This window comes from Enterococcus sp. DIV0901a, from assembly GCF_051711525.1.
In the GTDB taxonomy this organism is placed as follows: domain Bacteria; phylum Bacillota; class Bacilli; order Lactobacillales; family Enterococcaceae; genus Enterococcus_B; species Enterococcus_B faecium.
This window is the reverse complement of record NZ_JBIOMW010000002.1, coordinates 57672-115342: the sequence shown is the minus strand read 5'-3', so window position 1 is coordinate 115342 and position 57671 is coordinate 57672. Positions and strand designations below refer to the sequence as shown.

Here is a 57671-nt window from a genome sequence, read left to right as displayed (position 1 = left end):
TGACGAGGTCTATTGTGAAGAAGAGCTTGTTTTCTTCCAACAGCTCGTCATACCATGCTTCATTACCGCCATAAGCCTTTATTTCTGGTGTATTGAATATTTCACCAGCAGTAGACACTAGCTTGCCTTGACGGGCATCCTCGTCCTTCTGAACTAATGTGGACCTCTTAGACATCAAGATGTAACGTGAGTTCTTAAGCAACTTAGCAGCCTCTGGAGAGCCTTCTTCAGCCAGCCGTCTTTGTTCATCCTTTCTGATCTCTGAAACCACTTTATCGTTGAAATTCTTGATAATGTGGAAGCGATCATAGACGATGTCTAGCTTGGGATAGCGCCCTTTAAAAGCTTCTTCGAAGTCTGAATTCATGTCGCAAGCCACCGCCTCAACTTTTGACATCCACTCATCGCCAACATGATCCATAAACTCGAAAACAACGGCTTTCTTCTTGCCATGGGCTAAGTAGAGAATATACCCTGTTTCCCAGTCTATGATTGCGGTGGCGTACTTATGGCCATCGTGGAGCTTAAACTCATCAATGGCTAAGTATTTTGCCTGCCTTTCAGGTTTTATGAGTGTCTTGCCATCAGTTGTAAATTTAGACAGTAGAAGAGACTTGTGAATTGACTTTACAGTCATCTTGTCCAAGCCAGTAAGCCAAGCCACTGCCTTTAGAGTAAGGCCATAGCTTAACAGTTTCTCAGTGTATTCTTTTAAAGGTTTGGTGATGCGATAACCATCAGCTTTAAAAGGGATAGACTGGCTTCTAGTGTTGAATTGGCAATCAATGTTAAGACAACGAAAACGTGCATAGGACACTCTGATATTGGTGTGTACTCCACCAATAGCGACGTGCTTAAGGGTAGATTCTAAAGACCCATTTTTAACTAGTTTTCTTGAGCAATTAGGACAGAAGGTATCACCACGCTCATCTAGCTTTCCTACAAAGGTTAATCCACCTTCATTTTGAATTGGCTCGCCAACTTGAATAAAGTCGGTAAGACCAGAATTAAAGGATAAGACACCTTTGTTAGGCATAACATCTTGAGTAGTAACTGACAGTTCTGTATAATTCATAGTAAGAAGGGCTCCCCATGTTTTTGTCGTTATTAACATTGTAAGGGACAACCCTTCTTTTTTTGTTATCTAATTTCTATTTACACAAGAATTTATACTGAACCATTTTTTTTAGGAATGGTGGTAAAGATATTTCTTAGGAAGTGAACTTGGCATCTTTGCCAACTTACGTTGGTGAAGGATTTTCTAATGGCAGAGACTAATCCTTTGTGCGCATCAGAAATAACGAGTTCCGTACCTTGTAAACCGCGTTCTTTTAGGTATTCAAAAAATGTTGTCCAGGTCTCTTCGCTTTCGCCACTTTGAATCATGAAGCCGATAATTTCACGGTCGCCATCTTTGGTTATTCCAATCGCTATATGACAGCTTTTTGAGAGTACTCGATTTTCTTCTCGTACTTTTATATAGAGTACATCGGTCATTAAGTAAGGATAATTTTTTTCTGATAATAAACGATTCTGCCACTCGTTAACCATAGGTTCTAGCTGTTCTGTTAAGCTAGAAACGAAGGACTTAGAGACGGATTTACCACAAAGTTCTTCCACAATTTTTGATACTTTACGAGTTGAAACGCCTGATACATACATTTCCAACATTGAAGCCATGAGGGCTTTTTCGTTTCGTTGATAACGTTCAAACACTGTGGGTGAAAAATGGCCATCACGTGTTCTGGGTACTTTTAATTCTAGCGTGCCTACACGTGTCGTAAAGCTGCGCTCATAATAGCCATTTCGTTGACTTTGTCGGTTTTCTGTTCGTTCATATTCTTTTGCTTGAATATATTCTGTTCGTTGATTTTCCATTAGTTGATTAAATACCGTTGTTAAAATATTTTTAGAAACGTCATCCTTTACAGAATATTCAATAATGCTTTGAATCTCTTCGCTTTTCAGTGTAAAATGTACTTGGGTCATGTAAAAGTCCTCCTGGGTATGTTTTTGTCGTTAAAAACATTGTACCGTAAAAGGACTGTTATATGGCCTTTTTACTTTTACACAATTATACGGACTTTATCGATTTTTTACAATCAATTTATACTTTAAAGCTTTGGTGGGGATTGTTTCGTAAATCCAAAAGATATTATAAGGATCTGAGGTAAGATAGAAATTTCTAAATTCAAAGTTTTTTTGTTTGTTTATAATTTTTTCCATGTATCGTGGATAGATACTAATAAGGATATTGTTAGTCATCGAGTGTCCATAATTCTCGTGTGGATTTTTCATTAATATAAGCTAAATAACTATTTTCAGTTAACTTAGCTGCCAGTTCCTTACTAGCTTCAGTCATTTCTATTAATGCTTTCCAATTGGGGATAGGGCTATCCAAACCAGAAATTTTTGTCGACTTATTTAAACGATTCCATTTTCTAATTGTTGTTCCTACTCTTATAGCTGAACTCGAACTGCTTTCTGTATTGTATTTATTTTTCACTTGTAAAAGAATTGGTGAGGTTCCTAAATAACAGAAATCAACAGCTCGATATACAGAGCCGGCGCACCAAATCCAACCTTCAGGTTCTAACACTTCGGCTAAATATTCCTCTAAAATACTTCCGTTCATGTTCTCAGCGCTCATATATAAAAAATGTCCACGCAAGTAGTCATTCAATACTTTTTGATCATCAATATTAGCATTTGCTGCTACTCTAGTAGTTAAAGCAGCATCTTTTTCGCCAAATGTTTTAAGAGGTTTTTTTAATGCTGGGTTATTCCTATCCCTGATGTATTTATTACACCATTTTGTTAAGTAAATTTTTGCCATAATTAATGGATTATCACTATCAGGTACTGATATACCAGTGAACAAACTTGGTCCATTGTTGAGTGCAAAATAAAAAAGTTCTTTTAAATTTTTATGATACTTACTATCTTCAACGTCATCGATAACTTCATCAAAAATAATGGATGCCGGTTCTGTGGTTAAACCTTCATTTAAGATTGATTCAAAAGTTCTATTTTTGTTAGGCATATACGTCACGTAGCTTGTTATCAAGAATAAGATTCTTTCTATTTTTTTTGCTTTTTCTAAAAGGGAGTATGCTAAAATAAGAGGGTATATAGCAACTTTAAATAAGAGATAGGAGTGTATCTTTTTGGGTGCAGAATTAAATCAAAAATTATTTAGTGCGGCAGATAATCTCCGTAGTAAAATGGATGCGTCAGAATATAAAAATTATTTATTGGGACTGATTTTCTATAAATATTTATCCGACCGTTTGTTGGAACAAGTGGTTCTTTTAGCAGATGAATCCTTAGAGGAATATGACACAGTAAGCAAACAAACAATGTTGTATCGTGAATTACTTTCAGATGAAGAATCAAAAGAAGACCTGATTGCCACAATCGTTGATATTTTGGGGTATTCGATCTCACCAGAGTATCTTTTCAACGTCTTAGCGGATCAAGCAAAACAAGCAACGTTCCAATTGAATGATTTAAATAAAGCCTTTGTGCAATTGTCTTCTACTTATAACCAATTTAATGGGTTATTTGATGATGTGGATCTCCAATCAAAAAAACTAGGAACAGATGAGCAACAACGAAATGTCACGATTACCGAAGTTATCAAGAAATTAAACGACGTAGATGTTTTAGGACACGATGGGGACGTGATCGGGGATGCGTATGAATTTCTGATCAGTCAATTTGCTTCAGAAGCAGGGAAGAAAGCCGGAGAATTTTACACACCTCATATGGTTTCTGATATGATGGCACAAATCGTAACGTTGGATCAAAAAGAACGACGATTCTTTAGTGTCTTTGACCCAACCATGGGTTCAGGTTCATTGATGTTAAACGTACGTAACTACTTAACTCACCCAGATAATGTTAAATATCATGGGCAAGAATTAAATACAACGACATACAATCTAGCAAAAATGAACTTGATTTTACATGGGGTAGATGCCGAAGAAATGAATCTCCGCAATGGGGATACGCTGAATAAGGACTGGCCAACAGATGAACCTTACACATTTGATGCAGTAGTGATGAACCCACCTTATTCGGCTAATTGGTCAGCAGATACGACTTTCTTAGATGATTCTCGGTTTAATCGTTATGGAAAATTAGCGCCAAAATCCAAAGCAGATTTTGCGTTTCTTCTTCATGGGTTCTATCATTTGAAGGAAACAGGTACCATGGCCATCGTCTTACCACACGGAGTTTTATTCCGTGGCGCTGCAGAAGGGGTCATTCGTCAAAAATTATTAGAAGACGGCAGTATTTATGCCGTGATCGGTATGCCTGCGAACTTGTTTTTTGGTACATCGATTCCAACGACAGTGATTGTATTGAAAAAGAACCGCCAAACTCGAGATGTATTATTCATTGACGCTAGTCGAGAATTTGTCAAAGGAAAAAATCAGAATAAATTATCGGAAGAAAACATTCAAAAAATCCTCGAAACCTACGCTGAAAGAAAAGATGTCGAGAAATACGCTCATTTGGCAACCTTTGATGAAATCAAAGAAAATGACTATAACTTAAATATCCCACGCTATGTAGATACGTTCGAAGAAGAAGAACCAATTGATATGGTTCATGTCGGAAATGACATCAAGAAGATACGACAAGAACAGCAAGTGCTAGAAAAAGAACTCTTGGAAGCACTCTCTTCTTTGCAAACAACACCTGAAAATGAAGCGTGGTTGCAAGGTGCGTTGGAGGTATTCAAACATGAGCAATGATACGCAACCAGAAATTCGGTTTCCTGGATTTACGGATGATTGGGAAGAGCGTAAGTTGGGAGACGAAGTTCGAATAGTGATGGGACAGTCTCCTAATTCAGAAAATTATACTGATGATCCTAATGATTATATTCTTGTGCAAGGTAATGCTGACATGAAAAATGGTCGTGTTTTCCCGAGAGTATGGACAACTCAAGTTACTAAACAAGCTGAAAAAGATGATCTCATTCTAAGTGTCCGAGCACCGGTTGGAGATATTGGTAAAACAGCTTATGACGTGGTTATTGGTCGAGGTGTTGCTGCCATAAAAGGTAATGAATTTATATTTCAGAATCTTGGTAAAATGAAGTCCGACGGGTATTGGACTAGATATAGCACTGGATCAACATTTGAAAGTATTAATTCTACTGATATTAAAGAAGCTATAATAAGTGTCCCTACAATTGAGGAACAAAACAAAATCGGTTCATTCTTCAAGCAGCTGGATAACACTATCGCCCTTCATCAACGTAAGTTAGATTTGCTGAAGGAAACGAAAAAAGGATTCTTACAAAAAATGTTCCCTAAAAACGGAGCAAAAGTGCCAGAAATCCGTTTTCCAGGATTTACGGAAGATTGGGAAGAGCGTAAGTTGGGTGATATAGCTCCCTTACGTGGCGGTTTTGCATTCAAAAGCTCTAAATTCAGGAACACTGGTGTGCCAATTGTTAGAATTTCAAATATTCTTTCCAGCGGGGAGGTAGGTGGAGATTTTGCATATTATGATGAACAGGATAAGGATGACAAATATATTCTTCCAGATAAATCAGCAGTCCTAGCCATGTCAGGTGCAACAACAGGTAAGGAATAAAGTAGTGACACTTTATAACACCAGAGACGGTAGTACTTTTGTCCCACAAAAACCAACAAACATCTCCACCGTCTTTATAAACAGGAAAATTAAATAAAATAGACTTTAGAGGCAAATCAGCCTCGTCACATGGGAAAATCTCTATTTCTTTGATTAACGAAGAAATTAGGGATTTTTTCTCTTCATCATTGATTTTGTCATACACTTTATCAAAGTTTGCCAATAGGGTGTAGATATTTTCTAATGTAATAGCATCTTGCTCTACAGCTTTGCGACGTAGCTTGACATCTTCAATTTTTTCTTCTAATTCTATGATAATATCATACAGACCATCAAGTCTGAATGTCATATCGTTAATTTTACGTTCTCTAAAACGAGTATCTTCCGGTAGGCTGTCTATTTCATTCTCAAGGCGACTTTTATTTAAATCTACTTCTCGAAGTTTAGCTTCATAGTTTTTTAGCCCTCTGTTTAAAGTAGACGTATCAATTTCTTTGCCTATTTTTGATTTGATTTCTGTCGCAAAATCTTGATTTTTAATTAGCTCTCTGATTGCTTCAATGACGAGTGGCTCAATATCAGTCTTTTTGAGCATTGACTTATACTCGCAGGTTTTTCCTCTGGCTGTCCGAGCCTTGCTGCACACATAATAATAAACCTCTTTATATGTACCGTCCTTGTTTGTCCAAGCGTGTTTATTGGTGTACATCGGGCCGCCACATTTAGGGCATTTTAGAATACCGCTTAACAAATGGGCTCTATCTCGACCAATTTTAGATGGAGATTTTACACCTGTGATTTCCCGTTTTTCATGTGCTTGATTCCAAAGTTCTTCATCTATGATAGCGTCATGTTGCCCATCTGCAATAATGTAATCATCTTGACGTACTTGGCGATATTCATTTTTAGTACCTTTGACCTTTTCTCTTGTTCGTCTGCCAAAAGCAATTTTTCCACAGTACACAGGATTGTCAAGAATCATCCTAACGAAATGTGTACTCCATTGTGAAAGTGTACCGTTATCACGTTTTACCTTTTCTACGCCTTGAAGGTTAAGGTATTTCGCAATTTTATTAAAACCCATATTGTCATTTTGGATAGGCTACAATAAACTAGACAGAAAAGATAAGGTGTGTAAACTATAAGAAAACACACTGGAGGAATCATGTTATGTCGCAAAGAAGAGAACGCAGAACATATACGCAAGAATTTAAACAACAAATGGTCGATTTACTAAACTCTGGAAAACCAAGGGCCGACATCATCAGAGAATATGAACTAACACCATCGTCTTTTGACAAATGGGTCCGTCAGGCAAAAAAGACAGGTTCATTCAAAGAAGCCGATAATCTGACCCCAACGGAAAAAGAGCTTATAGCCTTACGCAAACGAAACCAACAACTTGAGATGGAGAATGATATTTTAAAGCAAGCAGCGCTGATATTCGGACGAAAAGACAAGTGATTGATGCAAACAAGCATACATATTCCATATCAGCGATGTGTAAATTATTAAATATTTCCCGTCAAACGTATTACTACAAAACAAAGAAAAAGCCGAGTGAAGCTGCGCTTGAAGCCGCCGTAACAGAAGAATTCAATCGTAGCCGCAAGAACTATGGTACGCGGAAAATCAAAGCTGCTCTGGCAAAACGTGATATCCTAGTTAGTCGTCGCAAAATCAGTCAAATCATGAACAGACGAGGTTTGAAATCAAATTATACAAAAGCAAATTATCGAAAGCATACATCGAATGTAAATCACTCCGATATTGGCAATACCTTGGATCGTGCCTTCACTGAACGTGAACCTTTGGAAGCAATCATCACAGATCTGACTTATGTAAGAGCTGGCACAACGTGGTGTTATGTTTGTTTCATTATTGATTTATTCAATCGTGAGATCATTGGTCATTCCTGTGGTCCGAACAAAGATGCAGCGTTGGTCAAAAGTGCTTTCCAAAGTATCTCCCATCCTTTGACTGAAGTCAAAATCTTCCATACAGATCGTGGGAAAGAATTTGATAATAAACTGATTGATACGATCTTAGAGACATTTGACATCGAACGATCACTGAGCAAGAAAGGCTGTCCTTATGATAATGCAGTGGCAGAATCAACCTATAAATCATTTAAAGTAGAATTTGTTTATCCGAATACATTTGACACATTGAATCAACTCAAACTACAATTATTTGATTACGTCAATTGGTGGAATTATCTTCGGTTACATGGTTCTTTGGGGTATGAGACACCAATCGGCATTCGAAATCTGAGATTGGCGGAGCGAATCCTTGATAATGAGCATGGATGTGGTAGCGTTGCGTAGTGGCAGATACATTTAATCGTTGCTTCGCCACGGTTGTTCCACGTCCATGGTGACTCGTTGTCAAGGACAATCGGATTAGATAACAAGCACCTGATTTTTACACTTTATAATTTTTGTCAAAAAAAGTATTGCCATTCCATTTACATATTTATCAAAGATGATTCGTATCGCTTCGGCTTCATTTTCTTGGATATAAAGTTGCTTATCTTTGAGGTAGTAGCCATAAGGGGCAAAACCACCATTCCAACCGCCTTGACGGGCTTTTTCTTTTCGTCCGTTCATGGTTTGTTCTATGATGTTTTCACGCTCTATTTCAGCAACAGCAGACAATACAGATATTAAAAGTTTCCCGCTTGTCTGTGATGAGTCAATCCCTTCTTCAATGCAAATCAAATTTACACCAAAGGATTGAACGTGTTCTAAAGAGTTTAAAATGTCGGCTGCATTTCTGCCAAAGCGAGATAGCTTATAAACTAAGATATACTCAATTTCCAGCCCGTTTTCAATATCGAATAACATTTGCTTAAATGCAGGTCTGCCATCTATAGATTTTCCGGATTTTCCAGCATCCTCATAAATATTTACAATCTCCATTTCTTCTCTATCTGCAAATCGTTTTAAGCTATTTTTCTGACCATCTAAACTAAAACCGTCAACTTGCATTTCTGTACTTACACGAGGATAAAGTACACATTTTTTCCCACTCCTATTCATAGTCATACCTCCAATAAATTATTGGAAAACATCTTTACTTAGCACTATTTATCTCATTTAAAACCTCTGCACCATGTTTTTCAATAATTTGCGAAAGCACATTGATGAAATCTTGATATGCTTTTGTTTTTGTACGAACTTCATCAGGTGTAGTGGTTGTAGCAGTATTTTCAGATATGCTGTTGATATTTTCCATTCGCAATCACCTCCAAGTGTATCGCTTATATAGATTATAAGCAGTTATTTCATTTATGAAAAGTTTGTCACCATAGTTAAAAATGCAAAACCAACCGCACTGTAAATTTATAGTGCGATTGGTTTTTGATTACATCATATTGTCGTATTTGCCACGCACCCCGACAAAGGGGATATTTTGAGTTGCTGTTGGCACAGCTATCATAGCCCCATGATACCGTAGCTCGTCCTTTCAAAAGCCACGCATACCGTAGGAACTCCCTCCGTTTTAATCGTATTGAGGGCTAAACGTATCGAAGTATCATTATCCCTTATGTGGGTCATTGCGGACGAGTGTGCCACACTCGGTCTAACAGTCCATTTATCGCTCGGGCGGTAGTATAATCACCTCCCCATACCGCTGTTATGGCGATGTCTGTTAAGTCGCTTTGCCTTTCGGCTCACATAAGTAATGTACTCAAAATATCGTATATTCAGTTGTCAAGGAACAATTATGCTGTTTGGTATATAAGAGAAAAAAACTTCCTCTTATATACCTTTAGAAAAAGAGGGGTAAACGACGTGGGTAGATTAGAAATTATTTTTCAAATACTTTTCTAAACTACATAGTCCTCTGCGGATTGCATCTTTTACGCTACTTGCTGATGTACCCTCTGCCTTGGCAATAGCTGCTTTGCTCATTCCTAAAAAGTAGTGAGCATAAATACGTTTTGCCTGCTTATCCGGCAGGGTGGCAATGGCAGCATGGAGCTGTTCGGTTGTGAGCTTACGCTCGTAAATCTCATCGGGTGAGAGGGAAACAAACAAGGCAGTATGTTCAATACCGTCACCACGGTCAAGAGAGTAGTAGGCTTTATGGTAGCGTATGCGGCTTTGGTAGGCTTGCTCTGCCTTGCGATATTCTTCAAAGATGTTAAATACCTCATCGGGAATGTCAATATATGTGTCCACAGTTATGTGGGAATAGTAATCTTTCAAGTTTATTTTTTTCATGGTTGTACCATCCTTTCAAATTTTGGTTTAGTGCGAATTTGAAAGGACGGTGGGGGTGAACGACACCGGGGGTCTATATACGCAAAAATGCCAGACTGAAATTCATAAAATCTCAATCGGGCATAGGTGTATTTGTTTCGTATTATGTAGTTTTTATTTTCGTGTTCTTGCCCGTAATCGTCCCACAATGTGGTAAGGATTTTTTTGATAAATTACCAAGTGTTAGGGCAAAAGAAAACACGGCGATACCTCCTTGGATACCGCCGTGTTCCTATCAGTCGTCATTGGTTTGTGTAAACGCAAAGAAACGGCGGCTCTGAAAATCAAAGCCACCGTTTCATAGGCGTGAAAATATGTCTGCTGTACGACGGCTTTTTTCTTTTGCCGTCGTGCGGCAGATTATTGCTTATGGAATTGTTTTTCTATCACATTACTGTTATAAGTACAACAAGTATACCAAGCACAATTCGATACCAACCAAACACCTTAAAATCATGTTTTTTGATAAAGTTCATTAGGAATTTAACAGAATTAGGCAGAAGTCGCCCATCCTCTATAGGTGGGTGATGAATGCCGTTCGGTATGAGGGTTACCGTTGGTAACTCGAAGACCGACAACTAAGGCGTATTGCCTTTTTATTTTGTCCCATGTTACAATCAGTCTATACAAGAAATGAGTTGATATAACATGGAATTAGATACAAATAATCATTCAGTATTTCTTCTTTATTACCACCTTGTTTTAGTAACGAAATATCGTAGACAAGTGATTGATGATGAAATATCTGATTATGCCAAAACTACTTTTGAAAGAATTTCAGAATCGTATCACATTACTTTAGTGGAGTGGAATCATGATAAAGACCACGTTCATATTATGTTCAAAGCTCAACCTAAAACAGAATTGACAAAATTCATCAATGCCTATAAAAGTGCCAGCTCAAGATTGATAAAACGTGACTTTCCAAGAGTCAAACAATTTCTTTGGAAAGAAATGTTCTGGTCTAAAAGCTTTTGTCTTCTGACAACTGGTGGCGCACCAATTGATGTGATTAAGAAGTATATCCAAAATCAAGGAAACAATCATAAATAGAAAGTAGGTGAACTTTATGGAACAACTAAAAGCATACAAATTCAGAATCTATCCAACAGAGGAACAAGAAATCTTCTTTGCCAAATCTTTTGGTTGTGTCCGTAAGGTCTACAATCTAATGCTTGATGACCGAAAAAAGGCGTATGAAGAAGTTAAAAATGATTCTTCTAAAAAAATGACTTTTCCGACACCAGCTAAATACAAGAAAGAATTTCCGTTTTTGAAAGAAATTGATAGCCTTGCTTTAGCCAATGCCCAACTTAATTTAGATAAAGCATACAAGAATTTTTTTCGGGATAAATCCGTTGGATTTCCACGTTTCAAAAGTAAGAAAAATCCTGTTCAGAGTTATACAACGAATAATCAAAATGGTACAATTGCTTTGATTGATAGTAAATTCATCAAAGTTCCTAAATTGAAGTCATTAGTAAGAATTAAGCTTCATAGACAACCAAAAGGGATTATCAAATCTGCTACAATATCACGTCATTCTAGCGGTAAATACTATATTTCTTTGTTGTGTAAAGAAGAAATTATCGAATTACCTAAAACTAATTCCACAATTGGTATTGACTTAGGTATTATGGACTTTGCGATTCTTTCTGATGGACAAAAAATTGATAATAATAAATTCACGTCCAAAATGGAAAAGAAACTAAAGCGTGAACAACGCAAATTGTCTAGGCGTGCTTTATTGGCTAAAAATAAAGGTACCAATCTATTTGAAGCTAAAAATTATCAAAAACAAAAACGCAAAGTAGCTAGATTGCATGAAAAAGTAATGAATCAACGTACTGATTTTCTGAATAAGTTGAGTACAGAAATGATCAAAAATCACGATATTATCTGTATTGAAGACTTAAACACAAAAGGTATGTTGCGAAATCATAAATTAGCTAAAAGTATTTCTGATGTTTCTTGGTCAAAGTTTGTGACTAAATTACAATACAAGGCTGACTGGTATGGACGAAAAATCATCAAAGTAGATAAATGGTTTCCGTCTAGTCAGATTTGTTCAGAGTGCGGACATAAAGATGGCAAGAAATCTCTTGAAATTCGAGAATGGACTTGTCCTGTTTGTCATACTCATCATGATCGTGATATCAATGCTAGTATCAATATTCTGACCGAAGGTCTAAGACTACATTCTATGGGATTGGCTTAGATCCAATCATCAAGAACCGTAGGAACTACGGGGATAGCTTGGTAAATAAGAGACACCGCTGTTAGTAAAGAAATACGCTATCAAGTATGCTCTATTCCCAAGAAGCTCCCACTTCAAGCGTTAAGAACCGTCAGGTTTAGCTAAGTGGTGAGTAGTTCACAATTTCTATAAAATCAAGTACCATTATTTCAAATCCTCCTTTTTAAAATGATGAAAGGTCATAAGAAAACCAACTGCTGATACAAGAATAATAATAGATACAGACAGCAGTGTAGGATAGCCGGTACTCTGAAGTTTACCCTGCACCAAGAAATAGGTGGCTGTCCACGGATACAACGCTCCCCATTCTTGATTTGAAAGTGCGGCACTTCCCATGACAATCACGGCAGAGCCAATCATCGGGGCGACAAATCCTTTTGTTTTCATAGCAACAAACACAAAAGGAGAAACTGTTAAAAACATCAGGATACTGCCAAACAAAAACTTGGGGAGCCATACTATTGCCACTAGTAAGCTATATCCCTCCAATGTAAAGACAGCGTGATATAGCCCACAAGCGATAAATATACCTGCCCATGTTACAAGGGTGAGCATAACAATCCAAAGAAGCAGGGTGCAAAATTTTCCAATTAATAGTTTTGTCCTTGAAATGGGTATGGGCAATATGGTTTTGAGTGTGCTTTCTGTGTACTCTCTGCTAAACAAGTAAGCTGCAATTGCCACATATATCATCATGTTTACCAGCAGCATGATATACAGTACACTGTCGCTGTATATGTCAGACAAGGTAAAGATAATCTCCGGCTTATCAAAATGTGTTTGCAAGGCTTCTATTAACATCAAAAGTGGGGTAGATAATACCCCTGCCACACTAATTAGCACCATTTTTGAACGCTTTAGTTTTAATAATTCACAAGAAATAAGATTAAGCAATACCGCCACCTCCAATCAGTTTAGAAAAGTAGTCCTCTAAGTTTTCCTCACTATCATTTATCCTTGTCACGAGCAGTCCATTTCGTGCAAATTCTCGATTGATTTCTCCAACACTTTGGCTAAAGTCATAAATTCTCACCGTACCGTCCTGCACTGTAAAATCCGTCATGTGGTAGTGGTTTTCTAAAATCTTTCCGGCTATCTCACTGTCAGATAAATCAAATTGAATGTATTTTCGATTCCTTTTGTGAAGCTCGGATATATTCACTTCCTCTACTAAATGCCCCTCGTGCATAACGCCGATAATATCTGCTATCTGTTCAATCTCGCTTAAAACATGGCTTGAGATAAAAATGGTAATGCCATGATTGTGACTAAGTTCAGATAAAAATGAGCGTATTTCAACTATTCCAATGGGGTCAAGTCCGTTAATCGGTTCGTCAAGTATTAAAAGCTCCGGCTCGTGCATAATGGCGGCGGCAATACCAAGCCGTTGCTTCATTCCGAGGGAATAATCGGAAAAGACTTTTCTTTTCTCCTTATGCAGCCCCACAACTTCAAGAGCTTTTTCTACTCCACTTTTAGATACTCCCCCTCGCAGTTTAGCGAGAATTTGCAAATTCTCATACCCTGTTAAATTACTGTAAAATCCCGGTGTTTCGATAATAGAGCCTACTTTGCTATAAAGGGTATGGATATTTTCCTTATAGTTTGTGCCAAACAAGCGTACCGTTCCCTCCGTTGGGAAAGCAAGCTGCAACATCATTTTCATTGCTGTGGTTTTGCCTGCTCCGTTTCTGCCGAGCAAACCATAAATTTTGCCCGTTGGCACATGAAGATTGACCTTATCGACAACGGTGGCTGTTCCGTATCGCTTCGTAAGATTTTCTGTTTCAATGATATAATCCATATTTGATTTTCCTTTCCGTTGGTTGCTGTTCTTGTTTTCACTGACCACAATCTTATTATCACAGGAGCTATATCAAAAGCCAAGAAACCTACCGTCACATCGCCTACATCTATCATGTCAACATGAAAAAAAGACCCGACACTTATCGTGTCAGAGCCTATTTCAAGGGATTTATATCGTTTTTACTTTGTTCCGTTCTGCTTAATCCAAACAACTATTTTTGCGACAAACAGCAGAAACATAAGTGCTGTTATATATGGTTCTCTTGCTGCTGCTAAGAAACAGATAGCCAAAGCAGTGAGTCCAAGGGAGCATTTTGTAGCAATGCCGCCCCATGTTTCTTTATCTAAATGGGTAAGTATTATTTTAGCAATCCCTATTACAATCAAGGCGGCAAAAGCACTCCAGTAGACTGCAAGATTGAATGGTGTGGTGGCTGTAAATGATAGTAGATTGACCGCATAAACATAACCGCCAACAGAGTTTCCATATAACGGAAGAAATATAAACGCAACTGCCATCATATCCAATATTCCATAAATATAGTTGTAAATCTTTTTCAAGTTGGAACGATTTTCAGTTTCGGCAAGTGTAATCAGTTCTTCGCCCGATAGTAGTTCATCTATGGTCACAGAAAAGAATTTAGAAATACACTTGAGCGACTCAATGTTAGGGTAACCCTTGCCGCTTTCCCATTTTGAAATGGCTGTTCTTGATACATATAATTGCTCCGCAAGTTGTTCCTGCGTTAAGTTCTTTCCAGTCCTAAGCTGTTGTAGCTTTTCATTAAATTCCATGATTCTCCTCCTGTTTGTTCCTTGTTTTCATACGTCCATCAACGGGTTTTTCTGCATCTTTTGGTATCATCCATGCACGACCAAATTTTTCAGTTCCGTCAATGCGATTTTCCTCACATAATTTTTGTATCCGTCTTTCCGATATGCCCCATTTTTCAGAAGCGGCTTTCACAGAAATGTAATCCATAATATCAACTTCCTTTCGCAAAGAGTATATAATTATTATATACGGAATGACGAATAATAGCAAGTTTCTCTCCACTAATACGAAATTATACACTACTAAACATAAAATCATACTTCGTTCAAATATCATCACCCGAAATGTACAATGATATAGGGTGATATTAAAATGTACCAAGATGAAAGAAAACTTGATTTTAAGCCGTTAGGTATAGCGATAAAAAAAGCTCGGGAAGCAAAAGGGTGGACACAGGAATATCTTGCCCAACTGGTAGACCTTACGCCACGCTCTATTATGTATATAGAGAACAGGGGGCAGCACCCAAGGCTTAACAAATTTTATCTCATTACTACCTTGCTTGACATCTCTGTAGACCAGTTCTTTTTTCCATGCAATGAAGATGGCGACAACAATCGCCGCAAACAAGTTGATGTACTGTTGAATGATATGGAAGAAAAGGAGCTTATCGTGATGGAAGCAGGACTTGTTGCTCTATATGACCGACCATCAAGCAGAGATGGAATTTGAAGATGGTGTCGATAACGTCAAGATTAGCGGTCTGAAATTCTTTACCGCAAAAGACGGACAAAACACAATCCCTGAATTGATGGCAATGTCTGGCGTGACCTATCAGAAACCTAATGAACAGATAGATTTATTGATGGTAGCAGACCCTTCTACTGATGTAATAATCGAGGAGGATGAGTGAAATGCCAAAGAAATTAGATATTTTTGTTGAGAAAGTTTTTGTTCCATTCATTAGCTCAATTTGTCTAGATAAGCGATTAGAATCACATATCAAACGCTAAAAGTATAGACTCTCACTATAAAGGTGGGGGTCTTTTTTGCGGAAACATTTTTTTACCACCCCACCCTTACACTTTGTGAGTGCTTTAATATCCTTATCAAAACCAGCGAGTTGGTTATTTTCAGTCTGTAGAAAATATTGACTACGGGTTTATTTCCACAATCGTCCGTTCAGAATTATTCATGATGCAACTTGATTCTGTTCTAGTTTCAGGCGCTCAGCCAAATGTATTGTCAAAAGAAATTGATTCGTTTAATTTTATGATTCCCATATTAGTTCAGGAACAACAAAAAATCGGTTCATTCTTTAAACAGCTAGATGACACTATCGCTCTTCATCAACGGAAATTAGATTTATTGAAAGAACAGAAAAAAGGCTTTTTACAAAAAATGTTTGCAAAGTGATTATTAATTACATAAGGAGGGTGTAGAAGTGTTGAATAAGTCTATTTTTATTTCATATGCTTGGGAAAAAGACGAGCCACTAGACAAGAAAGTTAAAAATTTTTCACAATGGTTAGCAATTTATTTGCAATCTTGGGGGTTTCGAGTCCATCTTGATGTATTGGAAAACCACCCTGGAACTAAACTTGATGAATTCATGAAGAACGGTATTGATAGTTCTCACTTTGTTATTTGTATTTGTACGCAAACTTATTTAAAAAAAATAAGCGATTCAGCAACCGGCGTATATAACGAAATAGAATTAATAAAAAAACAAGCTAAAAGTCCATTTATAATTGCCATAATTGATATCGAATCATTTACTGATCTGCCCGATTTTTTTGAAGGAAAGTATATCAGTCAATTAAAATTCGATACACCGTTTTCGCAGGAGAATAAAAAAGGACTATTTGAATTAATATCAACTATACGTGACGAACTATTTCTAAATATCAAGGTGGAAACAAAACCTGATGCTCAAGACAGAATTGAAAGGTACTATAATAGTGTTGAAAAAATAAAATTTTTGAATGATTCAGCCAATTTAATGAATTTCAAACCACAATCAGAAGGCGAAATCTCTTTTCAGTACCTACTTAACGGCGGAGACTTTAAATTAGGTATTTCACCAATGGAATTTATAACTCATTGGACAAGTGCAGGAAGTGATACAATTTACTCCTATAAAAAAGTCAATAAGATGATGAGAATTCATAACTTTGAAAATTTTGACAGAATAAATAAACCCGCTGATATTGACTTTGATAAAGTAGTTGATATTAATTGGGGTGCATCATTGAGAGAAGGAGACGGGATCGTATGGATCAATGATAAAAACTATCTAGCGATAGGTAAAATAATTCAAATTTATTTGGATTCCGAAGATGAATATAAAAGTATGGTAACTCTTGCTTATAAGATTTTAAACCCAATTGATCTGACGGACGATTTCATCGATAGCAAATAGCCTATATATTTATTGGCGCTCATAAATATATAAAACAAAAGATTCTATATTTTTACAGGGTCTATAATCAGATAATAACTCCTATAAAAAACTATTAAAACAGTCCTTTTAATCTAACTGTCAGATTAAAGGGGCTGTTTATTTATTTTAATGATATAATAACCCTAAAAGGAGGACGTTATGCCATACCATATATTTATTAATCGAGAATCTGGAAATGATAATATTTCTGTTTTTTATGATGAACCTACTTTTGTAGTTATTGCCAATAAAGACGATTTACCAGCAATTCAATTAATTGAGGAATCTCAAAAACCAGGTATATATATATTACTAGGAGATAATAAACGTTATGTAGGTCAAGCCTCTAATTCTATTTTTTCTAGGTTACAACAACACAATACAAATAAACCATGGTGGAACAAATTAATATTTTTTGGACGTGAAGATGGGCATCTATCTAAAGCACAACTAGATCTTTTAGAACGTTTAACAGAATTAGGCAGAAGTCGCCCATCCTCTATAGGTGGGTGATGAATGCCGTTCGGTATGAGGGTTACCGTTGGTAACTCGAAGACCGACAACTAAGGCGTATTGCCTTTTTATTTTGTCCCATGTTACAATCAGTCTATACAAGAAATGAGTTGATATAACATGGAATTAGATACAAATAATCATTCAGTATTTCTTCTTTATTACCACCTTGTTTTAGTAACGAAATATCGTAGACAAGTGATTGATGATGAAATATCTGATTATGCCAAAACTACTTTTGAAAGAATTTCAGAATCGTATCACATTACTTTAGTGGAGTGGAATCATGATAAAGACCACGTTCATATTATGTTCAAAGCTCAACCTAAAACAGAATTGACAAAATTCATCAATGCCTATAAAAGTGCCAGCTCAAGATTGATAAAACGTGACTTTCCAAGAGTCAAACAATTTCTTTGGAAAGAAATGTTCTGGTCTAAAAGCTTTTGTCTTCTGACAACTGGTGGCGCACCAATTGATGTGATTAAGAAGTATATCCAAAATCAAGGAAACAATCATAAATAGAAAGTAGGTGAACTTTATGGAACAACTAAAAGCATACAAATTCAGAATCTATCCAACAGAGGAACAAGAAATCTTCTTTGCCAAATCTTTTGGTTGTGTCCGTAAGGTCTACAATCTAATGCTTGATGACCGAAAAAAGGCGTATGAAGAAGTTAAAAATGATTCTTCTAAAAAAATGACTTTTCCGACACCAGCTAAATACAAGAAAGAATTTCCGTTTTTGAAAGAAATTGATAGCCTTGCTTTAGCCAATGCCCAACTTAATTTAGATAAAGCATACAAGAATTTTTTTCGGGATAAATCCGTTGGATTTCCACGTTTCAAAAGTAAGAAAAATCCTGTTCAGAGTTATACAACGAATAATCAAAATGGTACAATTGCTTTGATTGATAGTAAATTCATCAAAGTTCCTAAATTGAAGTCATTAGTAAGAATTAAGCTTCATAGACAACCAAAAGGGATTATCAAATCTGCTACAATATCACGTCATTCTAGCGGTAAATACTATATTTCTTTGTTGTGTAAAGAAGAAATTATCGAATTACCTAAAACTAATTCCACAATTGGTATTGACTTAGGCATTATGGACTTTGCGATTCTTTCTGATGGACAAAAAATTGATAATAATAAATTCACGTCCAAAATGGAAAAGAAACTAAAGCGTGAACAACGCAAATTGTCTAGGCGTGCTTTATTGGCTAAAAATAAAGGTACCAATCTATTTGAAGCTAAAAATTATCAAAAACAAAAACGCAAAGTAGCTAGATTGCATGAAAAAGTAATGAATCAACGTACTGATTTTCTGAATAAGTTGAGTACAGAAATGATCAAAAATCACGATATTATCTGTATTGAAGACTTAAACACAAAAGGTATGTTGCGAAATCATAAATTAGCTAAAAGTATTTCTGATGTTTCTTGGTCAAAGTTTGTGACTAAATTACAATACAAGGCTGACTGGTATGGACGAAAAATCATCAAAGTAGATAAATGGTTTCCGTCTAGTCAGATTTGTTCAGAGTGCGGACATAAAGATGGCAAGAAATCTCTTGAAATTCGAGAATGGACTTGTCCTGTTTGTCATACTCATCATGATCGTGATATCAATGCTAGTATCAATATTCTGACCGAAGGTCTAAGACTACATTCTATGGGATTGGCTTAGATCCAATCATCAAGAACCGTAGGAACTACGGGGATAGCTTGGTAAATAAGAGACACCGCTGTTAGTAAAGAAATACGCTATCAAGTATGCTCTATTCCCAAGAAGCTCCCACTTCAAGCGTTAAGAACCGTCAGGTTTAGCTAAGTGGTGAGTAGTTCACTAGAACAAGACCATCGACCTATTAAACGACGAAATAAATTTTATCAAAGTCTCCGTACAGCCTCTTCCACGATTAAGGGCATGGAGACCATTCGAGGAATATATAAAAAGAACCGAAGAAATGGAACGCTCTTCGGCTTTTCGGTGTCTACTGAAATCAAGGTATTAATGGGAATAACAGCCTAAGATATTTGGAGTTCAGAGAGGGCGCGTTTGATTTTCAAACTTCGCAACAGAACCCTTTAGGAAATTGAGTGAAGGTCAAGAGATTTTCGGTCTCTTGAAGAGAATGGGTCATCCTGGGATAACGTTTCTGCCACTTGTCAATAAAAGTTTGAATCATTTCTTTACCTTCTTGAGTAGTACTGGCGTGATGAATTTTTTTGAAATCACTGGCTACTTCTTGACGATCAGAAATACGAACTTTTCCCATAATGTTTCGATTAATGTGCACTAGGCAACGTTGAAATTTTGCCTGAGGGTAATTTCTTTCGCAGGTATTTTGAATAGCAGTCATGCCATCGGCAACAAATGAGTTGGACGTCAGTTAAGCCCCGAGAAACAAGACTACCTAGCAACTCTGACCATGCAATATCTGATTCCTGTGGGGCAATAAGATAGTCCAAAATTTCTTTCTCACCAGAAGAAGTAATTCCTAAGGCAATGTGTACTGCTTCTTTTTGAACAGCATCACGTCTTAACGGAATATACGTCGCGTCTAGAAATAGACAAACATATTGCGAATGAAAAATAGGACGAGAATGAAAAGCAGTCACTTGTTCGTCCACCATTTTGGTGATGTTAGAAATAGTAGTTGGACTATAATGTGAGCCATACATTTTTTCAATTAAATCAGCAATTTCTCTAGTGGTAATGCCTTTTTCATAGAGCTGAATGATGGTTGTTTCTAAACTATCAATACGATGAGTGTATGGAGGAATCAACGATTGATGAAACTCTCCTTTTCTGTCCCTAGGGACACGGACATTGATTTGACCAAACTGTGTGTCTAGTCGTCTGGTGTAATCGCCATTGCGATAGTTTCCGTTATTAAAGCGCACATAAGGATCATATCCTAAAATAGCAGTAAGTTCGCTTTCTAAAAGAGAATTCATTGTACTTTCAGGTTGATTGCGAAAAACTTCTGTTAAATTGGTATTTTCTAGTAGTGCTTGAGCGATTTCTTTGTTAAACTGATTCATAGGGAAGACCTCCGTTTGATTTGGTTTAGTTGCTTTAATCATACGAATAAGGTCTTCCTTTTTCAATACCCTAATTTACACAAACTATTTTACGCTCTCAAATCATCAGTAACTAAGGAGACATGACAAATGATGATGAATGAAGATTATAATGAAGACCGCTATAGCGAAGAAAATTTATTAGAAAGTAATTTTCCCAACTTAAATAAAAATTCTTCCCAATTTCAAGAAAAACTAGAAGATGTTCATGAAATAGAGAACGCCTTAAAAACCTTAATGACCTTGTGTGGACAAGACGAAAAAAATCCTGATTTAGATAAAACACCGTTTAGAGTAGTCAAAGCTTTTCTAGAATATACGACAGGTTACAGGGAAGACCCAGCTTCTCATTTAGAAAAAACCTTTGATATTACCCAAAATGATCCGATTATTGTGAAAGATATAGAATTTTATTCCATGTGTGAACACCATTTTGCTCCTTTTTTTGGAGTGGCTCATGTGGCTTACATTCCTAATAAAAAAGTAACAGGATTATCTAAAATTGCTCGAGTAGTAGAAGGTTACGCCAGACGTTTTCAAGTGCAAGAAAGATTGACCAATCAAATTGCCGATGCTATTGAGTCAGTTTTAGAACCACGTGGTGTAATGGTGGCGATTGAAGCGAAACATTTATGCGTTTCAAGTCGCGGGGCAAAAAAAGAAGAAGCGAAAACTTTTACCCTAGTAAGCCGGGGTGTCTATCGGGACAATCCTGCGTTACGTTCAGAGTTTATGATGGCCATTAAGTGAGGAGGTAGGGAAGTTGATTAATAAAGTTGTCTTTATTACAGGAGGAACAAGAGGAATTGGGAGACAAATAGCCCTTATTTTTGCGAAAGCTGGGTATCAACTTGCCTTAAATTATCACCATAATCAAAAAATAGCCCAAGAATTTCAGCAAGAATTAATGACTTCTTTTTCCACCACTGTCCGCCTTTATCCAGGAGATATTGGAAGGGAAGAGGAAGTAGTGAACATGACTGAAAAAATTTATCAAGATTTTGGTCAGTTAGATATTCTAATTTTAAATGCTGGTCCATTTATTCATGAAGAAATTAAATTAAAAGACTATACCACGGATCAATGGCTGCACATGATGAATACTAATTTAAATAGTTTCTTCTATTTAATGAAGGCAATTCTTCCACATATGGAAAGGCAAAACTGGGGACGGATTGTTACGTTAGGTTACGATCAAATTGAACGAGTGACTGGTTGGCCTCAAAGAGGAGCATACAGTGCAGCAAAAACAGGGGTGGCAGCTGCCGTTAGAACTCTAGCAGTGGAAGAAAAAGAATTTAATATTACAGTAAATATGGTTTGCCCCGGAGATATTAAAGCCCAGTGGAAAGAAGCAAGCATTGAAGAAGCTGAAAAGGAACAATTAAGTGAACAGGCAAAAAAAGAAAAATTCATTGAAGGTACTAGAAAAGAAAAATTTCTTGAAGAAGTCAAAAAGGAAAAGGCCCCTGAAGAAGCTGAACAGGAAAAATCCGTTGAAAAAACTGAAAAACTCAACAAAGTAAAAAGAACCGACACTATCTCAAGTGCTTTTGAAAATGCCAACTCTAAAAGAAAAGCCACGGGTGAAGATGTGGCGCAGACGATTTACTTTCTCTGTCAAGATAGTGCTGAATATTTAACAGGGAATATTTTAAATCTAGCTGGAGGAGAAAATATTATTGCTCGAAAAATGACTGAAAAATAGCCTTATTTTTGATGGAATTTTTCCTCTTTAGAAGATACTTGAGTTTTGGTATAATCAAGGTAACATGGTGTTTAACTTTTGAGAGCGTAAAATAGTTTGTGTAAATTAGGGTATTGAAAAAGGAAGACCTTATTCGTATGATTAAAGCGACTAAACCAAATCAAACGGAGGTCTTCCCTATGAATCAGTTTAACAAAGAAATCGCTCAAGCACTACTAGAAAATACCAATTTAACAGAAGTTTTTCGCAATCAACTTGAAAGTACAATGAATTCTCTTTTAGAAAGCGAACTTACTGCTATTTTAGGATATGATCCTTATGTGCGCTTTAATAACGGAAACTATCGCAATGGCGATTACACCAGACGACTAGACACACAGTTTGGTCAAATCAATGTCCGTGTCCCTAGGGACAGAAAAGGAGAGTTTCATCAATCGTTGATTCCTCCATACACTCATCGTATTGATAGTTTAGAAACAACCATCATTCAGCTCTATGAAAAAGGCATTACCACTAGAGAAATTGCTGATTTAATTGAAAAAATGTATGGCTCACATTATAGTCCAACTACTATTTCTAACATCACCAAAATGGTGGACGAACAAGTGACTGCTTTTCATTCTCGTCCTATTTTTCATTCGCAATATGTTTGTCTATTTCTAGACGCGACGTATATTCCGTTAAGACGTGATGCTGTTCAAAAAGAAGCAGTACACATTGCCTTAGGAATTACTTCTTCTGGTGAGAAAGAAATTTTGGACTATCTTATTGCCCCACAGGAATCAGATATTGCATGGTCAGAGTTGCTAGGTAGTCTTGTTTCTCGGGGCTTAACTGACGTCCAACTCATTGTTGTCGATGGCATGACTGCTATTCAAAATACCTGCGAAAGAAATTACCCTCAGGCAAAATTTCAACGTTGCCTAGTGCACATTAATCGAAACATTATGGGAAAAGTTCGTATTTCTGATCGTCAAGAAGTAGCCAGTGATTTCAAAAAAATTCATCACGCCAGTACTACTCAAGAAGGTAAAGAAATGATTCAAACTTTTATTGACAAGTGGCAGAAACGTTATCCCAGGATGACCCATTCTCTTCAAGAGACCGAAAATCTCTTGACCTTCACTCAATTTCCTAAAGCAATTCGAGGTACTATCTATTCCACTAATATTATTGAATCGTTCAATAAACAGTTGAAAAGAAAAACCAAAGTTAAGGAACAATTTCCTAACGAAGAAGCCCTTGACCGTTTTCTTGTTACACAAATGGTCGCATACAATAATAAAAAAGCTGGTAGAGCACACAAAGGTTTCAAACAATGCCAAGACACATTGGATTCAATGTTTTAAGCGACTAATCAAACTGAATAAGGCTTAATTAATAAATTTACACAAACTTCTTGACACACCCAAACGAGGGAGCGTCAATAATTTTGTGTAAATGATTCTTCCCTACTGCAGATTGTTTCTAATTCTCAATCAGTTGGCTTAGCATTTGTTCAAGTTCGCCTTCGGCCTGTTGAAAGCCTTTATGACTGCGACCTAGGAATTTTTGGTTGTAAGTATCAAAAGACGAGACTAAGAAACGTTCCATCGACTCTTCGTTTTGGAACTGTTCCTTGCGGTGGCTGTATTTCTTGATTTGCTTATTAAAGGATTCAATCAAGTTCGTAGAATAAATACTCTTGCGTATGGCCAAGGGGAAATCATAGAAAGTGAGCAAGTGATCGTTCGAAAGAATCGATTCAACCACTTTTGGATAGCTGGTTTTCCATTTTTCCGCAAAAGCACCACGTGCTTCCAACGCCACCTCTTTAGATGAGGCTTGATACACCATTTTAAAATCATCACAGACTTCCTTACGATCATCGACACGCACTTTGTGACTGATATTACGGGAAACGTGTACACAACAATGTTGAAAACGAGCTTTGGGATAGAACCGACTAATCGCTCCTACCATCCCCTTTAAGCCATCCGTGATGAACAGGAGGACATTTTTCAAACCGCGCTCTTGAAGGTCCAATAAAATTTCCTCCCAAATCGTGATGGATTCAGTCGGTGCAATCGCATAGCTCAATACTTCCTTTGATCCGTCCGGGCGAATGCCAACTGCGATATGAATAGCTTCCTTGGCGACGGTTTTCCGCTTTAACGGAATATACGTTGCGTCCATATAAATAGCAGCATAACGGTCATGAAGCTCCCGCCCTTTAAACGCCGTTACCTCTTCTGTAAATGATTTTGTTATATTGGACATGGTTTGGGGCGTGTAGTGATGCCCATACATTTTCTCAATCAAGTCTGCGATTTCCGACATGGTAATACCTTTTCGGAAGAGGTGAATGACGGTCTCCTCTAACGTGTCATTCGTCCGTCTATAAGCAGGAACAGTCTGTTGCTTGAACTCACCATTGCGGTCGCGCGGAATCTGGAGATGAAGTTCCCCATACTCGGTCTTGACCGTACGGTCATAGGAGCCGTTACGAGAATTACCCGTGTTAAAACCAATGCGATCATACTTTTCGTAATCTAGGAAAGCCGTTAACTCCGTTTTGAGAAGCGTATTGACTGCTTTCTCCAAATGGACACGGAATAATTCATTCAAATCGCCTTTGTTCGCTAGAGTCTTTAGAATTTCTGTAGTAAAATCGTTCATAGGGAAGTCCTCTCTTCTGTGAATGTGTTGTGGTAACTCTATTCTACAGAAGGGACTTCCTTTTTTCTATTTACACAAAATATTTTACACTCTCAATTTTATGAAAAGATGTTATAATTAACTAAAAAATAATAGGGAGAAAACACATGTACTCAAAGAATTGGAAAAAAAAGTTAGTGATGGGTGTTATGGTAGGGTCTATTTTTGTTTTTGCAGGTTGTTCAGCTTCGACAGACAAAAGTAAAACGGCTACTTCAGAAACAAAAACTGCTGAAGTAGTAAAAAGTAAAATGAAACAAATAGAAAAAAATGTAGAGAAAATTTTAGCCGAAAAAGATAAAGATACAAAACTGTCGGAGTACAAAAAATTTGTTACTGAATCCAGTGCTTACTCTAAGTCAGATAAAACGGAGAAAAAAATTACTAATACCTATACAGAATCTATTAAGAAGATCAAAACAAATTTTAAAGAACAAGACGATAAAGACTTAAAAGAGAATACACTAGATAATCTTGAAGAAGCAACTGAAAATGATCTTTCTCAAAAAGTAAATACATTAGATGAACTCAAAAAATGGGTACAAAAAGAGAGTACTGATGTATATAGCCAAGCGGAAGTAGATTCATTAATCAAAAAAATTGACGATACAATTACCACATATAAAAACCAACTAGAGAAAATAAAAATTGATAATCAGGAGGCTACATCAACAGAGACTACAACAGAAAGTAGTGAGGTAGCTACTTTACAAGAAAATGTTTCCGAAGAACCACAAGTGGTCCACACGAATTTATTAAATTCTATTGAAGAAGCAGCTCAATATCTGGGACAAAAACTTCCACAATCGGGCGGTTCAGATGCATTTGAAAATGGGCAACAAAATTCTGATGGCTCGTTTACTTTTCATTATCAACTACATGGAGGTCCAGAAGGTATCACTTGGAATATCATTACAGTGAATAATAATGGTGAGATTATCCAAGATGATTATTTCAAAACTGTACCCAATGAAGCAACAAACAATAATGTCTCTACACTTAGTCAAGCAGCTATTTCAGAGTTAGAAGCTGCTCAACTTGCAATAGCTAAACACAATGAGTTAGGTAGACCTAATGCAACTGATGCCGGAAGAGAAACTACAGCAGACGGATATTATTTTTATTATATGGCCGATGGAACTGATCAGATGTATAAATATTTTGTAAGTAATTCTGGTCAAGTTCAAGCAGAATAACATTGAGTTATAATGATATTATCAGATGAACTGTATCATAAATTTTTAACAGAATTAGGCAGAAGTCGCCCATCCTCTATAGGTGGGTGATGAATGCCGTTCGGTATGAGGGTTACCGTTGGTAACTCGAAGACCGACAACTAAGGCGTATTGCCTTTTTATTTTGTCCCATGTTACAATCAGTCTATACAAGAAATGAGTTGATATAACATGGAATTAGATACAAATAATCATTCAGTATTTCTTCTTTATTACCACCTTGTTTTAGTAACGAAATATCGTAGACAAGTGATTGATGATGAAATATCTGATTATGCCAAAACTACTTTTGAAAGAATTTCAGAATCGTATCACATTACTTTAGTGGAGTGGAATCATGATAAAGACCACGTTCATATTATGTTCAAAGCTCAACCTAAAACAGAATTGACAAAATTCATCAATGCCTATAAAAGTGCCAGCTCAAGATTGATAAAACGTGACTTTCCAAGAGTCAAACAATTTCTTTGGAAAGAAATGTTCTGGTCTAAAAGCTTTTGTCTTCTGACAACTGGTGGCGCACCAATTGATGTGATTAAGAAGTATATCCAAAATCAAGGAAACAATCATAAATAGAAAGTAGGTGAACTTTATGGAACAACTAAAAGCATACAAATTCAGAATCTATCCAACAGAGGAACAAGAAATCTTCTTTGCCAAATCTTTTGGTTGTGTCCGTAAGGTCTACAATCTAATGCTTGATGACCGAAAAAAGGCGTATGAAGAAGTTAAAAATGATTCTTCTAAAAAAATGACTTTTCCGACACCAGCTAAATACAAGAAAGAATTTCCGTTTTTGAAAGAAATTGATAGCCTTGCTTTAGCCAATGCCCAACTTAATTTAGATAAAGCATACAAGAATTTTTTTCGGGATAAATCCGTTGGATTTCCACGTTTCAAAAGTAAGAAAAATCCTGTTCAGAGTTATACAACGAATAATCAAAATGGTACAATTGCTTTGATTGATAGTAAATTCATCAAAGTTCCTAAATTGAAGTCATTAGTAAGAATTAAGCTTCATAGACAACCAAAAGGGATTATCAAATCTGCTACAATATCACGTCATTCTAGCGGTAAATACTATATTTCTTTGTTGTGTAAAGAAGAAATTATCGAATTACCTAAAACTAATTCCACAATTGGTATTGACTTAGGTATTATGGACTTTGCGATTCTTTCTGATGGACAAAAAATTGATAATAATAAATTCACGTCCAAAATGGAAAAGAAACTAAAGCGTGAACAACGCAAATTGTCTAGGCGTGCTTTATTGGCTAAAAATAAAGGTACCAATCTATTTGAAGCTAAAAATTATCAAAAACAAAAACGCAAAGTAGCTAGATTGCATGAAAAAGTAATGAATCAACGTACTGATTTTCTGAATAAGTTGAGTACAGAAATGATCAAAAATCACGATATTATCTGTATTGAAGACTTAAACACAAAAGGTATGTTGCGAAATCATAAATTAGCTAAAAGTATTTCTGATGTTTCTTGGTCAAAGTTTGTGACTAAATTACAATACAAGGCTGACTGGTATGGACGAAAAATCATCAAAGTAGATAAATGGTTTCCGTCTAGTCAGATTTGTTCAGAGTGCGGACATAAAGATGGCAAGAAATCTCTTGAAATTCGAGAATGGACTTGTCCTGTTTGTCATACTCATCATGATCGTGATATCAATGCTAGTATCAATATTCTGACCGAAGGTCTAAGACTACATTCTATGGGATTGGCTTAGATCCAATCATCAAGAACCGTAGGAACTACGGGGATAGCTTGGTAAATAAGAGACACCGCTGTTAGTAAAGAAATACGCTATCAAGTATGCTCTATTCCCAAGAAGCTCCCACTTCAAGCGTTAAGAACCGTCAGGTTTAGCTAAGTGGTGAGTAGTTCACGTGAAATGTTTGTAATATCAATTGGAGAATGGTATATGGATTTACTAAAAGATAATAACTGTTATTTTTTAGTAAATTCATACTATTTAGAAAAGAATAATTTGCTGAATACTTGTAAACTATGTGTGATACTTATCTTATATGGATATAGACTCGTGGTGCTAGTTAATTTCAGCTTATTATAAACCAACATTTTCATTTTATAAAAACGACTAAAAACAGAATTTCTGAGTAAAATTTCAAAAGTAAAAATAGTGATATTATGCTCTTGTTCCTAGATTCAATAATTAACTAGCACCACGAGTTTATAAAATTGGCAATAAAATTTTAATCATATTATTTGTTACAAAGCATCTTTTTATCAAAAAAAGTCGGGGCTGGTTGCCAATGCTGAGAAGAGTAAAATCAGCCGTCCGAATGGAACAAAATTTTTGGTTTTTTGCTTTGATAAATACGCAAAGAAATATCAATTAAAGGCGTGGGAAAAGAACTATAGTTGAAATTTCATCTACCTATCTATAATAATTCTATCTTTATTACCTGAATAATTCATACTTTTAATTAAAACCATGTGAAACTGCCTCACGGCAGCTTACAATTACTTTTTCATCTTCACCCGTTAAGTGATGAAAAAAGAACCCCTTTCTGCTATGGTTAAAGTGACTAAACCAACCAAAAGAAAGGAGTTCTTTTCATGACTAGCTTACACAAAAACCAAGTAAAATTCAATTCAAATATCACTATTTCTCATACAGGTGGTCAATTATCGAGTGATTCGGGTCTCGTCCTAGTGAAAGAGCTAATGAACATCTTTGGTTTTTCTGAACTAGCTAAGCAACACATTCACATTGAAGACGAACGAGCGTATTTTACTCATGACAACTTATCCATACTTGAGCAGTTCATTATGCAATTAATTGCTGGTTACTCAGCTGATTCTGCAGCTAATCTCCTGAGACAAGATCCTGTGTTTAAAGCTGTTTTAGATAGGAAAGAACTCGCTTCTCAATCTTCACTTTCCCGATTTTTAGATCGACTATCTGAGGAGAATATCCATGAACTTCAAGCTTTGAACCAAGAACTTATCGATAAAGCACGCCTCATCCGTAATGATACGGAGTTAATCATTGATTTAGATTCGACCCATTCAGATACATTTGGTCACCAAGAACAAACGGATTATAATACACACTACCAAACCTATGGTTACCATCCATTGGTAGCTTTTGACGGATTGACTGGTGACTTCTTAAAAGCTGAACTACGTTCAGGAAATCAATATACATCAAAAGGCGTAAAGGAGTTTTTCACACCTTTATTAGAGCACTATAATCACTCTCTACCAAACACTGACATCTTGGTTCGTGGAGACAGCGGGTTCGCTACACCTGGTGTGTATGATTCGTGTGAATCAAAAAAGAGTCATTATGTTATTCGACTGAAGAATAATCGTAGACTAGGTCAAATAGCTGAGAAATCAGTACTTTATGGCGATAATCAAAAGTGGGAAGAACGAGAAGTTCAGTACTTCTCGACCACTTATCAAGCACAATCCTGGTCACAAAGTCGTCGCGTGTGTATACGCTCAACACGTGAAGCGGGCGAACTACTCTTTCGACATGAATTTATCGTGACGAATCTATCAGAAAATGTTTCTCCTGATACCATCTTTTCTATCTATGCCAAACGTGGCACAATGGAGAACTTCATTAAAGAAGCGAAAGCTGGCTTTTACTTTGACAAAACAGACAGTCCTCGCTTTTGGAGAATCATGTCCGAATGATGCTCAGCTTGATAGCTTACAACTTAGTCAACTTCTTAAGAACGATTGGCTTTGAAGAAGTCCAAAAGGGAATGACCATTCATTCTATTCGATTGAAGTTTCTGAAAGTTGCTGGGAAATTAGTCCAAACGGGTAGACGAGTCTATCTCAAATTATCTAGTTATCATGTGTATCAGAATGAATTCTACAGGGTCTTTGCTCGCCTGAGGCGAGCCAGTCAATGGATCTAATCCAACAATCTAACGATTTTTTTACTGGGAAGTTATCCAGGGAGAAGTATGCTCAAAATGCCTTACACCCAAAATTTATTCCTCAATATTTTTGAACAGTGAATGTTTGAAGTAACTTTTTAGTCAAAATCAGTTGATAGGGATATTAGTGATACATATTTCAATAAAATGTGCCAAAGAATTAAAGCTATGAATTATTCAGGTTATTAATTAGTTTAATAACTTTTATATACTCATTTACACGTTATTTAATAAGAGACCACGGTTAAATAAAAATAGATTATATAATAAGAAGGAATTAAGAGACATTTTTAATTTATTCCGAAAAGTGAAAAATAAATTTCTAAAAAACATATCAAATTGATCGATGAAAATCTAAAAACAGATTGAAAATCTTTTCATGCAGAAGATATGAAGAAAGCTGTTGATAAGGGAGACGATTTCTCTAAATTAGCCAAAGACAATAAAGTAAAAGAAGATAGCGAAAAACGGAAAAGTGAAGCTTGATTCAACTAATACAACTATTCTGGTGACAGTCAAAGAAGCATCCTTTAAGTTGAAAGACGGCCAAATTTCTGATGTGATCACTTTCACCAATGATTCAACTTATGATCCATAAATACTATGTAATCAAAAATGGTAAAAAATTAGAATAAAGGCAACGGAATGGATAAATACAAAAAACAATTGAAAGAAATTACTACTGAAACGAAATTGAGCAACAATGAATTTCAAAATAAAGTAGTCGATAAAATATTGAAAGACGCTAATGTAAAAAGTAAAAATTAAAGTCAAAAATAAAATCCGAAGAGGAGAAAGTACAGGGTACGGATAGATTCCTTGAAACTATTAGTAAATACAAAGATGTTACAGAGTTAAACCGTTCTATGCTGTGTGAGCTGATTGATTCAATTTACGTGTATCAAGCAGAGGGAATCGGTAAAGAACGTACTCAAAAAGTAGAAATCAATTATAGGTTTCTAGCAGTGTCTCATTGATACATTCTCTGAAGGAAATGGGCGAAGTATGCGGATTTGGTTGGATCTTATGTTAAAGAAAGAACTACAAAAGGTAATTGATTGGAATTTAGTAGATAAGGAAGACTATTTATCTGCTATGGAACGTAGTCCAATCAACGATTTAGAAATTAGTCATTTACTTTCTCAAGCACTAACAGAACAAATCCATGATCGTCAACTATTTATGAAAGGAATTGATGTAAGTTATTTTTATGAGGGGTATTCAGAGTATACGATTGATGATCTATAAATCTGTTTAGGTTTAATGTATTTCTACACAATTATTCTTACAATAAGAAAAGAGCTAACATAGAGACTCATAGAAAGTATGAAGGACTTTCTATGAGTCTTTGTTTTTTCAAAATAGGTATATAAATAACATATGAATTCTTTTTTTGTTTTATGATAAAAATATGTAGTACCTAAAGTGACCAAAATATACTTGATAAAAAATGAGTGAGAAAAGTAAAGTGAAATAAAAAATTGTCACTTTAGGTACTTTGGTACTTAGTAAAGGATTATTTATTTCACTAAAGTATATAAAACGGAATTAATACAGGATACATAGAAAATTTGTCATACTTTCTATGTGTCCATATTAAGTAAAGATTCCCCGTTTTCCCGTTAAATTTAAAAGATAAACACCCGTGGTGCTAGTTAATTTTAATATCCTAAAGAATATCTCAAAGTTCCTTCAAAACGTCGTCGTGCTCGACTTAATAGAACACTGTAAGCCAGTAATATGCTTTCAAATCTACTCTCTAGCCCTTTAACAGAACGTGAGTTGAAATTTTGACAACCTAATTTTTCTAAGGAAGAAAAAACAGTCTCAACTGTTTTTTCTTTGTTTTCCAAGTAAGCTGTGGTCTAGTTTTTCTGATTTATCCATATTTTTACGTGGCAGAACGGATATAGTAATGCCCTTAAGGGCAAGCTTTTCATGGATTTTATGGCTAATATATCCTTTGTCCCCTAGGATATTGGGAAGATTCGCTTCTTCCGATAAAGTCTCTAACACTTTCACGTCATGGACACCTGGATTCGTGATTGAGTAAGTAATCGGAAAGCCAGTCTTAGTAACGATCATATGAATTTTAAGACCATAAAAATAAGATTTTTTTGTTGAGTTATAGCCAACTTTGGCTATGTGATTCAATAGTTTTGCTTGTCTATTTCTAACTGGTTTACATAATGGATTAGGAAAACTATCTATAATTCCGACTAGTTCACCTTTGGTGAGCTTCTTGATGAAAAAGTATCGAATAATCTTGATAGTGTAAGCTAAGTTTGAACTTAAGCGAGTGAATCGACTCCTACTAGGAAAGTCACCATTAGGAAATAAGACGGAACAAACCGCTCTATACGTGGCTCTTTGGCTAGTATAGCCATTAATTATGCCCCATACAACACAAGCAATAATCACTGTATCGCGTTGCTTCAGTTGATCAGTATTTCTTCGGTTTTTAATCTTATCTGGTACACAATTGTGGTATATGTTAGAAACAGTTCTCATAATTTCCTTGAATGTTATAAAAGTATCTGTATAATGTTCAGTATATTTTGATGAACGCATATGTAGTCCTCATTTCTTGGGAGTTTTGAGACTACTATATGCGTTTTTTTGTTGATTTACCAACATGTTTAGACATTTTCCTCTAGGAAAAAATTAACTAGCACCACGGGTTAATAAAAATATTTTATTAATGAAAAGCTTGGTAGCACGGTTATTCATATGCTAATTTATTTCACTTTATAGTAAGGGGAGTTCTTAGTATATTGTTCAAATTTAAATTTCATATAATTTAATTATGTAAATTAGCTATTCTAAGAACTTCTACGGATAACTGCCCGTCTAAAATTTAAATAAGAGCTTAGAATCTTCATATAAGTAAGGTTAATTTTTTTGTACAAAAAAGTCAGAATATTCTGAGTTACTGAAATGATATAAAATCATAAACTAAATCCCTTGATTTTATTGACTTTCAAAAGTTTATATATATAAGTTAATGATTATGGTAAAATATATACATAATCATTAACTCAGAATATTTTTAAGAAGGGAAACAATAGTGAGCTATAATGTACAACCGTTAAGGACAAATGAAGAGATACAAGATTTTCAGTTTTGGCTAAGAAGAACAAGTAATCCGGAAAGAGATAGTTTTTTATTTTTGTTTGGAATCAATAATGGGTTACGTATGTCAGATATTATAGGATTAAAGGTTGGAGATATACGAGGCAAAAGTAAGCCTATTATTGTTGAACATAAAACAGGTAAGCGAAAACCGATTTTTATAGATAATTTGAGAGAAGAAATTTTATTATATACTGAAGGTAAAGAAGAAAATGATTGGTTATTTCCGAGTCGGCAACAAGGTCGACATATAACAAGGGATCGTGTCTATCAGATATATGCAGATATAGCAGAAAAATTAGGACGAGATGATATAGGAACACATACATTAAGAAAAACTTTTGGGTATCACTACTACAAGAAAACTAGAGACATTGCTACCTTAATGTTTATTTTTAATCATAGCTCGCAAGCAATTACAAAAAGGTACATTGGTATAACTGAAGATGAAATAGGAGCATCACTTCGTGGATTTAAACTAGGTGTATAATTTAAAAATTTTTATAAACAGTAAAGACAAAGATTAAAAGCTATTTTTATCTAGAACGATTTTATTTCATAAAGTTCGCGGAATAAAAGCTGGGGTTACTGGTACTTGGTATAGGTTCGTGTTATATAAACTAAGTAATTAAATAACATTTTTAGGTTGGAAAAGGATGAAATTAAAAAAAGAGAATCAATACGGTCTCAAAAACGCAAACGCTGCGGAATAAGAAAAATACTGATAACTCAACGTTTAGCAGACTATCTAATAGGGATAGTCTGCTTTTTTCGTTTTTGACCATACTTTTGACCTTCTGCAAACTTCCTTGCTTTTCCTCTGTAGAACTCATGAAATCTGCAAAACGAATTGCCGTTTCCTCTGTCTGCTTTTTCGCGATATGGGTGTATATATCATCCATAGTGGTTTTAATATCTGTATGTCCAAGTCGAACATACACTTCTTTGACAGACGCACCAGATTCAAAGAGCAGACTACAATGGGTATGACGAAAACCATGAAGTGTGATATGTTTTAAGTTATTCTCTTTAATGATGATTTTCAAATTGTGATTTACATAGTCTAAATAAAGGGGCTTATTTTCTTCTGATGAAAACAAAAGTTGTTCACCATCTTTTATAGGTTTGATTCTCATTTTTAGATATTATGCCCGCACGTATTCATCACATTTCTATTGTGAATCACTTTATTCGACCGACATTTGACTTTTATCATAATATACTCGGTTTAAAATTACTAATGAAAACAATTAATCAAGACGATCATACCATGTATCACCTGTTTTTTTCAGATAATCACCACCGTGTGGGAACTGAACTGACTTTTTTTGAAGTACAAGAAGGGAACAACCAGTTTTTTGGAACCAATACGATTGAACGAACGATACTAAAAGTTCCTTCCGAAGCATCATTGCATTTTTGGGAAATATATTTTGAAACACAAGGCGTTTGCCATTATGGAATCGAATCATTTTCTGGACGACCTATCTTACGTTTTGAAGGGCCAGATGCAACACAATTAGCTTTAGTTCCCTTACGCGAATTTGAAGATATTGATGATTATTTCCCGTATGTCACAGACCAGATCCCTACAGAGCATGCCATTTTAGGAATTGATGCCATTCAACTACGCGTACAATATTCCGATGCGACTGAACGAGAGTTATTGTCTGTAGGCTGGTAGCACAAAGAATACGTCAGTTTCTTTTCGGGTCATCAACGAGTGACAATCTTAGAAAATCAAGACACTCAGTTCTATCAAGAAGTTCAGATTATTCAAGATCGTGAGAATCCAGTTGCCATTGAAGGGATTGGTAGCGTCCATCATGTTGCGTTTGGCGTAGAAAATAAATCTGATTTACAACGCATCGACAAACAATTACAAGAGCGCAATTTTATAAATTCAGGAATAAAAGATCGTGAATTTTTTGTATCACTTTATTATCGTGACCCAAATCAATTATTGATTGAAATTGCTACAGGGGAAGGAAACCTAGATGCAAAAGCGTATGAAAATCAAAGTCCACGCTTTGAAGAAATTCCTTTATTTTTACCGCAGTACTTAAATTTCATTCGTGAACAAGTGGAGCAATAATTAGCTAATCAAATCCATGACGAAGAGTAAGAGGTTGACTCATAAGTCAAAAAATAAAGAAAAACGCATCAAATCCATTCTAAAGAATGTTGATTTGATGCGGTTCCTATTTTTATAAACTATCATTTTCGACTAATAAAACTACTTATGAGTCAGCCTCTCTTTTTTTCTTGATTTTTATACCTCTTTCTAGGTAAACTAAACATCTGCCAAAAATACCGTGTCTCATTGAAACATTCTCAACTATTTCAAAATAAAGGGGAGTACCAAATGAACGAGTATATTGAAATTATCCACGCAAGAGAAACAACTTAAAAATGTCAGTCTCAAAATTCCCAAAAATAAAATTAGTATTTTTACCAGCGTATCTGGTTCAGGAAAATCATCGATTGTTTTTGATACTATTACCCAAGAAGCTGGTCGTCAACTGAATGACACCTATGATAGTTTTACCCGTTTATTTTTACCTAAATACAGTCGTCCAGAGGTTGATGAGATTGATAATCTTTCTACGGCGATTGTGGTCAATCAAAAGAAGATTGGTGGCAGTGCGCGCTCAACGTTAGGGACGATTACTAACATCAATGCGTTATTTCGTGTGTTGTTTTCATGTTTTGCAACACCTAGTTTAGGATATGCAAATGCTTATTCATTTAATGATCCTAGTGGAATGTGTTCTGTCTGTCAGGGAATCGGTAAGACGATTGCATTTTTAATAGGATTGCTTTATTTTTCGGCTATTGATAATGCTGATTTTGTATTTTCTGATCCATTTACCGCAGAAGTTTTGTCTGGAATTGAGGAACAGGCAAAGAATCATGGTTATTTTGTATTGGTGCATAATGTTAATTCAGCAGAAGATGTTAAAACTATTCAGAGAAATTGGCGTTTTGAGGGGTTCATTGTTGTTGGTGTACGTGTAAAAGAATTTTTGGAATTAAATAACGTTTTTGATGGTCCTGTTGTTTATATTGATACGCATCTTTCAAAAGAGACATTAAGAGAACTTGAACAACAAATGAATCGTTTATTTGTAAATACAAATGATTACCAAACTAGTACATTGGCAGCGGAACATTTGATTCATTATGGTCATGAGAAAATAGCGTTTCTTTCTTTTGACTACATTGTAGGTGAACCAAGTGTTATTCAAGAACGACATCAAGCTTATATCGATACATTAAAGAAATATCATTTAACCTTTAAATCGCATTGGATATATAACAACTCTGAATTTGAGCGAATTTATCAAGAATTAGCTGAATTTACTGCAATTGTTGTTACTGGAGATTATTTAGCAGCTAAATTAGTAAAATTTTTAAAAAATAAGAATAAACGAGTGATGGAACAATTATCGATTATTGGATTTGATGATATTACTTTTGCAGAATTAATGGATCCTGCGTTGACAACAATACGACTAAATCCAGGTAACAAGGGGGCGATTGCTTTTCACCAACTGATTGGACTGGCCAAACATGAAGAAATAAAAAATCAAGTACTACTATTAGAGGGAGAATTGATTTCTCGAGACTCTGTTCACAAAATCAAATAAAAAAGCTCTGTGAAATAAGTATAGTTAACAATAAAATATCCGAACGATAGAGAGAATGAACTGTGATCTAGCAGTTCCTCGTCGCAAATTCACTAGAATTAGCATTATTTACTCTAAATTGTTCGGATATTTTTTCTTGTTTTTAATTATGATTACAGTGCCTATTTTTAACGAAATTTGCTTATTTTCAAAATGTATGATTATATGTTAGTAAACACTTTCAAATATGAAAAGAGGAGCTATTATGGTAGGAATTAGGGATGTTGCAAAACGGGCGGGTGTGTCCATTGCAACAGTATCGCGCGTGCTAAATGAGGATCCGACACTTTCAGTAACCGATGAAACCAAACGAAAGATTGCAGAATCGGTTAATTTTTATCATTATGTCAAAAAAAGTCCCGTTGCAAAAAATTTAACAAATATTGCATTAATAACGACAGTTTCTGAAGTAGATGAGTTGGAAGACCCCTATTTTCGAACGATTCGCAGAGGGATTCAAGTCGAAGCAGAACAAAGCAAAGTCAATTTGAAGAAAATTATTCGTTTGTCAGAAACACCGTTGGAGCAAGACGATTTGCTAAAATGTCAAGGTGTGTTGATTATTGGGCAGGTGCTATCTTCTGTGATTGAAGAAGTATCAGCAATTAATTCGAATGTCGTAGTGATTGATGACCCTAGTATTGAAGCTGAAGTAGATGCAGTTTATACTGATTTAACAAAAGCAACGAATCAGCATTTAGATCGATTGTATAAAAAAGGACACCGAAACATTGCGTTTATCGGAGGAGGACGTGTTCGTTTAGATAGCCAAGGAAATAAACACGTGTCAGATGATGATTATCGAAAAATAGCCTATGAGACGTGGATGAAACAAAAAGGATTAGAAAAATATAGTCAAATTTATTTAGAAGGCTGGACCACACTTGACGGAATGCAGGCAGCAGATTTACTTTTGAAAAAACATGCTAAAGATAAGTTGCCGACTGCTATCATGGTAGGAAATGATCCTATTGCTGTGGGGGTTTATCGTTCACTTCAAAAAAATGGTCTACATATTCCAGAAGATATTTCGATTGTGAGTTTTGATAATATTGAAGTTGCTGAATTTTTAACGCCTGCATTAAATACGGTGAATGTGAATACAGAAGAAATTGGAAAACTAGCAGTTCGCATGGTTAATGAACGAATAAAAGAAGTTAGAAATGTTTCGATCAAAGTGATTGTTTCTAATAATATTATTGTTAGAGAAAGTGAAAAAAATATCGATTAAAAAAGTAAACATCCAAAAAAGGGTGTTTACTTTTTTGTTTACTAATATTTTTAGTAAAAAATCTCGACAAAACATTAAGTAAACAGTTATGGTGTTGTTAGCAAAAAGAAAACGCATTCAAAACAGGAGGAATTAAGATGAAACATTTCAAAAAAATAGCTTTAACAGGGATAGCTGTTTTAACTGGGACATTACTCGCAGCATGTGGTGGGGCTATGGTACAACAAAGAATTATTTGATAATGCAGGTGTCGATTATCCAGATGAAACATGGACATGGGAAACACTCAGACAAGCTGCAATTGATTTAACAGATGAATCAAAAGGCATCTATGGTTTTGCATCACATATTGGAACAGAGACTGGCTACTGGCCATTTATTTATCAAAATGGGGGAGAAGTATTTGCCGATGACAATACAAAATCAGGTTTGAATACCCCAGAAGCACAAGAAGCTTTAGCCTTTTATCGAGATATTGCACTTGTTGATCATGCTTCACCAACAATTACAGAATTACAAGATCCTGATAAGTTAAGTCGTTTTCAATCAGGTAGATTAGCAATGATGATTGAAGGAAACTGGTTTGCACCGGGATTTTTGAAAAATGACTATCTAGTTGAAAATGTTGCTTCTGCCGTGTTACCTAAGGGAAAAGTTAATGCAACAATTACAAATGGACTTGGTTGGGCTGCCAGTGCGAATACAAAATACCCAGAAGAAGTGAAAAAACTAATGGCATTTTTAGCTAGTGAGGACGCCAATAAAATCCAAGCGGAAACGGGGGCATCAATCCCAGCACTAAAAGGCTTTGAAGACGAGTGGGCTGCTTCTTCAGATACAATTGATTTGAGTGCTTTTGGAAAAATGTTGGAGTATGGAGTCCCTCGTCCATACAATAAAGATGGATTACGAGCTGAACAAGCAGAAGTTCAAATTATTAACCGTATTCTGTCTGGTGAAATAACTGTTGAAGATGGAACCGCTCAAATTGAAAAAGAAGTCAATGCGATATTGAGCGGAAATTAAATTAGTTAATTATACAATATACAGGCGAAAGGATTCTATTTCGTCTGTATATTAATGGATGAATACCAAAAAGGGGGATATTATGAAAAATCGAATTTTTGGAAAATATCGTAAAGATCAAGTGATATGGGGCTATATTTTTATTTTTCCAACGGCATTAGGATTAATTTTATTAAATATATGGCCAGCAATTCAAACAGCAATTTTAAGTTTTCAAAAAACGGTAGGGTTCGGTGATACTGAATGGGTCGGATTAAGAAATTACCAAAAAATGTTTGCAGACGGTGAAGTTTTTCAGTCTTTATTAAACACATTAATTTATGCAGTGGTTTCGATACCTAGTATTGTTGTATTATCCTTGTTGGTGGCAGTTTTAATGAATAGAAAAGTTAAAGGATTGTCGATTTATCGGACAATTTATTTTCTACCAGTCGTTGCTGCACCATCCGCAGTCGCAATGATTTGGCGCTGGATGTTCAATAATGATTATGGACTGATTAATAACATGTTGGCTAAAATAGGTCTCGATGGACCAGCATGGTTAACGGATCCATCGATTGCGATTTATTCTATTATCATTGTTGGAGTTTGGAGTGCTATTGGTTATAACATGGTGTTATTACTAGCCGGCTTACAAGAAATTCCTAAAGATTATTATGAAGCAGCGGAAATTGATGGTGCTAGTCCAATCCAGCAGTTTTTCAACATTACGTTACCATTAGTTACACCAACATTATTTTTTGTAGTTGTAACAACAGTTATCAATGCTTTCCAAGTATTTGATGTTATTTTTATGATGATTACTCCTAATAGTACCGCCATGTTTAAATCACAATCATTAACCTATTTATTCTATAAACATTCATTTATTTTAAATGACAAGGGATATGGTTCGGCAATCGTTATGTTCCTTTTAGTGATTATATTAATTATTACTGCAATTCAAATGAAGTTGCAGAAAAAGTGGGTAAACTATTAAGGAGGCTATCAAATTATGAAAAATAAATTTTTTTCAAATGCGCCAATCCATATCATGCTTATTTTAGGTGGTATTGCAATGGCATTACCTTTTATTTGGATGATTTTAACTTCAGGGAAAACGTTGGTTGAATCTACCCAAATTCCACCTACAATTTTCCCTGAGAAATTTCATCTAAGTAACTATCAACAAGTACTTGATTTATTACCATTCATGGCTTTTTATATCAATACATTTTTAATGGTTGTTGGACGAGTGATTGGCTCGGTTTTATTTTCAGCAATGGCTACATATGCTTGTGCGCGTCTAAGTTTTCCAGGGAAAAATATCTTTTTCAGCTTAGTACTTATTCAAATGATGATTCCCGGTTCCATTTTTATTACTCCACAGTATTTATTAGCACAAAAATTGGGTATTTTAAATACAATTCCATCATTAATATTACCAGGGGTAGTTAGTGCGTTTGGTACGTTTTTATTAAGACAATTTTTCTTAGGTTTACCTGATGAATTGGAGGAAGCGGCCTATTTAGAAGGTGCCAATATTTGGACGATCTTTTTCAAAATTATGTTGCCGCTTGCTAAATCAGGATTGGTTGCACTTGGAATATTCACAGCGTTGTTTGCATTTAAAGATTTAATGTGGCCATTGATTGTCAATACTTCAATTGATAAGATGCCTTTAGCTCCGGGATTAGCAAACTTACAAGGACAATATGCCACGAACTTCCCACAATTAATGGCAGGTTCGTTATTAGCAATTTGGCCAATGGTTGTGATATTCATCGTTTTCCAAAGAAAATTCATTGAAGGAATTGCTACAACAGGTGGTAAATTATAAAACTATTAATTAGTGATTGGAGAGTAAGTACATGACAAAAATTACATTTATTGGTGCAGGAAGTACTATTTTTGCAAAAAACGTATTAGGCGATGCGATGTTAACTCCAAGTCTACAAGATGCACATATTGCATTGTACGATATTGATGAAAAACGACTAAAAGAATCAAATTTAATGCTTAAAAATATTAATAAAAATTCGAATGAAAATCGTGCTGATATTGTTTCTTATTATGATCGCAAAGAAGCGTTAAGAGAGGCTGATTTTGTTATCAATGCTATTCAAGTGGGTGGTTATAAACCTTCAACAGTGATTGATTTTGATATTCCTAAAAAATATGGGTTGCGACAAACTATTGGTGACACCATGGGGATTGGTGGGATTTTTAGAACCCTACGGACACTACCAGTAATGTTAGACTTTGCTAAAGAAATGGAAGAAGTTTGTCCAAATGCTTGGTTATTGAACTATACAAATCCGATGGCGATGTTAACCATGGGTGTTTTAAAAGCGACGAGTATTAAGACTGTTGGTTTATGTCATAGCGTTCAAGTATGCGTACCAGAATTGTTTGAGCATTTAGGAATAGCCGATCAATATGACTTAAATGACTTTCAATGGAAAATTGCAGGCATTAATCATATGGCATTCTTGTTGGAAATTACAAAAAATGGGGAAGATTTCTATCCAACAATTCGTCAGTTAGCTGCATAAAAACCAAATCCACATCCAGATTCTGTACGTTTTGAATTGTTGAAACGTTTTGGTTACTATATTACAGAATCAAGTGAACACAATGCAGAATACCATCCATACTTTATTAAATCAAAATACCCAGAATTGATTGACGAATTAGGGATTCCGTTGGATGAATACTTACGTCGTTTTGAACAACAAATTAATGATTGGGAAAGCATGCGAGAGGACATTGTAAATAATGGGGAGTTAACACATACGAGAAGCCGTGAATATGCTTCATATATCATGGATTCTATTACGACAGGAACTCCGTCAGTGATTGCAGGAAATGTCTTAAATAAAGGCTTAATCACAAACTTACCGACAGATGTTTGTGTGGAAGTACCTTGTTTAGTCGATAAAAATGGCGTGCAACCAACCTATGTCGGTGAATTGCCAACACAATTAGCTGCTTTAAATCGGACGAATATCAATGTTCAAGAACTGACAGTAGAAGCCGCTTTAACACTAGATAAATCAAAAATTTATCAAGCAGCGTATTTAGATCCACATCTATCATCTGAATTGTCTTTAACAGATATCAAAAATTTAGTGGATGATTTAATCGAAGCACATGGGGACTATTTACCTGAATATAATTAAAAAGAAGCTGAAAGAGTAAGGAATTTTCAATTCCTTACTCTTTTTTAAGTTAAATTTAGTAAAAATATTGACAAAACACTTAGTAAACAGTTACATTAGTGTTAACAAAAAAAGAAAACGCATTCAAATTGTATAAGGAGGAGCATAAAATGAAGTGGTCTAAAAAAATCATTTTAGCTTGTATAGCACTAGGAGCAACGATCTCTTTGACTGCTTGTGGAAAAAATCAGGAAGATGCAAGCGGTAAGGTAGAAATAGAGTTTTTTAATCAAAAAAAGAAAACGCATTCAAATTGTATAAGGAGGAGCATAAAATGAAGTGGTCTAAAAAAATCATTTTAGCTTGTATAGCGCTAGGAGCAACGATCTCTTTGGCTGCTTGTGGAAAAAATCAGGAAGATGCAAGCGGTAAGGTAGAAATAGAGTTTTTTAATCAAAAAAAAGAAATGACTCAAACGATTCAGGAGATTGCTAAAGATTTTGAAGCAAAAAACCCTGATATTCATGTAAAAGTTGTGGATGTACCGAATGCTGGTGAAGTAATTAAAACACGTATGCTTGCAGGCGATGTACCAGATGTCATTAATCTTTATCCTCAAAGTATAGAATTGAAAGAATGGGCGAAAGCTGGTTATTTAGAGGACTTAACCGAAGAACCGTATTTAGAGAATATCAAAAATGGATATGCACAACGTTTTGCTATTGAGGATCGTGTATATAGCATACCATTAACCGCTAATGTCTATGGTTTTTACTATAACAAAACTGCTTTTGAGGAAATGGGGATTCAAGCACCAGAAACTTGGGCAGAATTTGAAAAAATAGTAGCTGAGATTAAAGATCAAAACAAAGTACCGTTTGCGATTGCAGGAGCAGAAGGCTGGACTTTAAATGGTTATCACCAACTAGCTATAGCGACTGCTGCTGGTGGTGAAGAGGAAGCGAACAATGTTTGGCGTTTCTCAGAAGTTAATGGAATTAATGCTGAAAGCAAAGAAATGCAAAAAGATTTTAATCGATTAGATTTGTTAAGAGAACCAAAAGCTTTGCAAAACAACTGGCAAGGTGCCGGTTATAACGATACAGTAGTTACTTTTACAAAAGGTGATGCGTTGATTATGCCGAATGGTTCATGGGCAATGCCGATGATTCATTCACAAAATCCAGATTTTGAAGTAGGAACTTTTCCTTTTCCAGCAGATGAAGCAGGTCAAAGTCTAACGATTGGCGCAGGAGACCTAGCCTTATCAGTTTCTGCAACTTCTCAACATAAAGAAGAAGCCAAACGTTTTGTAGAATATATGACAACACCTGAAGCGATGCAGAAATATTATGATGTAGATGGTGCACCGTGTGCTGTTGAGGGCGTTATCGAGAATACTCAGGATTCACCATTAAGTGGTTTAACTGAACTTGCTTTTACTGATCGTCATTTAGTTTGGTTAGCCAAAGATTGGAATAGTGAAAATGATTTTTATACCTTAACAACAAATTATTTACACAATGGCAATCAAAAAGCCATGATTAACGCATTAAATGCTTTCTTTAATCCAATGAAAGCTGACGGAAGGTAGGAAAATAAAATGAAAATAAAAGAAATTTTAAATCGTTACTGGGCAATCATTTTTGTAGCAATTCCAATTATTTTGCAGATGATTTTTTTCTACTTTCCAATGGTTCAAGGTGCTTTTTACAGTTTAACTAATTGGACTGGTCTGACTTATAATTTTGATTTTGTGGGTTTGAACAATTATAAGATTCTTTTTTCTGATCCGAAGTTTATCAAATCGATTGGCTTCACTTTAATTGTGACGCTTTGCATGATTGCTGGACAAATTGGTTTTGGTATTTTGATTGCGCGGGCGTTGAACGCAAATATTAAAGGGAAAACATTCTTTAGAGCATGGTTCTTTTTTCCAGCGGTCTTATCGGGCGTGGTTGTTTCTTTAGTATTTAAACAAATTTTTAACTATGGTTTACCAAAAATTGGTAGTATGTTAGGCATTGAATTTTTACAAACCAGTCTTTTAGGAACAACATGGGGAGCGATTTTTGCAGTAATTTTTGTTTTACTTTGGCAAGGAATTGCCATGCCAGTCATCATTTTCTTAGCGGGTTTTCAAAGTATTCCACAAGAAATTATTGAAGCTGCTAGAATGGATGGGGCGAATGATAAGCAAATTTTTTGGAATATTGAAATCACCTACTTATTACCAAGTATTTCAATGGTATTTATTATGGCATTAAAAGGTGGCTTAACAGCATTTGATCAAATTTTTGCTTTAACTGGTGGTGGACCAAGCGATGCCACAACATCTTTGGGGTTACTTGTTTATAATTATGCTTTTAAAAACAATCAGTTTGGTTATGCGAATGCTATTGCTTTAGTCTTATTTATCTTAATTGGGATTGTTTCACTGGCACAATTAAAATTATCGAAAAAATTTGAAATCTAGGAGGTTTCCCAATGAAAACATCAAAAGAAAAAAATATTTCTAAATACTTGCTTTTATTATTAGGGGGCTTCATGATTTTAGTTCCCTTAGTTTCAACGCTATTCGGTTCATTTAAAACAACACCCGATATTATGAATAATTTCTTTCGTTTTCCTAATCCAGCGACTTTGGAAAATTTCCGAAGATTGTTAGCGGATGGAATTGGTCATTACTTTTGGAATTCGGCAATCATCACAATCATTGCAGTAGTTGCTGTGACAGCAATTATTCCTATGGCTGCTTATTCACTAGCAAGAAAAATGACTCGTGGGAAAGCATACGGATTGATGTATTTATTTTTAATTTTAGGAATTTTTGTTCCTTTCCAAGTAATTATGATTCCGATTACCGTTATGATGAGTAAAATTGGTTTAGCAAATATGTGGGGATTAATCTTACTCTATCTCACTTATGCCGTACCACAGACACTATTTTTATATGTTGGTTTTATTAAACTAAATGTGCCTATCAGTCTGGATGAGGCTGCTGAAATTGATGGGGCTAGTCACTTTACAACTTATTTCAAAATTGTTTTCCCAATGTTAAAACCAATGCATGCGACGACTATTATTCTTAATGCTCTATGGTTTTGGAATGATTTCATGCTACCATTATTAATTTTAAATCGTGATTCTAATATGTGGACACTACCATTGTTTCAATATAATTATACGGGACAATATTTTAACGACTATGGTCCAAGTTTTGCTTCCTATACAGTAGGAATTGTCACGATTACACTAGTTTATCTTGCTTTCCAAAGAAGTATTATAGCTGGAATGAGCAATGGAGCAGTGAAATAACCAATAAATTATTCTCATTATAAAGGAGTTCATAAACTTATGATTATATTTGACAATCACACACAAACATTTCATTTACAAAATAAAAAAATTAGCTATCTATTAGGAATCGAAGAAAATAATTATTTAACGCATCTTTATTTTGGAAAAAAGATTACGCACTATTCTGGTGGGTATCGCTACCCCCGAACAGATCGTTCCTTCTCACCCAACAATGCAAATGCGCAAGATCGTTTATTATCTTTAGATACATTACCATTAGAATTTCCAGGATATGGACATGGTGATTTTAGAGAACCGGCGCATAATATTAAATTAGGAAACGGTAGTCGTGTAAATGATTTTCGTTATGATAGCTACGAAATTCAAAAAGGAAAGCCCAGCTTAGCGGGATTGCCAGCCTTATATACGGAAGATGATGATGAAGCTGAAACGCTGATTATTCAATTGAAAGACGCGATTAGTGGATTGACTTTACAGTTGTTCTACACAATTTATCAAAATCACAGTGTAATTATTCGTTCTACGCAATTAGTAAATAATAGTGATGAAACAGTGGAGATTAACCGCTTAGCTAGTCAATCAATTGATTTTCCAAATCGTCCACTCGAGTTAATTCATTTAAATGGTACCTGGGCAAGAGAACGTCAAATGACTAGAGAAAAAATTCATACAGGGATAAAAGTATTAGATAGTAAACGCGGATCAAGCAGCCATCAACAAAATCCGTTTGTTGCTTTAGTAGATGCCAAAACAGATGAATTTCAAGGAGAGGCATATGGATTTAATTTAGTTTATAGCGGTAATCACGAAACGGTGATTCAAAAAGATCCATTTGACCAAACACGGGTCATTATGGGAATTAATTCATTTAATTTTGGTTGGCAACTAAAAACTGGCGACTCATTTCAAACGCCAGAAGTCGTGATGGTTTATAGTAATGAAGGTCTGAATACGTTATCACAGACGTATCATGAATTGTATAATCACCGTTTAATTCGTGGAAACTATCGTTTACAAGAACGTCCCACGTTAATCAACAACTGGGAAGCAACGTATTTTGATTTTAACGAAGAAAAAATCATGAATATTGTCGATGATGCGAAGAACTTGGGCATTGAAATGTTTGTTTTAGATGATGGTTGGTTTGGCGGTCGTGAAAATGACTTCACTTCATTAGGTGATTGGGTTGAAACAGAAGGCAAACTTGCTTGTGGTTTGGAAAATTTAGCCAAGCAAGTGCATGATAACGGGATGAAATTTGGGATTTGGTTTGAACCGGAAATGATTTCTGAAGATAGTGAACTATTTCGAGCACATCCAGATTGGGCATTGGGTATTCCAGGTCGTGACCGCTCAATTAGTCGAAATCAATATGTTCTTGATTTTTCAAGACAAGATGTTCGTGATAATATCTATCAACAAATGACGGCGATTTTTGATCGTGTACCGATTGATTATGTGAAGTGGGATATGAATCGAAATATGACAGAAGTCTATTCTGTCTTGTTGGACTCAACGATGCAAGGTGAAGTGGCTCATCGTTATATGTTAGGGTTATATGAATTTTTAGAAAAGTTAACAACGAATTATCCAACTATTTTATTTGAAAGTTGTTCGGGTGGAGGCGGTCGTTTTGATGCAGGTTTCTTGTATTACATGCCACAAACTTGGACGAGCGACAATACCGATGCCGTGGCTCGTCTGAAAATTCAATATGGAACCAGCTTAGTGTATCCAATTTCAAGTATGGGTGCGCATGTTTCAGCAGTCCCAAATCATCAAACAGGAAGAGAAACGAGTTTAACTATTCGTGGCAATGCTGCGATGGCTGGTGTTTTTGGTTATGAGCTAGATCTAACGCAATTAACTTCTGAAGAAAAAGCAGAAATTAAAGAACAAGTTGCCTTTTATAAAAAGCATCGCCAACTTTTGCAATATGGAACTTTTTATCGCTTGGAAAGTCCGTTTGAAGGCAATGATACTGCATGGATGTTTGTCTCAAAAGACCAAACAGAAGCCATGGTCTTTTATTTCCGAGTATTAGCAGAAGCTGCGCATCCATTAGTCACATTGAAATTAGCAGGATTAGCAGAAGAAGCAACTTATCAAATGGAAGATGTAACATTTGCTGGCGATGAATTGATGAATCTCGGTTTTTATATTGACTCAGAACTACATGGTGATTATGCGACACAACGCTTTTATTTGAAACAGATATAGTAGCTTGAATTTACAATATAAGTGCAACACCAAAAGAGACTCATTCCAAACGAAGAAAATATGTTTTATTTACACGCATTTACTAAAAATCAGCCTGATTTGAATTGGGAAAATGAAGAAGTACGTGAAGAAATCTATGCAATGATTAACTATTGGTTAGATAAAGGACTAGGCGGATTTAGAATCGATGCGATATTAAACATCAAAAAAAAACTAGAGTATGGCATCTTTGAATCTGATGGAGAAGATGGGTTAGCCTTCATTGGGCCCTGGATTCTTAATCAGTCGGGCATTGAAGTGTGGTTAAAAGAAATGAGAGAGCGGACATTTAAACCACATAATAGTATGACGGTAGCAGAAGCCGATGTTCCTAATGAACGTTTAGATGAATATATTGGTGAAGATGGCTATTATTCGATGGTTTTTGATTTTAGTTATACGGATATTGATGTACCTGAAACTGGTGAATGGTTTAAAGATAGCCAATGGACATGGACGGATATGCGTACCAATATTTTTACGAATCAATTAGTTACGCAAGATAAAGGTTGGGGCGCCTTATATTTAGAAAACCACGATCAACCACGTTCAATTAATAAATATATTCCAGAAGAATGGATCAATGATTATAGTAAAAAAATGTTGGCGACGCTTTTTATGTTACTAAGAGGTACCCCTTTTATTTATCAAGGACAAAAACTAGGAATGACCAACATAGAAATGGCATCATTAGAAGATTTTGATGATGTAGCTACGCATTCTCAGTATAAACGGGCATTAGAATATGGATTGGCACCAGAGCAAGCATTGAAAGCTGTCAATAAACGAAGTCGGGATAATTCTCGCACACCTATGCAATGGAATACGCAAAAAAATGCCAGATTCTCAACTTCTGATAATGTATGGTTAAAAGTAAATCCTAATTATCCAGAACTCAATGCAGAAGCTCAGTTAACCAATCAACAGTCGGTATTCAATTATTATCATCAATTAATTAAATTAAGAAAAAATAGTGTATACAAAGACGTGCTAATCTACGGACAATTTCTACCAGTGAAAGATAAAAATGAACATATTTTGCTTTATGAACGCCAATTAGAAGATAAAATCGTATTAGTTATCTTAAACGTTACAGCAACAGAACAAGAATATTATGTAGATGAACAGTACCAACAAGTATTAATCAATAATTATGAAGATGTTTTATTAGATCAAAGTCGAAAATTGCGTTTACGACCGTTTGAAAGTATTGTATTAGCTAATTATGGAGGACAATTATGAAAATTAAAAACGAAGCAATGCTCATCACCTATGCAGATAGTTTAGGAAAAAACATGGGCGAATTAAAACAAGTCTTAGACAAACATTTACAAGGTGTTATTGGTGGTGTACATCTGTTGCCTTTTTTTCCATCGACAGGTGATCGAGGCTTTGCGCCGAGTGATTATACGACAGTTGATCCAGCTCTTGGAACATGGGAAGATGTGGAAGCATTAGGTGAAGATTATTATTTGATGTTTGATTTTATGATTAATCACATTTCTCGTGAATCAAAATTTTTCCAAGATTTCAAAAAAAACCATGAGCAGTCACCATACAAAGAAATGTTTATCCGTATTCATGAATTTTTCCCAGAAAATCGACCAACACAAGAAGATATTGATTTAATCTACAAGCGTAAAGACAAAGCGCCGTTTCAAACGGTAGAATTTGCGGATGGTACGACAGAAGAGGTTTGGAATACCTTTGGGGAAGAACAAATTGATTTAGATGTGACCAAAGAAGTTGTGAAAGAATTTATTCGAGAAACCATCAAAGATATGGCGAACCATGGCTGTTCTTTAATTCGATTAGATGCGTTTGCTTATGCGATTAAAAAATTAGATACCAATGATTTCTTCGTGGAACCAGATATTTGGGAACTTTTAGACGAAGTGCGTCAAGAAGCAGCGAAATATGACGTCGAATTATTACCAGAAATCCATGAGCATTATTCCATTCAAATGAAAATTGCCAATCATGATTATTATATCTATGACTTCGCCTTGCCAATGGTCACTCTGTATTCACTTTATAGTGGAAAATCAGAACGTTTAGCCAATTGGTTGAAAATGAGTCCGATGAAGCAGTTTACAACATTGGATACGCATGATGGAATTGGTGTTGTGGACGCTCGTGATTTATTAACAGATGAAGAATTGGATTACACCTCTGAGGAATTGTATAAAGTCGGGGCGAATGTGAAGAAGGTCTATTCAAGTGCCAATTACAATAATTTAGATATTTATCAAATTAACAGCACCTATTATAGTGCATTAGGCGATAATGACCGTAGCTATCTGTTAGCACGTGCGATTCAAGTATTTGCGCCAGGGATTCCACAAATTTATTACGTTGGGTTATTAGCAGGAAAAAATGATATTGAACTGTTGGAAGCAACGAAAGAAGGGCGTAATATTAATCGTCATTACTATGATTTAGCCGAAATTGAAGAAGAAGTGCAACGGCCAGTGACTCAACAATTATTTGCACTTTTAAAATTTAGAAATGAATCTGCGGCGTTTGATTTGGATGGAACGATTGAAGTAGCAACGCCATCAGAATCAGAAATAGTGATTACACGTAAAAATAAAAACGGTAGTGATAGTGCAACATTAACGGCTAACTTGGATACGAAAGAATTTATCATTGAGTCTAAAGATATAAAAATTTTCACTAGTGTTGCATTAAAATTTTAACCTATTCCATAGAACAAAAAATCCTTTATACTAGCACTTGGATAACTTATCCAAGACCAATAAAAAGGACTCATACATGGATAAGTATAAAACAAATACAGCATTTAATAAATGGTTTTCTGCCATAAAATTAGGAAAACTTTCTGTCAACTCCCAAAAATGTATTTTTGATTACAATTCGTATCGTAAAAAACTGTCTTTTGAAGCTGTGCTCAAGCTCTTTCTCTACGCAGTTAATGAAGAAAAAGAAAGTTTGCGTGATTTGAGTACAGCTCTTATCGACCGATCGCTCCAACTAGAAACCGATGTGTCATCGATTAGTCATACCCAATTGTCTCGAGCATTTAATGCACTTGAACCTAAAGTGTTAGAAGAAATTTTTCAACAACTGTTAGAAAAAGTTCAACATCAAATCAAACCAACCAAGCGAAATCATCTGTATCTGATTGATTCCAGTACGTTTTCGCTTAGTTTAAAATGTCATAAGTGGGCGACTTTCCGTAAAACCAAGTCAGGTATTAAATTGCACTTGAACTTCTGTTATATGGATGATGCCACGATGTATCCAACTGATTTTACATTAACCAATGCACACGAACATGATGTCAATCAACTGACAGTACTGGTGAATGAACCAGAGGCAACTTACGTGTTTGATCGTGGGTATTAGGACTTTGAAAAGATGGATCAGATGCATTGGGATGGCTATTTCTTCGTCACTCGGATTAAAAAAAACACCAAAGTTCACGTGATAGATACTCTGGAAACATCGCCAGAAACAGAAATTCTACGAGACGAGCTGGTTCGTTTAGGATCTAAAACCTATCTAACCGCCAATTTCCGACTAGTCACTGTTCAAGATAAGAACGGACGTGTGTTTCAATTTATCACCAATCGAATGGACGTCTCTTCAAAAGAAATCTCTGATATGTATCACGCTCGTTGGCAAATCGAATTGTTTTTCAAGCACATCAAACAACACATGACCATTAAAACCTTCTTTTCTCAAAGTGAAAAAGGCGTGCAGAATCAATTGATTTTAACGATGATTTCCGCTCTCCTCACGTTTCTCATCAAATTGGAGACGAAAACGGAAAAATCAGTGTTCCAAATCAAACGATTCTTTCGTTATTTACTGTTTCAGCCCTTTGAATGTTGTCTAGAAAAATTAATTCCCACATGAGAAAAAAGAAATTTGGCTCGTTACTTTTGGTTTTCAGTTGAATAACAGATAAAAAATTTTCTGGAAAAAGTCATCCTCTGCGTCAGCACAGTTTTTTTTGACTTATTTTCAGAGGAAATAGTTTTCAGAATATTCTAAAATGTTTTATGCAACACTAGTGATATTTTTTAGAATTAGATTTCTAATGTGCATTTTTTGAGTATTAAGGAGCAAGTATACAAAGATTTATAAAGCTGATTAAATTTGAATAAAAATATGCAGGAACGCTACTATTTTTAGTAGTGTTCTTTTTTATATTTGAATAAAAAATGTGGAGGTTAAATGGTGGTTATAACAAAAAATGAATTAATGAAATTAGGTTATGGGAAGTATCAGTCTGAGAGAATCATACGACAGGCAAAAGCAATTATGGTTTCAAAAAGCTATACCTATTACGAAAATAGAAGATTAGGACTAGTACCTGTTGAATCTGTAGAAGAAGTTTTAGGTATGAAGATAGAGGTAGAGGAGGATTTTCAGAATCATGGTTAATTTTAAAAAACGCCGATTGTAAAATTAAGCTAGACAACTAAAAAAGTCATTTGTGCTACACTCAAAATAGTTCCGTCCAAAGAATTATAAGGAGTGAGTACAAATGACCTATACCCATCTTACAACGGATGAACTTGTAATGATAGAGTCTTATTTCAAAATAAATCAATCTGTTGCGAAAACTGCGCATTGCTTGAATCGTTCAAGACAAACGATCCATAAAGTATACCTGTTCTTCAAGCAAGGAAAATCAGCCTTAGAGTACTATCAACAGTATAAGAAAAACAAATCAAACTGTGGTAGACGCCCGCTTGTTTTACCTGAGGAACAATCAGAATATATTCAAAGAAAGGTTGTTCAAGGATGGACACCCGATGTGATTGTTGGTCGTGCAGCGTTTCCTATTCGTTGTTCTGCTCGTACCATTTATCGTATGTTCAAAAAGGGGCTATTTAATCCTTCTGACTTACCGATGAAAGGCAAGCGTAAACCAAATGGACATCAAGAAAGACGTGGAAAACAAGCTTTCCGTCGCTCTATTCATGAACGTGAAAAAGATTATAGCCAATTCTCAAATGAGTTTGGTCACCTTGAAGGTGACACTATCGTAGGTTTGAAACATAAAAGTGCTGTAATTACCTTAGTTGAGCGATTATCAAAAGTTATCATCACATTGAAACCGTGTGGTAGACAAGCGATTGATATTGAAAACAAATTAAATCATTGGTTTGAATCTGTACCGAAAAATCTATTCAAATCCATCACTTTTGATTGTGGAAAGGAATTTTCAAATTGGAAACAGATCAGTAATGCCAATGATATTGCCATTTATTTCGCTGATCCAGGAACGCCGTCTCAAAGAGGCCTAAACGAGAATTCTAACGGATTGTTACGTAGAGATGGTTTATTGAAATCTATGGATTTCAATTCAGTAGATGAATCTTTTATTCAATCTGTCGCATCGAAACGAAATAATATTCCTAGAAAATCACTGAATTATCGAACACCTTTGGAAGTATTTTTGAGTTACGTAAGTATTGATGATTTGTCTAACTTAATTTGACAATTAAGAAAAGATAAAAATGGGAAATATCATTTTACTGCTAGTTTGGGATTCGACAAACGAACAGGGAAAAGAGTACAAAAAAACGTAGAGGGGTTAAAACAGTTAAAGAAGAAAAAAAGCGTATACCGAACTTGTTTCTAATTATGGAAAAGAAGCAGAAACTTCTCAAAGTACTATGTTGTTTGAGGAGTTTTTTTATAAATTATTCCTACCTTATTATCAAGGGAAAGTAGAAGAAAGAACATATAAAAATCGGTTATCTACAATCAAAAAAACTTTTCTTATTTCTTTAAAATGGAGTTAAGAGAAATACGTCCAATTGACATTCAAAAGTGGCAAAATAATTTATTGAGCAAATATAAAAATTCTTATGTAAGAAACATGTATGGGATTTTTCAGATGTCATTAGATCGAGCAGTTGTTTTGGGACTACTTGAAAAAAATCGGTTCAGTATAAATTCTTGTGTAAATAGAAATTAGATAACAAAAAAAGAAGGGTTGTCCCTTACAATGTTAATAACGACAAAAACATGGGGAGCCCTTCTTACTATGAATTATACAGAACTGTCAGTTACTACTCAAGATGTTATGCCTAACAAAGGTGTCTTATCCTTTAATTCTGGTCTTACCGACTTTATTCAAGTTGGCGAGCCAATTCAAAATGAAGGTGGATTAACCTTTGTAGGAAAGCTAGATGAGCGTGGTGATACCTTCTGTCCTAATTGCTCAAGAAAACTAGTTAAAAATGGGTCTTTAGAATCTACCCTTAAGCACGTCGCTATTGGTGGAGTACACACCAATATCAGAGTGTCCTATGCACGTTTTCGTTGTCTTAACATTGATTGCCAATTCAACACTAGAAGCCAGTCTATCCCTTTTAAAGCTGATGGTTATCGCATCACCAAACCTTTAAAAGAATACACTGAGAAACTGTTAAGCTATGGCCTTACTCTAAAGGCAGTGGCTTGGCTTACTGGCTTGGACAAGATGACTGTAAAGTCAATTCACAAGTCTCTTCTACTGTCTAAATTTACAACTGATGGCAAGACACTCATAAAACCTGAAAGGCAGGCAAAATACTTAGCCATTGATGAGTTTAAGCTCCACGATGGCCATAAGTACGCCACCGCAATCATAGACTGGGAAACAGGGTATATTCTCTACTTAGCCCATGGCAAGAAGAAAGCCGTTGTTTTCGAGTTTATGGATCATGTTGGCGATGAGTGGATGTCAAAAGTTGAGGCGGTGGCTTGCGACATGAATTCAGACTTCGAAGAAGCTTTTAAAGGGCGCTATCCCAAGCTAGACATCGTCTATGATCGCTTCCACATTATCAAGAATTTCAACGATAAAGTGGTTTCAGAGATCAGAAAGGATGAACAAAGACGGCTGGCTGAAGAAGGCTCTCCAGAGGCTGCTAAGTTGCTTAAGAACTCACGTTACATCTTGATGTCTAAGAGGTCCACATTAGTTCAGAAGGACGAGGATGCCCGTCAAGGCAAGCTAGTGTCTACTGCTGGTGAAATATTCAATACACCAGAAATAAAGGCTTATGGCGGTAATGAAGCATGGTATGACGAGCTGTTGGAAGAAAACAAGCTCTTCTTCACAATAGACCTCGTCAAAGACTTGCTAGACCAGGCATACAACTCACATGACGAGGTGGAAATGTGCGTTAGACTTGAAGGGATCATAGACATCTGCAAGGCAACTGAGAATAGCCACTTTATTTGGTTTGCGCGTCTCTTAAATAACCATTTGAGAGGGATCTACACGTTCGCCAAATACGGGATATCAACTGGCAAACTTGAGGGTATCAACAATAAGATCAAGACTGAGAGACGTAAGGGTTATGGGTATCCAGATGATGAATACTTCTTTCTGCGATTAATGGAAATATCCCGAAAGGCATCCTAAATCTCACAGCCGTTTACACAAGAATTTATACTGAACCAAAAAATCCTGCAAAAGTTATTGGAAATGTGAAGAAAAGGAAAACTACAGTTGATTTTTGGACAAAAGAAGAATTTACAAAAGTTATTTCAACTTTTTATATTGATGATTTGTACCAACATTTTGGTTTTATTTGTATGTGGTTACTTTTTATGACCGTTATGCGTTTGGGAGAAGCCACTGCATTAACTTGGAAAGATATTGATTTTGAAAATAAAAACTTGCGTGTGAATAAAACACTCTATTATAAGAGAGCCAAAACCTATGAGTTTGTAGAACCCGAAACGGCTTCTAGTATTCGTACAATCGAACTAGACGACAATACAATTACCTTTTTAAAAGCTTGGAAGGAGCGTCAAGTTTCAATAGGAGGCATGTCGTTTGTACTTTCTTATAATGGAACACCTACTCAGAAATATACAATCCGTCATATTATGAGAAGACATGCAACGATCGTTGGTGTTCATATAATCCGCATACACGGATTAAGGCATAGTCATGCTTCTTTGCTTATATCACAATAAAAAGATGCACTTCGAATTAAAGAAAGGTTAAAACATGCTGATGTACAAACGACTTTAGGAACTTATGGTCATTTGTATCTAAATTCATTGAGAGAGATAACAAATGATCCCACAGATTATATCCAAACTAATTTTTCTAAAATCAAACCGACACCTATTTACGATAATAAAAAATAAATGATAAACAAAAGTAGGATCACACCAAAAGAAACACACTAGAAAAACTATAATACAGGCTTTTCTAGCGTGTTGTTTCTTATTTCCGCCTATTTATACATTATACTCATAAAGCATTTAATGCATCGATCGTAGCCGCATTGTCTATATGGGTATATAAAGTTGTTGTATTGGTACTTGAATGTCCCAATTGTTGGGCAGTTAATACCAATGAATTTGTCTGTTGGTAGAGTCTAGTAGCTAATGTATGACGCAGTTTGTGAGGGCTGACTTGAATTCTAAAGCCTTTTGAATATTTTGCTACCATCCGTTCGATTGCGATACCGGATATACGCTTGGCTTCTCCTTGGTAAATTGCTAGAAATAAAGCTTTTTCGTTTTCTGTTACTTTATATCGTTCTTTCCGAATAGCTAGATAATTAGCTAAATATTCCATTGCGAATGCTGCTATATTGACAGCATCTCTTTTATTTCCTTTTCTAGTTACTACCACATTATTCTTATCTAAAGATAGGTCATCTAAATTAATATTTATAACCTCGGAGAGTCTCAATCCAGATCCTAAAATCAGTGCATTGATCGCCAGGTCTCTTTCTACATCTCGTTGATAATAGATCAAAGCTCGTTTACTCAAAGTATTTTTATATTCATTGGCAATATAATCTAGATAATTTTGTGTATCCTTATCTAGAAATAATTTTTTCTCAATGGCATTGGCACGTGCAGCTAACGTAGTTTTATCTGTGATGGTTGCTACTTGATCCATAGGATTATTGTCTAAGTATGGTTTTCCTAGAGGATTATTGGAACTTTTCGAAAGATATTTAAATAGAACCTTTAATGCCGTGATATTTCTATTGATAGTAGAAGTAGATAGACCTAAGTTATTATTATCTTTGAGCTTAGTTTTTGTTGTCTCTTTTTTTACATTTTCTTTTGTGCGACGTTTCAAATGAGATTTGTACAAGTTTAGGTCATAGGCAGTTAACTGTCTTATCGAGGTGATAGAAGTATCAGGAACGATAGACTCACTCAGAAGCCATTCATAAAAGAGCTTATAATTTTTTAGATATTCTAAAGTGGTTCGAGGTGATTGATCTTTATCCTCACGATCTTGAACAAAATCTTTTATATAATCGGGCATATGAAGTATGATTGTATCTATTTTTTGATATATTTCTGTATTTTTCATGTCATTCATCCTTTCAATAAGTAGGGGAGAAGAGTACCTCTATAATTGGACTATACCAATTATAGAATGTTTTGTCAATTGGTATGCTCTAAAATTTATTAATTTGTTTCAAAAAAAGCATATAAACAGGTATACGTTTAATAATTTAAAATAAATGGTATACATAAATAGGGAAGGAAATAGAAGGGAGCAATCTAAATTTTTTGAA

The 57671-nt window shown here is 35.4% G+C and carries 43 protein-coding genes and 19 pseudogenes (1 of these 62 only partly in view); 45 read left to right on the top strand and 17 right to left on the bottom strand.

Annotation, left to right across the window (positions count from 1 at the left end; genetic code table 11):
* The 3 genes and pseudogenes from IGL70_RS13440 to IGL70_RS13430 all read right to left on the bottom strand — a co-directional run.
* A protein-coding gene (locus IGL70_RS13440) for an ISL3 family transposase (protein ID WP_043921381.1) crosses the window boundary here: on the bottom strand, window positions 1-1075 show its 5' portion. 293 nt of this gene lie to the left of the window's left edge; the window shows 1075 of its 1368 coding nt (coding positions 1-1075); it begins with the start codon at window positions 1073-1075; the stop codon falls past the left edge of the window.
* A 104-nt stretch (window positions 1076-1179) separates the two neighbouring features.
* Window positions 1180-1989, bottom strand: a pseudogene (locus IGL70_RS13435) (IS256-like element IS256 family transposase); the annotation flags it as partial.
* Window positions 1990-2257: 268 nt separating this feature from the next.
* Complete coding sequence (locus tag IGL70_RS13430) at window positions 2258-3043, bottom strand: SinI family restriction endonuclease (RefSeq protein WP_002326540.1); 786 nt, start codon at window positions 3041-3043, stop codon at window positions 2258-2260.
* 124 nt (window positions 3044-3167) lie between these two features.
* On the opposite strand from IGL70_RS13430, the gene IGL70_RS13425 reads away from it, so the two are divergent.
* Both IGL70_RS13425 and IGL70_RS13420 read left to right on the top strand, forming a co-directional pair.
* The gene (locus IGL70_RS13425; protein ID WP_010718348.1) at window positions 3168-4763 is read left to right on the top strand and encodes a type I restriction-modification system subunit M; all 1596 of its coding nucleotides are present in this window, start codon (window positions 3168-3170) and stop codon (window positions 4761-4763) included.
* A pseudogene (locus IGL70_RS13420) lies at window positions 4753-5607 on the top strand (restriction endonuclease subunit S); the annotation flags it as partial. The gene IGL70_RS13425 and the pseudogene IGL70_RS13420, both read left to right, overlap by 11 nt.
* 565 nt (window positions 5608-6172) lie before the next feature.
* Here the strand turns inward: IGL70_RS13420 and IGL70_RS13415 are convergent.
* Window positions 6173-6697 (bottom strand): annotated as a pseudogene (locus IGL70_RS13415) (recombinase family protein); the annotation flags it as partial.
* A gap of 86 nt (window positions 6698-6783) precedes the next feature.
* On the opposite strand from IGL70_RS13415, the gene IGL70_RS13410 reads away from it, so the two are divergent.
* Window positions 6784-7940 (top strand): IS3 family transposase gene (locus tag IGL70_RS13410; RefSeq protein ID WP_096541010.1). Its coding sequence is split into 2 segments (ribosomal slippage): window positions 6784-7063 and window positions 7063-7940, totalling 1158 coding nucleotides; the frame shifts between segments, so codons are not numbered across the junction.
* A 138-nt stretch (window positions 7941-8078) separates the two neighbouring features.
* Here the strand turns inward: IGL70_RS13410 and IGL70_RS13405 are convergent.
* The 4 genes and pseudogenes from IGL70_RS13405 to IGL70_RS13390 all read right to left on the bottom strand — a co-directional run.
* A pseudogene (locus IGL70_RS13405) lies at window positions 8079-8654 on the bottom strand (recombinase family protein); the annotation flags it as partial.
* A 34-nt stretch (window positions 8655-8688) separates the two neighbouring features.
* Window positions 8689-8850: a hypothetical protein gene (locus tag IGL70_RS13400; RefSeq protein WP_002326548.1), complete on the bottom strand. Its 162-nt coding sequence runs from the start codon at window positions 8848-8850 to the stop codon at window positions 8689-8691.
* A gap of 569 nt (window positions 8851-9419) precedes the next feature.
* Window positions 9420-9842, bottom strand: a complete 423-nt coding sequence (locus IGL70_RS13395; RefSeq protein ID WP_002326549.1) for an RNA polymerase sigma factor — start codon at window positions 9840-9842, stop codon at window positions 9420-9422.
* A 425-nt stretch (window positions 9843-10267) separates the two neighbouring features.
* A pseudogene (locus IGL70_RS13390) lies at window positions 10268-10369 on the bottom strand (undecaprenyl-diphosphatase); the annotation flags it as partial.
* A gap of 160 nt (window positions 10370-10529) precedes the next feature.
* Between IGL70_RS13390 and tnpA (IGL70_RS13385) the strand changes: the two are divergent.
* Window positions 10530-10934 carry an IS200/IS605-like element ISEfa4 family transposase gene (gene tnpA, locus IGL70_RS13385; protein WP_002287522.1) on the top strand — a complete coding sequence of 135 codons (405 nt, stop codon included), beginning with the start codon at window positions 10530-10532 and terminating at the stop codon, window positions 10932-10934.
* 16 nt (window positions 10935-10950) lie between these two features.
* Window positions 10951-12099: an IS200/IS605 family element RNA-guided endonuclease TnpB gene (gene tnpB, locus IGL70_RS13380; RefSeq protein ID WP_002323589.1), complete on the top strand. Its 1149-nt coding sequence runs from the start codon at window positions 10951-10953 to the stop codon at window positions 12097-12099.
* A 183-nt stretch (window positions 12100-12282) separates the two neighbouring features.
* On the opposite strand, the gene IGL70_RS13375 is transcribed toward tnpB (IGL70_RS13380), so the two are convergent.
* The 4 genes from IGL70_RS13375 to IGL70_RS13360 all read right to left on the bottom strand — a co-directional run bounded on the left by IGL70_RS13375 (window position 12283) and on the right by IGL70_RS13360 (window position 15055).
* Entirely contained in the window at window positions 12283-13032 is a 750-nt protein-coding gene (locus IGL70_RS13375; protein ID WP_002326550.1) for an ABC transporter permease, read from the bottom strand.
* A complete protein-coding gene (gene bcrA, locus IGL70_RS13370) occupies window positions 13025-13942 on the bottom strand; it encodes a bacitracin ABC transporter ATP-binding protein BcrA (protein ID WP_104870296.1) in 918 nt (305 codons plus the stop codon). The genes IGL70_RS13375 and bcrA overlap by 8 nt, the downstream gene beginning before the upstream one ends.
* A gap of 182 nt (window positions 13943-14124) precedes the next feature.
* Window positions 14125-14739, bottom strand: a complete 615-nt coding sequence (bcrR, locus tag IGL70_RS13365; protein WP_000395511.1) for a bacitracin resistance transcriptional activator BcrR — start codon at window positions 14737-14739, stop codon at window positions 14125-14127.
* On the bottom strand, window positions 14729-15055 hold the full coding sequence (locus IGL70_RS13360) for a DNA-binding protein (RefSeq protein WP_002367753.1): 327 nt from the start codon (window positions 15053-15055) through the stop codon (window positions 14729-14731). The genes bcrR and IGL70_RS13360 overlap by 11 nt, the downstream gene beginning before the upstream one ends.
* Before the next feature lie 36 nt (window positions 15056-15091).
* On the opposite strand from IGL70_RS13360, the gene IGL70_RS13355 reads away from it, so the two are divergent.
* The 8 genes and pseudogenes from IGL70_RS13355 to IGL70_RS13320 form a co-directional block, all read left to right on the top strand.
* Complete coding sequence (locus tag IGL70_RS13355) at window positions 15092-15451, top strand: helix-turn-helix domain-containing protein (RefSeq protein ID WP_002331379.1); 360 nt, start codon at window positions 15092-15094, stop codon at window positions 15449-15451.
* Window positions 15420-15632, top strand: coding sequence for a hypothetical protein (locus IGL70_RS13350; RefSeq protein WP_018345319.1), 213 nt, complete (start codon window positions 15420-15422; stop codon window positions 15630-15632). Before IGL70_RS13355 ends, IGL70_RS13350 begins: the two co-directional genes overlap by 32 nt.
* 206 nt (window positions 15633-15838) lie before the next feature.
* Window positions 15839-16135, top strand: a pseudogene (locus tag IGL70_RS13345) (restriction endonuclease subunit S); the annotation flags it as partial.
* 28 nt (window positions 16136-16163) lie between these two features.
* Window positions 16164-17141, top strand: coding sequence for a toll/interleukin-1 receptor domain-containing protein (locus IGL70_RS13340; RefSeq protein ID WP_002326554.1), 978 nt, complete (start codon window positions 16164-16166; stop codon window positions 17139-17141).
* Window positions 17142-17321: 180 nt separating this feature from the next.
* Window positions 17322-17675, top strand: coding sequence for a GIY-YIG nuclease family protein (locus IGL70_RS13335; RefSeq protein ID WP_240187868.1), 354 nt, complete (start codon window positions 17322-17324; stop codon window positions 17673-17675).
* Window positions 17676-17795: 120 nt separating this feature from the next.
* Window positions 17796-18200: an IS200/IS605-like element ISEfa4 family transposase gene (gene tnpA / locus IGL70_RS13330; RefSeq protein ID WP_002287522.1), complete on the top strand. Its 405-nt coding sequence runs from the start codon at window positions 17796-17798 to the stop codon at window positions 18198-18200.
* Between the two features lie 16 nt (window positions 18201-18216).
* A complete protein-coding gene (gene tnpB, locus IGL70_RS13325; RefSeq protein WP_002323589.1) occupies window positions 18217-19365 on the top strand; it encodes an IS200/IS605 family element RNA-guided endonuclease TnpB in 1149 nt (382 codons plus the stop codon).
* A gap of 159 nt (window positions 19366-19524) precedes the next feature.
* Window positions 19525-19710: pseudogene (locus tag IGL70_RS13320) on the top strand (IS6 family transposase); the annotation flags it as partial.
* A gap of 55 nt (window positions 19711-19765) precedes the next feature.
* Here IGL70_RS13320 and IGL70_RS13315 read toward each other — a convergent pair.
* Window positions 19766-20726 (bottom strand): annotated as a pseudogene (locus tag IGL70_RS13315) (IS256 family transposase); the annotation flags it as partial.
* Between the two features lie 129 nt (window positions 20727-20855).
* On the opposite strand from IGL70_RS13315, the gene folE reads away from it, so the two are divergent.
* The 3 genes from folE (at window position 20856) to IGL70_RS13300 (ending at window position 23822) form a co-directional block, all read left to right on the top strand.
* Window positions 20856-21515 (top strand): GTP cyclohydrolase I FolE, encoded by a 660-nt coding sequence (folE, locus tag IGL70_RS13310; protein ID WP_002295193.1) that lies wholly within the window; start codon window positions 20856-20858, stop codon window positions 21513-21515.
* A 13-nt stretch (window positions 21516-21528) separates the two neighbouring features.
* Complete coding sequence (locus tag IGL70_RS13305) at window positions 21529-22473, top strand: SDR family oxidoreductase (RefSeq protein WP_002326559.1); 945 nt, start codon at window positions 21529-21531, stop codon at window positions 22471-22473.
* A gap of 179 nt (window positions 22474-22652) precedes the next feature.
* Window positions 22653-23822, top strand: a complete 1170-nt coding sequence (locus IGL70_RS13300; RefSeq protein ID WP_002343733.1) for an IS256 family transposase — start codon at window positions 22653-22655, stop codon at window positions 23820-23822.
* A 118-nt stretch (window positions 23823-23940) separates the two neighbouring features.
* Here IGL70_RS13300 and IGL70_RS13295 read toward each other — a convergent pair whose 3' ends face one another.
* Complete coding sequence (locus tag IGL70_RS13295) at window positions 23941-25131, bottom strand: IS256-like element ISLgar5 family transposase (RefSeq protein WP_002324630.1); 1191 nt, start codon at window positions 25129-25131, stop codon at window positions 23941-23943.
* A 146-nt stretch (window positions 25132-25277) separates the two neighbouring features.
* Between IGL70_RS13295 and IGL70_RS13290 the strand changes: the two genes are divergently transcribed.
* The 7 genes and pseudogenes from IGL70_RS13290 to IGL70_RS13260 all read left to right on the top strand — a co-directional run.
* A complete protein-coding gene (locus IGL70_RS13290; RefSeq protein ID WP_002326561.1) occupies window positions 25278-26366 on the top strand; it encodes a hypothetical protein in 1089 nt (362 codons plus the stop codon).
* A 210-nt stretch (window positions 26367-26576) separates the two neighbouring features.
* A complete protein-coding gene (tnpA, locus tag IGL70_RS13285) occupies window positions 26577-26981 on the top strand; it encodes an IS200/IS605-like element ISEfa4 family transposase (protein ID WP_002287522.1) in 405 nt (134 codons plus the stop codon).
* A gap of 16 nt (window positions 26982-26997) precedes the next feature.
* Window positions 26998-28146: an IS200/IS605 family element RNA-guided endonuclease TnpB gene (tnpB, locus tag IGL70_RS13280; RefSeq protein ID WP_002323589.1), complete on the top strand. Its 1149-nt coding sequence runs from the start codon at window positions 26998-27000 to the stop codon at window positions 28144-28146.
* Window positions 28147-29000: 854 nt separating this feature from the next.
* Window positions 29001-30319, top strand: a pseudogene (locus IGL70_RS13275) (IS1380-like element IS1678 family transposase).
* Window positions 30320-30664: 345 nt separating this feature from the next.
* Window positions 30665-31108 (top strand): annotated as a pseudogene (locus IGL70_RS13270) (peptidylprolyl isomerase); the annotation flags it as partial.
* Window positions 31102-31317 (top strand): annotated as a pseudogene (locus tag IGL70_RS13265) (DUF4368 domain-containing protein); the annotation flags it as partial. The pseudogenes IGL70_RS13270 and IGL70_RS13265, both read left to right, overlap by 7 nt.
* A gap of 4 nt (window positions 31318-31321) precedes the next feature.
* Window positions 31322-31588, top strand: a pseudogene (locus IGL70_RS13260) (protein adenylyltransferase Fic); the annotation flags it as partial.
* A 413-nt stretch (window positions 31589-32001) separates the two neighbouring features.
* Here the strand turns inward: IGL70_RS13260 and IGL70_RS13255 are convergent.
* A protein-coding gene (locus tag IGL70_RS13255; protein WP_096705445.1) for an IS982 family transposase occupies window positions 32002-32911 on the bottom strand; the annotation gives its coding sequence in 2 pieces (ribosomal slippage) (window positions 32002-32178 and window positions 32180-32911; 909 coding nt in all).
* A gap of 496 nt (window positions 32912-33407) precedes the next feature.
* Here IGL70_RS13255 and IGL70_RS13250 point away from each other — a divergent pair.
* Window positions 33408-33962: a tyrosine-type recombinase/integrase gene (locus IGL70_RS13250; RefSeq protein ID WP_002290383.1), complete on the top strand. Its 555-nt coding sequence runs from the start codon at window positions 33408-33410 to the stop codon at window positions 33960-33962.
* Window positions 33963-34134: 172 nt separating this feature from the next.
* Here the strand turns inward: IGL70_RS13250 and IGL70_RS13245 are convergent.
* Window positions 34135-34617: pseudogene (locus IGL70_RS13245) on the bottom strand (tyrosine-type recombinase/integrase); the annotation flags it as partial.
* A gap of 2 nt (window positions 34618-34619) precedes the next feature.
* Here IGL70_RS13245 and IGL70_RS13240 point away from each other — a divergent pair.
* From IGL70_RS13240 to IGL70_RS13140, 21 genes and pseudogenes are all read left to right on the top strand, one after another.
* Window positions 34620-35567, top strand: a pseudogene (locus IGL70_RS13240) (ring-cleaving dioxygenase).
* A gap of 270 nt (window positions 35568-35837) precedes the next feature.
* Window positions 35838-36285 (top strand): annotated as a pseudogene (locus tag IGL70_RS13235) (substrate-binding domain-containing protein); the annotation flags it as partial.
* Between the two features lie 3 nt (window positions 36286-36288).
* Window positions 36289-37122, top strand: coding sequence for a LacI family DNA-binding transcriptional regulator (locus IGL70_RS13230; protein ID WP_306453869.1), 834 nt, complete (start codon window positions 36289-36291; stop codon window positions 37120-37122).
* Window positions 37123-37366: 244 nt separating this feature from the next.
* Complete coding sequence (locus IGL70_RS13225) at window positions 37367-38392, top strand: LacI family DNA-binding transcriptional regulator (protein WP_002338088.1); 1026 nt, start codon at window positions 37367-37369, stop codon at window positions 38390-38392.
* Window positions 38393-38596: 204 nt separating this feature from the next.
* Window positions 38597-39418, top strand: a pseudogene (locus IGL70_RS13220) (ABC transporter substrate-binding protein); the annotation flags it as partial.
* An 82-nt stretch (window positions 39419-39500) separates the two neighbouring features.
* Window positions 39501-40397, top strand: a complete 897-nt coding sequence (locus tag IGL70_RS13215) for a carbohydrate ABC transporter permease (protein WP_002338086.1) — start codon at window positions 39501-39503, stop codon at window positions 40395-40397.
* 15 nt (window positions 40398-40412) lie between these two features.
* Window positions 40413-41237 (top strand): carbohydrate ABC transporter permease, encoded by an 825-nt coding sequence (locus IGL70_RS13210; RefSeq protein ID WP_096705448.1) that lies wholly within the window; start codon window positions 40413-40415, stop codon window positions 41235-41237.
* A gap of 31 nt (window positions 41238-41268) precedes the next feature.
* Window positions 41269-42579, top strand: a pseudogene (locus tag IGL70_RS13205) (alpha-glucosidase/alpha-galactosidase).
* Between the two features lie 149 nt (window positions 42580-42728).
* Window positions 42729-42896, top strand: a complete 168-nt coding sequence (locus IGL70_RS13200; RefSeq protein ID WP_002338082.1) for a hypothetical protein — start codon at window positions 42729-42731, stop codon at window positions 42894-42896.
* Window positions 42893-44152, top strand: a complete 1260-nt coding sequence (locus IGL70_RS13195; protein WP_010731457.1) for an extracellular solute-binding protein — start codon at window positions 42893-42895, stop codon at window positions 44150-44152. The genes IGL70_RS13200 and IGL70_RS13195 overlap by 4 nt, the downstream gene beginning before the upstream one ends.
* A gap of 9 nt (window positions 44153-44161) precedes the next feature.
* Window positions 44162-45034, top strand: coding sequence for a carbohydrate ABC transporter permease (locus IGL70_RS13190; RefSeq protein WP_002290370.1), 873 nt, complete (start codon window positions 44162-44164; stop codon window positions 45032-45034).
* 11 nt (window positions 45035-45045) lie between these two features.
* Window positions 45046-45876, top strand: a complete 831-nt coding sequence (locus IGL70_RS13185) for a carbohydrate ABC transporter permease (RefSeq protein ID WP_002290368.1) — start codon at window positions 45046-45048, stop codon at window positions 45874-45876.
* A 39-nt stretch (window positions 45877-45915) separates the two neighbouring features.
* Complete coding sequence (locus tag IGL70_RS13180; RefSeq protein WP_002324534.1) at window positions 45916-48099, top strand: alpha-galactosidase; 2184 nt, start codon at window positions 45916-45918, stop codon at window positions 48097-48099.
* 60 nt (window positions 48100-48159) lie between these two features.
* Window positions 48160-49380 (top strand): alpha-amylase family glycosyl hydrolase, encoded by a 1221-nt coding sequence (locus IGL70_RS13175; RefSeq protein ID WP_104832598.1) that lies wholly within the window; start codon window positions 48160-48162, stop codon window positions 49378-49380.
* Window positions 49377-50837, top strand: coding sequence for a sucrose phosphorylase (gtfA, locus tag IGL70_RS13170; protein ID WP_002324531.1), 1461 nt, complete (start codon window positions 49377-49379; stop codon window positions 50835-50837). The genes IGL70_RS13175 and gtfA overlap by 4 nt, the downstream gene beginning before the upstream one ends.
* Before the next feature lie 76 nt (window positions 50838-50913).
* Window positions 50914-52020: pseudogene (locus IGL70_RS13165) on the top strand (IS4 family transposase).
* A gap of 321 nt (window positions 52021-52341) precedes the next feature.
* Window positions 52342-52551 carry a DUF3173 domain-containing protein gene (locus IGL70_RS13160; RefSeq protein WP_002290357.1) on the top strand — a complete coding sequence of 70 codons (210 nt, stop codon included), beginning with the start codon at window positions 52342-52344 and terminating at the stop codon, window positions 52549-52551.
* Between the two features lie 103 nt (window positions 52552-52654).
* The gene (locus IGL70_RS13155; RefSeq protein WP_000222573.1) at window positions 52655-53614 is read left to right on the top strand and encodes an IS30 family transposase; all 960 of its coding nucleotides are present in this window, start codon (window positions 52655-52657) and stop codon (window positions 53612-53614) included.
* A gap of 297 nt (window positions 53615-53911) precedes the next feature.
* A complete protein-coding gene (locus IGL70_RS13150; protein ID WP_240187869.1) occupies window positions 53912-54097 on the top strand; it encodes a hypothetical protein in 186 nt (61 codons plus the stop codon).
* 69 nt (window positions 54098-54166) lie between these two features.
* The gene (locus IGL70_RS13145) at window positions 54167-55534 is read left to right on the top strand and encodes an ISL3 family transposase (RefSeq protein WP_043921381.1); all 1368 of its coding nucleotides are present in this window, start codon (window positions 54167-54169) and stop codon (window positions 55532-55534) included.
* A 41-nt stretch (window positions 55535-55575) separates the two neighbouring features.
* Window positions 55576-56271 (top strand): annotated as a pseudogene (locus IGL70_RS13140) (site-specific integrase); the annotation flags it as partial.
* 106 nt (window positions 56272-56377) lie between these two features.
* Here IGL70_RS13140 and xerS read toward each other — a convergent pair.
* The gene (xerS, locus tag IGL70_RS13135; RefSeq protein WP_002290352.1) at window positions 56378-57463 is read right to left on the bottom strand and encodes a tyrosine recombinase XerS; all 1086 of its coding nucleotides are present in this window, start codon (window positions 57461-57463) and stop codon (window positions 56378-56380) included.
* Window positions 57464-57671 lie beyond the last annotated feature (208 nt).

Excerpts from the sequence above, each read along its gene's own strand:
- IGL70_RS13430 (WP_002326540.1), bottom strand. The coding sequence starts at position 3,043 with ATGCCTAACAAAAATAGAACTTTTGAATCAATCTTAAATGAAGGTTTA.
- IGL70_RS13400 (WP_002326548.1), bottom strand. The coding sequence starts at position 8,850 with ATGGAAAATATCAACAGCATATCTGAAAATACTGCTACAACCACTACA.
- IGL70_RS13395 (WP_002326549.1), bottom strand. The coding sequence starts at position 9,842 with ATGAAAAAAATAAACTTGAAAGATTACTATTCCCACATAACTGTGGAC.
- tnpA (WP_002287522.1), top strand. The coding sequence starts at position 10,530 with ATGGAATTAGATACAAATAATCATTCAGTATTTCTTCTTTATTACCAC.
- tnpB (WP_002323589.1), top strand. The coding sequence starts at position 10,951 with ATGGAACAACTAAAAGCATACAAATTCAGAATCTATCCAACAGAGGAA.
- bcrA (WP_104870296.1), bottom strand. The coding sequence starts at position 13,942 with ATGGATTATATCATTGAAACAGAAAATCTTACGAAGCGATACGGAACA.
- bcrR (WP_000395511.1), bottom strand. The coding sequence starts at position 14,739 with ATGGAATTTAATGAAAAGCTACAACAGCTTAGGACTGGAAAGAACTTA.
- IGL70_RS13360 (WP_002367753.1), bottom strand. The coding sequence starts at position 15,055 with ATGATATTTGAACGAAGTATGATTTTATGTTTAGTAGTGTATAATTTC.
- IGL70_RS13355 (WP_002331379.1), top strand. The coding sequence starts at position 15,092 with ATGTACCAAGATGAAAGAAAACTTGATTTTAAGCCGTTAGGTATAGCG.
- IGL70_RS13350 (WP_018345319.1), top strand. The coding sequence starts at position 15,420 with ATGACCGACCATCAAGCAGAGATGGAATTTGAAGATGGTGTCGATAAC.
- IGL70_RS13335 (WP_240187868.1), top strand. The coding sequence starts at position 17,322 with ATGCCATACCATATATTTATTAATCGAGAATCTGGAAATGATAATATT.
- tnpA (WP_002287522.1), top strand. The coding sequence starts at position 17,796 with ATGGAATTAGATACAAATAATCATTCAGTATTTCTTCTTTATTACCAC.
- tnpB (WP_002323589.1), top strand. The coding sequence starts at position 18,217 with ATGGAACAACTAAAAGCATACAAATTCAGAATCTATCCAACAGAGGAA.
- folE (WP_002295193.1), top strand. The coding sequence starts at position 20,856 with ATGATGATGAATGAAGATTATAATGAAGACCGCTATAGCGAAGAAAAT.
- IGL70_RS13300 (WP_002343733.1), top strand. The coding sequence starts at position 22,653 with ATGAATCAGTTTAACAAAGAAATCGCTCAAGCACTACTAGAAAATACC.
- IGL70_RS13295 (WP_002324630.1), bottom strand. The coding sequence starts at position 25,131 with ATGAACGATTTTACTACAGAAATTCTAAAGACTCTAGCGAACAAAGGC.
- IGL70_RS13290 (WP_002326561.1), top strand. The coding sequence starts at position 25,278 with ATGTACTCAAAGAATTGGAAAAAAAAGTTAGTGATGGGTGTTATGGTA.
- tnpA (WP_002287522.1), top strand. The coding sequence starts at position 26,577 with ATGGAATTAGATACAAATAATCATTCAGTATTTCTTCTTTATTACCAC.
- tnpB (WP_002323589.1), top strand. The coding sequence starts at position 26,998 with ATGGAACAACTAAAAGCATACAAATTCAGAATCTATCCAACAGAGGAA.
- IGL70_RS13225 (WP_002338088.1), top strand. The coding sequence starts at position 37,367 with ATGGTAGGAATTAGGGATGTTGCAAAACGGGCGGGTGTGTCCATTGCA.
- IGL70_RS13215 (WP_002338086.1), top strand. The coding sequence starts at position 39,501 with ATGAAAAATCGAATTTTTGGAAAATATCGTAAAGATCAAGTGATATGG.
- IGL70_RS13210 (WP_096705448.1), top strand. The coding sequence starts at position 40,413 with ATGAAAAATAAATTTTTTTCAAATGCGCCAATCCATATCATGCTTATT.
- IGL70_RS13200 (WP_002338082.1), top strand. The coding sequence starts at position 42,729 with ATGAAGTGGTCTAAAAAAATCATTTTAGCTTGTATAGCACTAGGAGCA.
- IGL70_RS13195 (WP_010731457.1), top strand. The coding sequence starts at position 42,893 with ATGAAGTGGTCTAAAAAAATCATTTTAGCTTGTATAGCGCTAGGAGCA.
- IGL70_RS13190 (WP_002290370.1), top strand. The coding sequence starts at position 44,162 with ATGAAAATAAAAGAAATTTTAAATCGTTACTGGGCAATCATTTTTGTA.
- IGL70_RS13185 (WP_002290368.1), top strand. The coding sequence starts at position 45,046 with ATGAAAACATCAAAAGAAAAAAATATTTCTAAATACTTGCTTTTATTA.
- IGL70_RS13180 (WP_002324534.1), top strand. The coding sequence starts at position 45,916 with ATGATTATATTTGACAATCACACACAAACATTTCATTTACAAAATAAA.
- IGL70_RS13175 (WP_104832598.1), top strand. The coding sequence starts at position 48,160 with ATGTTTTATTTACACGCATTTACTAAAAATCAGCCTGATTTGAATTGG.
- gtfA (WP_002324531.1), top strand. The coding sequence starts at position 49,377 with ATGAAAATTAAAAACGAAGCAATGCTCATCACCTATGCAGATAGTTTA.
- IGL70_RS13160 (WP_002290357.1), top strand. The coding sequence starts at position 52,342 with ATGGTGGTTATAACAAAAAATGAATTAATGAAATTAGGTTATGGGAAG.
- IGL70_RS13155 (WP_000222573.1), top strand. The coding sequence starts at position 52,655 with ATGACCTATACCCATCTTACAACGGATGAACTTGTAATGATAGAGTCT.
- IGL70_RS13150 (WP_240187869.1), top strand. The coding sequence starts at position 53,912 with ATGGAGTTAAGAGAAATACGTCCAATTGACATTCAAAAGTGGCAAAAT.
- IGL70_RS13145 (WP_043921381.1), top strand. The coding sequence starts at position 54,167 with ATGAATTATACAGAACTGTCAGTTACTACTCAAGATGTTATGCCTAAC.
- xerS (WP_002290352.1), bottom strand. The coding sequence starts at position 57,463 with ATGAAAAATACAGAAATATATCAAAAAATAGATACAATCATACTTCAT.